Source organism: Chloroflexota bacterium (assembly GCA_018648225.1).
GTDB lineage: Bacteria > Chloroflexota > Anaerolineae > Anaerolineales > UBA11858 > NIOZ-UU35.
The window spans coordinates 1-47497 of record JABGRQ010000121.1 but is presented as its reverse complement, the minus strand read 5'-3'; the positions used below and the strand labels follow the sequence as shown (position 1 = coordinate 47497).

Genomic DNA, 47497 nt, shown 5'->3' with positions numbered 1-47497 from the left:
CGGGTTCAACCAGCCGAAACGCCGCGCGGCGATCATGGCTTCGCAGCAACAACCACAGCAATTACAAATGAAGGATACCCCTTCACGTACATTCTCGCCAAACTGAACCAGATTATGCTCTTGGGCCTGTTGCAGAAGGTCAAGCCCTTCGGCAACGTCGATCTCGCGAGCGTAATCGTGCCGAATTAGCGATGCCGCTGAGTTGTTGAAAGTCATACAAATATTCATCGGCGCACCGCAATTTTTATCGACATGCTCCATTTTGTGGCGGCAATAACACACGCCTACGCCCCGGTGAGATGCCGTTTTAATAACTTCGCTGGCGCGTTCATAATCCAGCACGTGAATGGCGTTGTCGGGCGGAAGAACAGCTTCTTGTACGAAAGTGCGCCCCGGCTGCGTATCACCGCGCGTAAACAACTCACGGATAAAATCTTCTTCAATATTCATATACTGATAAAAAAGTTCGCCGAGTACTTTTTGGTCAAGATCGCCGCGCAGGCGCATCATCGAGAATTCGAAAAAACCTGCCATGGGAGGGGGTAAGACATAGGTTGTTTTTCCATCGTGATAGTGAAAATCAATCAAGATGGCGCGGCTGGCGAGCGCATCCAGCGTTTTTTGCGCGTCGGTAATATTTGTCTTCCAAATCTGGGCGGCTTTCTCTACCGTAAAAGGCTTGATCGGCAATAGCGCAACTAAACTGGCTTCTTTCTCGCTGAAGAGCATTTTGAGAATTGCGTAAAGTACATCAGAAGGCGGTGCGCCTTGAGGAAAGCGGTTGAGACGATCGACCAGTTGTTCGTAGCTTGATTTTATCGTGTGGTGCGCCATAATTTATTTCTCCAATACCTATAATAGCAGTGAACTACTCATCAGCAAGAAATGCGCTTCGTAATCCAATCGTCAGGAAGAGAAAACCAACGATTAGAATGAGATGGAAAGTGCCGTTATGGTCAAAGGGCCAAATGAAGGTGAAAGACACGGCTTTACTGGCCTGTATTCCAGAGGCGACAATGGATGTCAATATCCCTGCTGCCATCCACCAGGCACCCTCAAGGCGTTTTTTAGATGCCAGCCAGATATAACCTCCCAAGGCAAAAAGCATGGCTGCGGCCTGGTAAATGACAAACACAAGAAAACTATTGGTCCAGATCAGGGTAACTCCAAAAAAAGCCACGCCGATGACAAGCATGATTGGCAGCATCCGCCGAGCGGCGGATTGCCCCCAAACATCATAGATTGCCGCCACAACAAAGATCGCCACCAGCAAGCCCAGCGAAAAATAGATCGGCTGCCAGAGGATGAATTTTGTCGTATCCGCCAATTTGACGCCATGAACAATGACCCCAAAAAAAACTGCCACACATTGCAAACCAGCCGCCCACAGCCAGAGATTGACCTTCCAGCGATCTTTATTGCCAAAGCGCCGGAAATACGCAATAAAGGCTAGCATAAATACGACAATGACAGCGTTCGTTGCTGCAGTTGTCTGTTCGGTTGGGATATTAATGAATTCCATTTGTATCTCCCTGTCAGTACTATGCGCATTTCGCCGACAGTGGAATCTGCCGGGGATGCGATGATAGTAAACCTTTTACACAACAAACTGAACTAAACTCAATATAATCAGATAACGCAACACTTTTCCGGAAAGCACCCAAAGAGTAAACGTGGTGAGGCGAATATCCATAATGCCACCCACAACAGTTAACGGATCCCCGATGATTGGAATCCAGGAGAAGAATAATACCGGCGTGCCCCAGCGGTTAAAAAGTTCCTTGGCGCGTTGCATTTTCTTTTCATCGGTGCGGACGAAGCGCGCCAGTACAAAATTGCTGCCCCATTTGCCGATAAAGTAATTTGTCAACGACCCCAGAAAGTTTCCGACTGTAGCAAAGATCAACACCCACCAAATGTTATAGCCCGCGCCCGGCATCAAAGCTACAAAAGCCTCTGAGGCCAATGGTAATAATGTGGCCGAAAGGAAACTAACCGCGAAAAGTCCGGCATAACCATACTGAAAGAAAATACTCTCAGTCATTGTTGTTCCGTGGGCATCCCGTCTTTTTAAACACAATCAACCAACCATGCGTGATATAATTCCCAAAGTGCGAATATCGTAATTATAGTGTATTGTGTGAGCGCGAACAACAGGGGGATGGTATAAATTTCGGCGTAGGGCTTTTGTCGCATAGTAGGAAAACGCTGGGAAAATGTAACTAGGTCAGGATAGAAGACTCATGAATTCAATCAAAAACCACATCCCCAATTTCTTAACATTCACAAACGTCGCTTGTGGTTTTGTGGCAATGATGCTCCTGGTTGATGAAAAATTTGTTCAGGGTATGTGGTGGATGTTTTTGGCCGTTATTTTTGACGCTGTTGATGGTATGGTTGCATCCAAACTGAATGTAAAAAGCGAGATTGGGGGCGCCATTGACATGCTTGCCGATGTCGTTTCTTTTGCCGTTTTGCCTGGGGTTGGGTTGTACCTGTTTTATCAGTTGGCTCCAGGTGAAAGCCTGATCCTGAGCAGCGCAGCCTGGATTGCGGGGATTGGCTATACCACTGCAGGGTTGTTGCGCGAAACGCGTTTTATTACCTCCCAAAGTGACCGAGAGCGCAGCCAAGGCTTTGTCGGGCTTGGGATTGCACCCCCGGCTGGATTCAATGTGGCCGTGATGTCCCTGGTGAATTTTTATCCAGAAAAATTATATACGCCTTTTGTTTTAGTCCTTGTTTTATTATTCGCATTCTTTCATGCCTACTTAATGATACGCAGCAAGATCATATTTTATCGTTGGGGAATACGGGGCATAATCATACAATTTGTAATTTCAATTATAGCGGGGGTACTCGTCTATATTTTTCTAAAATCTTTTGGAGCGGCGCTGGCAATATTTTTTATTTTTGTTTGCGCGATTTATATTTATGCACACATCGTCTACGCTCTTTTCCGGCGCACGACAAACGTATATGAACGGATGCAAGATGGATGAACATCTGGCTGCATTTCTGACATCCACTGAATTGTTTTCTTCATTTGATCGTCAGATTGTGCAAAAAACAGCTAAGCTGGTTGCGAGATTCTCTATCCAGGCTGATGAATATTTATTCCGGCAGGGCGAAACCCGGAACAGCGGTTTATATATCGTAATCGCGGGAGAATTACAAGTATCTATTTGTGGGGAAGATGACGAAAAAATAATTGTGGGAAAAATTGGGCCAGGAGAATCGGTGGGGGAGATCCAGTTGCTGACAGGTCAGGCACGCACAGCCAATGTTATGGCTTTAGACGATACTCAGCTTTTATTCCTGTCAAAATCCGAATTTGATCGACTTGCAGCAGAGACACCACAGATATTATCCTTGCTGGGCGCAGTAATTCGCCAGCGCCAGCGACGTAATCAACTCTTTAGAATCCTGCCGAATTATTTTGGCGAATTAAGCCTGGCGCAAATGGGGGCCATTGAAAATGAAATTGAATGGGTACACCTGAAACGGGAGCAGGCGCTGATGCGCTATCAAGATCCCAGTGATGATTTTTGTATTCTTATCAACGGTCGAGTTCAGGTAAGTATCCCGGATCAGGATGGCAATGAACAAATCGTTGGTGATATATTGGCCGGAGAAAATGTAGGCGAGATGGGTTTTTTTACCGGCGAGCCGAGATCGGCTAACATAATTGCGCTGCGAGATACAGATGCGGTTCGATTTTCACGCGAGAGTTTTTACGCCGTCCAGTGCGAATTGCCCCAATCTACATTTCAGTTTACCAAGCAGGTTATCACCCGCTTGCATCGCACGTTGATTGACAAAACCCCCTCTATGTCGCTGTGCATTGCCCTGGTGCCGCTCAGCCCCGATATTCTTCTGGCGGATTTCGCCAACCGATTGACCGAACTTATTTCCCAATATTTGCACACGTTACACTTTAGCAGCGCTTCGGTGGATGATGTATTGCAACAAGTTGGGATTTCCCAAACCCCGAGGGATGACCTGAACGAAATCAGGTTGGTCACTTGGCTGGACGAGCAAGAGAAACGACACTCGGGCATTAGCAGCATTTACGAGGTGGATTCTACCCCCTCGAACTGGACATCCCGTTGCATCCAGCGCGCCGACCGCGTGATCTTCATCGGCCATTCGGGTACCGAATTCAACGCCGAATTCCTGCGCGCCATGATGCCCGATTATGACAATAGCACTATTCACAAAGAGCTTGTTTTACTCTATGATGAATTGAAACCGAAGCCGTCGGGCACTGATCACTGGCTGGAACAGATTGGCGATATTCGCCGTCACTATCATCTTCGCACACACCATAATGCCGACTATCAGCGTGTAGCGCGCATTTTGGCAGGGAAATCCATTGGGTTAGTTTTAGGCGGCGGCGGCGCGCGCGGTTTTGCTCACATTGGCGTGCTACGCGCCATCGAAGAAGCTGGTCTGGAGATTGATATGGTTGGCGGCAACAGCATTGGCTCGATTATCGCCGCCGCTTTCGCGCTGGGCATGAATTGGCGTCAGATTGGCAAGTTGACGAAAAATGGGTTGAAAGACAAAAAACTGCTCGACTATACATTCCCGGCTGTTTCCCTAATTTCTGGGAAATCGTTAATCGCCTTGCTGAAAGACCTCTTTGGCAGCCAAAAGATTGAAGATACCTGGATTGAGTATTTCTGTGTTTCTGCTAATCTAACCAGGGCGCGGCAGGTCATTCACAGGCGCGGTCCGTTGTGGAAATATATCCGTGCCAGCAGCGCTTTGTCGCCCTTCTTCCCGCCGATGACTGATGAAGGCGATTTACTGGTTGATGGGGTGTTGGTCAATAATTTGCCGCTCGAAGTCATGCGTAAGATTTGCGCCGACTGTACGATTATTGGCGTAGATGTCAGCAGCGAATCGGCCCTGCCGGAAGGTTACGATTTTGATCCTGGCCTGTCGGGGTGGCCAATGTTTTGGAGAAAACTGAACCCTCTCCGAGGTCGGCAAGCGCAGCCACATCTACCTGGGATTATGAACCTGATTATGCGAATCAACGAGTTCAGCAGTGTGCGTCAGAAGCACAAACAATATGCCATCACCGACTATATCATTCGCCCCGATGTGGAGGGGGTCAATATTTTTCAGTTTGATAATATTGACCAGCTTATCGAGTTGGGCTATCAGGCCGGGAAAAAAGCCCTCGATGAATGGCAGGATCAACTATGATACAGACAGAAACGATCACCCGGCAGCCGGGCTTCTGGCAACGTTTGGTGCGCGGCGCGGGTATTCACGATGGCGAGGGGGTTGCTTTCTCGCTGTTATTTGGCCAGTCTTTTTTCCTCGGCATTGCGTTGATTACCTATTACAGCAGCGCCAACGCTTTATTCCTTTCTCACTTTAGTGCCCAAAAACTGCCTTATGTGTATATGATTGCCGCGGCGATCATCATCTCTGCCGGGCTAATTTTCCTGCGGCTACAATCCAGCTTGCCTTTTTCTACTTTGCTGATTGGCAACCTGGGATTGATGTTCCTCATGATTACAGCGCTGCGCCTACTTTTAGCATGGTCGAGCGCGCACTGGATTTACTTTTTTATGTTGGTGTGGGTGCGAGTGTTATGGGTACTGGGCAACCTCGGGCTGTGGACGCTCGCCGGGCGTTTGTTCACCAGCCGGCAGGGTAAGCGGCTGTTCTCATTGATTATGGCCGGAGGCGTACTCTCGATTATTTTGGTTGGCTTTTTAAATAGCAGCCTGATTCGCTGGTTTGGGACTCCCAATCTGTTATGGGTTACGTCGGCCAGTTTGCTGGCTGCGTTCTGGCTGTTGGTGGTGACGACGCGCCGCTTTAAAGCTGCGCTGGCGTTGCCTGAAGCGGAGTCAAAGACAATATCCAAGCCCGACCAACCGCGGGGGAAGCCCATTTTCCGAGATCGCTATGTCTGGTTCATATTTCTGTTCACCATATTATCTACTATCGGTACGTATGTGCTGGATTATGCTTTTATCGGGCAGGCTGGCGCAAAACTGACGGATGCCGATCAACTGAGCAAGTTTTTTGGGAGCTATATGGGGGTTAGCACGCTGGTGACGCTCGTTGTCCTGCTGTTAATCTCGAACCGATTTTTTAGGCGTTTTGGTGTGCGTGGTGGTTTGCTGGTAGACCCCATTCTGGTGGCGCTGGGAACTCTGGGGGTGATTCTGCTCTCGAATTTTCCCGATATGGCGGGGATCATCTTTTGGGTGGTGGTGGCTACCAAAATGTCGGATGAAGTCAGTGTGGTGGCGATGAATAATACCTCGGTGCGCATTATGTACCAGCCGCTGCCGCAGCATGCGCGTTCGCGCGTGCAAACTACAGTCGAGTCGGTTGTCGCCCCGCTTTCGATGGGCATTTCAGGCGGACTATTACTGCTATTCACGGCACTGTGGAATCTGACGCCGTTGCAGGCGGTTTATATTCTGGCGGTCATTCTGGTGGGCTGGTTGTTGATGGGCATTCTATTGGGGCGGCAATATTACGGTGCGCTGCAAAATGCGCTCGACAGGCGCTATTTGGATGGCAGTGAAGTTGATATTTTTGCTGAAAGCGCTGGTCTGGCCGCACTGGAAAAACATCTCCAAAGCGAAAATCCCAGGGATATTCTATTTGCCATCGAGATGCTGGCACAAAACGACCCGGCAATTTTGGTGAACGCCTTGCCCCATTTGTTGACCCATGCTAACGCAGCGGTACGTCTGACAGCTGTTCAGCAGCTTACATCTCAGAATGAGGATGCGTTGCCCTGGTTGGAAGTGTTAGCTCAAGACGTATTGCAACCCATCGAAGTACGCGCAGCAGCTTTGCAACGCCTCGCCAGTATGGGGGAATCCGCCGCGCAAATATTGCCAGCGTATTTATCGGATTCCAATATTGAACTCCGTTTCGCGGGGGTGGTGGGCGCGTTACAAAGTCATTCGCTTGAAGTCATTCTCGCAGCCGGTGATATTTTGTCCGCGGCGCAGAACGACTCATCTCCGGAAATGCGTTGTTTTGCTGCGCGGGTTATTGGCGCCGTTGGTAATGTTGGATTCCATCGAAATCTACTATCATTACTCAACGACTCGGAGATCATCGTTCGACAGGAAGCCTTGCGGGCTTGCCAAAACGTCCATCATGCGCAGCTCTGGCCGTTGGTACTGGATGCGCTTCACTCGGCGGATACACGCTCCGAGGCGCGCAAGGCGCTGATCGCTGGAGGCGAAAGCGCGTTGCCTGTGATTGCCGATAAACTCCATCAGGTGGATGCTGCGCCCGTGACCCATGACTTGATCCGTATATGTGGTCAGATCGGCGGCCCGCGCGTGAATCCGATTCTACAAACGTTGATCGCTACTCCGCGCGAGCGCGTGCGCAGCGAAGTCTTGCACGTATTGGCGCGCAATCACTACCGGGCTGAACCAGAGATGCGTCCTGCTATTTTTGAGCAGGTAGATGCTGAAATTGCAGCGCTAGGCCAACTCGTTCAGATGTCCATTGAGTTGCCGAACCAACTCTCCCATGCAGTTCAGCCATTGAGCGGCATCCTGACTCAAATGCGCGCGCGCGGGCGTGTGCGCATCTTCAATTTGCTGGCCCTGGTGTACGACGCACAAGACATCCTGCGCGTGCAGACGAATCTTTTATCCGAACAAAAAGACAAGCGCGCCAATGCCACCGAAGTGTTGGATGTGATTCTCTCCCAGGATCGGAGATTGCGCGATCGCCTGGTACCAATGATTACCGCACAAACAATAGCAGACCTGGCGAAACATTTTTCTGCTCCTGCGAGTGGGATAGCGGAACAGCTACGCGCTTTATATACGCAAGATAATAGCCAATTGAAGAATAACTGGTTAGCGGCCTGCGTGCTCTACGCGCTTCCGCAACTGGCTCCTGAAGCTGCCAATACAATTCTTGAATCTGCTCGGCAGCATCCGGAAGAGATAGTGCGCCAAACCGCTCAGGGCGTGTTGTGTAGACATAATACGGTTGATGGAGATTTCCCCATGATGCTGACAATTGAAAAAGTGCTGATCCTGAAAACGGTGAGTATTTTTGCTGAAACGCCGGATGATTTACTGGCAGAACTGGCTGTTTATCTGGAAGAAAGGGATGTTGCTGCCGGGCAGGTGATCTTCGAAAAGGGCGATCCGGGTGACAGCATGTATATTATCGTTGCCGGCAAAGTGCGTGTGCATGATGGGGATCGCACATTGAATGAACTCAGCGACCGTGATGTATTCGGCGAAATGGCGCTCCTGGATCCGGCCCCCAGGTCTGCTTCGATCACGGCAAGTGAAGATACCCGCCTGTTGTGTTTGGATCATGATCCATTCTACGAAGCCGTAGATACTCGTTCTGAAATTGCTCGTGGTGTTATCCAGGTGCTTTCTCAAAAAATGCGCGGTATGATCGATGAGGAATAATCCCAAGACAAGGGTGTGGGGTATCTACGATTGCAATCGTGCAAGCTCTAGGAGATTCTAAAGTGTTGAACTTTCTGAGTCGTTTGAAAGTAAAAAATAATTTAATGGTTATCATGATTTGTATTGTGATGATTGGTTTGGCCCTCGCTGGGTGGAATATCTATTATCTGATTCAAATCAATAACCAAACGAAAGAAATTCGAACAAACAACGAACAAATTTCCAGACTTGAAGCGAGCCGATTGCTTTTTCAACAGTCGGTTGTGGATCTAAAAAATTATTTACTTACAAATGATAAAAACCTGCGCGTGAGCTATTCAGTCAGCTATGCACAGATCAGTCAGGATATGGATTATCTGTTGCTGCAAGCAGGCGCAGGGGAAACGCAAGAAGATTTACAGTATCTTCAGACGGCATTAGGTGCATATAATGATGCGGCATTAAAAATGTTTAAATCCTGGCAGGTGCGGGATATTGAAAAGGTTGCTTTCATAATGCCCACCGCCGACAAAAATGCGTCGGCGGTTTTGTCGCAGTTTGATACCATGGTTTTTGCAGGTCAGGTTTCTCTTCGGGCTGAGAGTGTTCAAATAGACCAGCAAGTTCAGCACACCATTATTGGAAATATTGTGGGGATGTTGTTAATATCCATATTCTCTGTTTTTGCTGCCATTATTTTGAATCAGATCGCCGAACCGCTGCTTTATTTGACCAATGCTGTCGTTTCTTTCGAAAATAATGCTTATCAGGATGATTTGTTGGGTGAATATGTCCGTGGTGAAAATGAAATGGGGCAATTGGCACGCGCAATACAGAGTATGGCGGGCTCGATAACGCGCTCTGTCGAAGAAAAAGAACGCTTTTTGGACGCCGCCAATCGCTTTGTGCCTACCGAATTTCTGGAGTTTCTGGACAAAAGTGACATTACCGAAATGAACCTGGGTGATCATATTAGCGCTGAAATGGCGATTATGTTTTCCGATATTCGTTCTTTCACAACTATGTCTGAGAAAATGACCCCGCAAGAGAATTTTGATTTTGTGAATGAATATCTGATGTTGGTCAGCCCGTTGATTAAAGAGCATCATGGCTTTGTGGTCAAATTTCTGGGGGATGGCATGATGGCAATCTTCCCCTATGGGGTGGATGATGCTATTCTGGCGGGAATCGCCAAGCAGAAATTGTTGAATATATATAATGCGAAACGCCTTGCGAATCAGCAACCGCCCATTTCGGTTGGGATTGGCATCCATAGCGGCGGTATGATGGTGGGTATCGTTGGCGAAGCGCGCCGGATGCAGGGGGATGCTTTTTCAGACAGTATCAACCTGACAGCACGGGTTGAAGGGCTGACGAAATTCTATGGTGTTTCACTCATCGTCACGGAAGAAGCGCTATCGCAAGTTGCTGATCGCTTATATTATCGGTCTCGTCTTTTGGGTAAGGCCCAGGTGAAGGGCAAACTTCTGCCGTTGACCTTGTATGAGCTGTTTGACGGCGATCCTCCCAATTTATTTTCGCTGAAGATTGAATTTCTGGATTTGTTTGAGCGTGGACTAGGCGATTATATCGCCGGAGATTTTTCAAAAGCGCGCCAAAATTTTGAGGCAGTTCTGCAAATTCATCCTGAAGATAAGGCGGCTGCGTATTATCAGCAGCGCTCGCGGGATATGGCTAAAAAGGGTGCGCCGGATGGCTGGCAAGGCGTAGAAATAATGACACAAAAGTGAGTTGGGTATCATGAAAAAAATCGGGTACGCATTTCAATCGCTTTTTTCCTTGGGGGCTTTTGGTATGTTTCTGACCTTGTGTGTTTTGTTGTTGTCTTGGTCGGTATACCGAATTTATGATTTTAACCAGTCTGTAGAGCGTATTTTCGAACTAACTGACGAAATTAAGTTATTTGCGTCCGTGGAATCTAGCCTGCTGGGACAGCAATTAGCCGAGGAAGCCGTGGTTGGTGTATTGTTGGCGAATACGCCTTTTGGCAACCGTGACGAATTGGATGCCTGGTTGCAGGCCGTCGCTGATTGTCAGGATGCGGCTTGTCTGGCGGCACTGCAAGAAAATTGGATCGCTGCCGATGCTGGGGATGACATGGGGAATCTCCTGGTTATGGCGGGAGTTTCATACGATAGCGCGCAAAATTATTGCACAGAAAACCCTGATATGCTTGGCTGTTCAGAAATATTGCTGGGTTATGATAATCTTTATGCCTATTGTGATGCATATCCCGGATCACCGGGCTGCGAACAACTCTTATCCGGTTATGGCAGCCCTCTGGATTACTGTGATGAATATCCTCAATCGCCGGGTTGCGCAGAGTTGGTGGCTGGCTATGAACGTGTGCAAGATTACTGCGAAGTGTATCCCGATTCGTCTGGATGCTCACTGGTATTATCTGAACAATTTACCGAAGAAAATTTCGAGAAATTGGTGGCACTGGAAGCAAAGGCACAACGGATGTTGGAGGAAGCGCTGAACGCCGGCGCTGGATCAGCATCTGGCTCCTCAGGAGGGGATGGAATCGACCTGCCGGGTTTCGAAGATTTGCCAGATATGGAAGATTTACCAGATGTGGAAGACCTACCGGTTGAGATTCCTGATCCGGGTGGTGGATTGCCCGATTTTTAGTGATCATTAGGAAAGAATTCATCTTGGGCTAGATGGAGTAATTAATGTTGTTTCGCGAAAATCGTTTTGCAAAATGGACGCTAGCAGCTCTCCTTACGATAGGGGTTGCTAGTTTTGGCAGCGTCTTGCTGCCGCCAATCCATGCGGCCAATTTTCCAACGGACAGGTTTCTTACAGCGGGGCAAAATGGCGATGATCCAACGCCAACTCCCACTATTTTTCCGGAAGAATATAATCAAGACATCGAATTTTTCTCAGATTCTTTTAAGGCCGAAATAGGGAATTTTGAGCAAAATTCAGCGCATATTTGTAGCGCGCTGACAAATCTGTCGTATGAGGACCCAGTTTATGAAAGACAAATCGAAATCGATGAAGTCAGCCAAATCTGTCAGCAACTGCTGACAGTCCAGGAATTTAGCCAATTATTAGCCAGCGAGCTTGAATACCTGGTGAACCATCCGGCTACAAAACCGGAACATCTCGAGCAGTTATTAACCCTGCATGATAGCTATACATTGACTTTCAGCCAATTATCCAGTGCGATTGAATCATTATTGAATAAATCTCCAGACCGTCAAACTTTGTTCGAGAATTTGGTTGAACCCCAGTTCTTATCTGAGTTTATGGGGCTTCTTGACACTACTGCATTACAGAAACAACAAATCCAGGAACAAATAAACGCCATAAAACTGGGTCTTGAAAGAGAATTACATCAGGCTCTTCAAGAAAGTATTATAAGTGTGCAAAATGCGGTCTTAATCGGTGTAGCCAGCCTGGTATTTTTGGCGTTGATAACGACCGGGGTGTTCATAAAAACCGGGCGGATCACTGCGCCCATTCTGGCTCTGATTAATGCTGTGGTTGCATTGCAGGGCAATCAATATCGCCCCGGATTAATATCTGATGTGATTTCACGCAAAGATCGGTTAGGGCGCGCGGCGCGTGAATTTGATGTCTTCGCTCGTGAAGTGATATCAAAAGAAACACAATTACAACAAGAAGTAACCGTATTACAAGAGAAAGAACGGCAAGAACGACGCCAAAAATTAAATTTCACGCATCAAGTTCTTGAAGAGAGTTTTCGTGGAGAGCAAGATGAAGAATAAGCGGCGCACAAACTTGCAATCCTGGTTGTTTATCCTTAATGGTATTGTGGCAATCGTCAGCGCGTTGGCTATTAGTGTGTCTATTTTGTATTTATTACAAATGCAGCAAGAAACCCAGAATATGTTTCTGCAAATCGAGAAACTCGAAGCCGCCTACCAGGCCGAAACCTATTTGCAGAAAATGGATCTTTCCCAACGAGCTTTGTTAGATCGTTTCGACGAGAATGGACAAAGTACCTTCGAAGAATACAATGCCCTCCTGGATTCTTTTTTGGCGCGCGAATATATCGCTTCAACTTTGCCGCAAGAGCAACAGATATTGGAAAGCCTTCTCCTGGAAAAAGAAAATTATGACCAGCTTTATGCAAAGACGCTATCGGAAAATGAGAAAGGCAGAGAGAATATTAATTACCCGGTTTATGCCGGTCTACGTGGCAGTATGCAGCAAAGTACAGAGACGTTGTATGCACAAACGAGTCAATTGCTGGATTTAAATAATGAACTTACCCTTGCCGCCAATGCAGAGGCAGTGCGTTATGCTCAAGTTTTAATGCAAATTGGCCTGGGCGCGTTCGTGTTATTTATTGTAATTAGCTTAGTTGTGGTCGTGTTGGTATCCAGTCGCGTTTATCAACCAATATTTCATATTTCAGCGGCCATTTCCGCTTTGCGAGAAGAACGTTTTGATCCGGAAATACTTAACCGTATAGCTCAACGAACCGATGAAATGGGAAAACTGGCCGAAGTATTTCTGAATATGGCTGCTGAAATTGCTGTTCGCCAGGCAGATTTAATCTCTCAGGCAGAAGTTTTCACCATGCGAGAAGAACAGCAAAACTTGGAAAATTGACGACTACTGGCGGTGAGGGGAGTACGCCCGACGGATCAGCCGAACAGCCTGATACAGGTTCTCAAGCAGATAGCCACGCTCTAAGGATTTCCACTCATCAAATATGTTATGGATAGAAAACCGACCTCTCTCACAAAAACATCCCGGGAGCTTTTAGCGAAACGGAAAACTCACTATCTATTCACATTCCTGATTGTTGCTGCCTGTTTTACGTGTGCCATTTCGGGCTATGGTGGCAATGAATTTATCAATACCACCAACACTCGGCTACAAGATGAGCCAGCCAATGCCGCGGCCCAAATACCCCCGCAAGAATTATGGCTGCGTCCCGCGGATGGAATGCCAATGCGTTATATCCCCGCGGGCGAGTTTCAGATGGGCAGTACGGAGGCCGAAATTGAAGCTGCACTTGCATTATGCCGGGAGCACTATCCAATTTGCAATCGCTGGTATTATGCCAGAGAAGGCCCTCAGCATCCCGTTTCTCTGGATGCGTTCTGGCTGGATCAAACCGAGATCAGCAATGCTCAATATCGGCTTTGTGTAGATGCTGGTATTTGTGTCGAACCGCTGACCTGTAAAAAGGGAGCGCCGACGTATGCCGACCCGGACAAAGCTGAACATCCGGTAGTTTGCGTCAGTTGGGATGAAGCGCAGGAATATTGCACATGGGCAGGAGCGCGATTGCCGACCGAAGCCGAATGGGAGTATGCGTTTCGCGGCGAAGCTGGGGTGATCTTCCCGACAGGCGGTGAATTCGATGGCGCTAAACTCAACTACTGCGATGCCAATTGCAGCGAATTACATGCAGATTACCGCTTTGATGATGGATACTCGCAGACCGCGCCTGTGGGGAGCTACCCTCAAGGGGTAAGCTGGTCGGGTGTGCTCGATTTGGGTGGCAATGTATTTGAATGGGTGTCCGATTGGCTGGCTGATTATTCTCCCGCGGCTGACACAAACCCTGCTGGCCCATTAGCAGGAAGTGAAAAAATCGCGAAAGGATGCAGTTGGTTTTCTCCCCCGGCCTATTGCCGGGGAGCATTACGCCCGTCCATTAATCCAGACACACGTTTCAATTATTTAGGCTTTCGCTGTGCCGCTTCTCAAACTCAGGAAACCGAAACAGATACAGCCATCGTTTCGAATATAATCGCAGTGCCAGCGGGTATAGCTCCGGTAATGGATGGGACCTTGACCTCCGGCGAATGGGATGTAGCCCGCATTGAAGCTTTTGCCGATGGTAGTGAATTATTCTTGATGCATGCAGATGGCTACCTCTATTTGGGTATCCGCGCCAACACGCCCGAAATGATTGCGGGCAATGTTTTTATCCAGCGTGATCGTGATATTTTGATCCTGCATTCATCCGCTGCGCTGGGGACTGCCATCTATCGGCAAGCTGATGATTATTGGCTACAAGCTCAGGATTTTGATTGGCAATGCCGTCAAACCAGCAGCAGTGATGCCGCCAGGGCAGAGCGTTACGTTTTCCTTCAGGATGAAGGTTGGGTAGCAGCTAATTCTCGTATGGGAACCCCCGAAGAATTGGAGTATCAACTCGAAATTACAGATCAACCCCTGCGCCTTGCGGCGAGCTTTCTCAGAGCATCGAATCCCACTAAAAAAATCCCCTGGCCTGCAAATCTGGAAGATGATTGCATCAAACCAACGCCGGGCGGGTTTCCTGAGCAACTCAATTTTCTGCCGGAAAAATGGGCTTTATTGGAGTTTTCGCACTAATTAGGTGTTAGCGGGAAATATGAAACTGATCATCAACATCAATTGCCACAACGAAGAGCAAACCTTGCCGCAGGTTCTTGAAAGCATCCCCAGGGAATTGCCAGGTATCTCGAAAATTACAGTGCAAATCATTGATGATGGCTCTACTGACAAAACCGCCGAGATTGCCCGGCGCTACTGTGCAAAACTCATTCAGCACAAGCGAAATCGCGGACTTGGCCATGCCTTCAAAACCGGCGTGGAAGCAGCCATATCCAGCGGGTGCGATATTTTTGTGAATACAGACGGCGACAATCAATACCCCGCTGCCTATATTCCCGACCTTATCCAGCCAATTCTCGATTCCCGGGCCGATATTGTCATAGGCAACCGGAAACCGTGGGCGCTCCAACATTTCAGCTTTATAAAACGTTTTTTCCAAAGGGTGGGAAATTTTCTTGTCAACCAACTGATTGACACACCCATTCCCGATACGATTTCGGGTTTTCGCGCTTACTCAGCCTATGCGTTAATGCGGCTGCAACCGACAATTGGCTTTTCATACACGCTCGATACGCTTGTGCAGGCAGCCAGAAAGGGATTACAAATTTTGTCGGTGCCGATCAACGTCAACGTGCCAACGCGGTCGTCTCGTTTATATAAAAATATTTTTCAGTATATTTTCCGCTCCAGTCATAATATTCTGTGGGTCTATATTGTGCATGAGCCGTTTAAAACCTTTAATACAGCCGCCTTGTTTTTTCTGGCTCCAGCTGCTTATCTTTTGGTGCGCTTTTTATCATTTTATTTTCACGGACAAGGCGGCCATATCCAGTCCCTGATTATCTCAGCCATCGGATTTTCGTTGGCTGGTATTCTCTTTAGCCTGGGGGTGATTGCCAAATTGGTAAGCTATAACCGCAATTTTGTGGAAGAGTTATTATTCCAAGAAAAAAAACGTAGATGGGAGGCAGCTCGCTCAGATCGTGGATAAAATCTCCCCCCGCAATGAAGTGGTTCTTCCCGTTGCGATTAGTGCTTTAAAAAGAAAAGCGCCCTGGTTTACACCAGGGCGCTGAAGAGCAAAGTAGTACTTTATAAACCTTTGACGAGCAGGCCGGCTGCCAAAAGAACGAAGCCAACGACCACAAACCAAAAGGCCAAACCTGATACAACGGGGATGCTAACAAAACTGCCAATCAAGCCCAGGGCTGCCAGCACAACAGAAATATAGAAAGTAATGTTCTTTGGTGGATTGAGCTTCATAATTATTTCTCCTTTTGAATAATAATACGGGAAGGAAATTGTCGGTTATTAAAACCCTATATCAGCATATAAGTTACGCAAAGATTTGTCAAATTTGAAATAATTACAACAAATTCGGTGGCAGAATACTAGAATCAATATGGGTCAGGATATTATCCTGACCCATATTGATTCTAGTAAATATTTAGATAAAGACGATCTGCGCACCTTCAGTCATATCCATGAAATCGCTCGCGGTGACAATTCCCTGAACACCATCAACGAAATCATCCATGCTCTGGCCGAACATATCTACAGACATCTTGCACGCATACAAATTCGCACCGCCATCAACGAGCATTTCGATATACTCGTCAACCGGGGGGGCCTGCACTTCGGCAATCTTTTTCTTCATAAACCAGGATGTAAACGCAGTCATGCCGGGTATAATGCTCAGGATATTGGGAATACCCAGATTTCCAGTTGGCAATCCCATCAAGCTCATTTTCATGCTGGTTTTCGTAATCGGAGAAAGCTCAAGACGTTTCTGCCGTTTCTTGTTGATGATATCCATGCCCCAGAAGGTGAAGAAAATGGTCACGTCGATGCCATTACCAAGCGCTGCCCAGCCCATTACCAACGCCGGGTAGGCCATGTCCAGATCACCTTTTGAGCAGATGAAAGCAATATGTCGGTTTTCGTTTGTCATTTTTAATCCTTTTATATGGTGCAATTTCTATTGATTAGGCGGTTATACACAGCCTTCAGGTTTTCCAAGTCCCGAAACTTTAGCAACTTTCTTGGCGGGACCTTTTGGATAAAGCGCAAACAGTTCTTTTGTGGAGATCCCCGTCCCTTTGGTGATCTGGCGCAATGTAGGGGCTGCGCCGGAATCCTCCGCGGTGGCGCGGCAGAACTCGATGACTTTCCAATGCTCGGGGGTCAGTTCCGCAATGCCTTCGCCCTTGGCGATTTCTGTAGCAATTTCCTTGCTCCACTGACCTGGATCAGTCATGAAACCTTCTTCGTTGATATTAACATTATCTAAGACAGACATAATTTTCTCCTTTAGTTTTGTGTGTTGGATTGAGCATCTAGTGCTTTGAGTAAATTGATAAGTCGTGCCATGCCGCGGCGGACTTTGGGGTTGCCAAGCTCACGCAGCAATGCCCAGGTGGAAACCTCACCATGATCAGGAATGTCTTCCTGGATGGCACCCACCGCATTATTTGCCAGAGCCATAATCTCAGGCTGGGTCATATTGCGAACAGTGTTTAGAATAATCACAATATTGTCGCCCAGCGCCTGAACATCTTCCTGGCTAAAATCGGTGACGATGCGCTCGACAATTCGCCAACCTTCGCGAGCAAATTCAAAATAACCATTGCGTTCAAATTGGTCAAGCTGTTCGACGGCCACATTGAAGACTTGCTTGCCGAGTAACTCGGCTTCGTCCGTCACGCCCATCAGGGCTTCGATGCGGTCTAACATGCCCAGCCAAAGATGCGTGTTGCGGATGACTCTTTTGAGCAGGAAGAACAGGTCTTCTACCGCGAATTCGGTGCCAATCTCTGCCAATTCGTCGATGGTCAGTTTAATCATGTGATTGACCATCGGAATGACATCATTCTTCAGCTCTTCGAATTCCTGCAGTCGTTTCTGTTGAATTACAGCATACGAAGTCAGCGCAGCGACCTGTTCGGTCAGCGCGTCAATTTTTTGGTGAAGTAGGGCCAGATCATCAGCCATATTGTGCTCCTTTTAGGCCCACTTACCGGCCATCGTCATCTGGGATTCAAAGGGCATTTCGCCGCCTTTGAGCAAGATATTCCAGTAAATCCAGCGGAAGGCCATCTTGCCCCAGTGATTAGCAGCCGATTCCTTAAGTAATGAGAATGGCCCAAATCCGGGCAGCGGGAACTTGCCGGGCAGCGGTTCGACATCGTAATTGAAATCAATCAAGATGCCTTTTTCAAAACCCGATTCAATATAGCAGTTGGCATGCCCGTCAAATTTTGGCAGCGGTTGCAACCCTTCCATGTGACGTAAGATATTCTCAATCATTACATCCAGCATAAAGTGCGCCACCGATCCGGCTTTGGAGGTGGGAGCGTTTCCGGCATCGCCAATTACCCAGATATTTTCCCATTTGTCCGATTGCAGTGTGTGTTTGTCAATCGGAATGTAGTTAAGTTCGTCGCCCATGCCAGAGCGTTCGATGACCTCAGACCCCATATTGGTTGGAATCGTGATAAGCAAGTCGTAATTGATCTCGCGCTCATCCCATGAACGGATGACTTTTTTCTCGTTGTCCACGGCTCCGATATTGAAATCCGGCTCCAGGATGATACCTTTTTGCTCCAGCATATCGCCCAGAACAGATGAAGCGCGCGGTTTGGTGAAAGCGCCATCGAGCGGGGTAGCAAATACGATTTCAACATCGTCGCGAATGCCGCGCTCGTGGAAAAACCAATCGGCAAGGAATAAAAACTCAAGTGGAGCGACCGGGCATTTGATGGGCATCTCGGTGATATTCAATACCATACGCCCGCCCTTCCAGAATTTCAGGAAGCGGCTCAATGCGGTAGCGCCTTCGATTGTATAAAAATCGAATTTATCTTCGTACCAACCATCCTCAATCATGCCTTCGGTTTCTTCAGGATGAGTCTGCGTTCCGGTGGAGACAACCAAATAATCGTAGTTGATCACTCGGTTTTCTTTGGTCAGTTTGACGCGATTTTGGTCGGGTTCAATAATCTCGATATCCGATAGAATGAATTCGACATTATGGGGGATGAAATCCCGTTTGGGTTTGACAACATCACTAGGGCTGTAAATGCCGAAAGGGATAAACAAGAACCCGGGCTGATAGTAGTGGGTCTCATATTTATCGACAATGATGATGCGCCATTCGGAAGGGTCAAGCTCGTGGGCCATTTTGTTGGCGACCATTGTGCCACCGGTGCCAGCCCCGAGAATTAAGAAAGTCTTCATATGGAAACTCCTGTATGGATATTAATATAACTGTTGCTAAACGGATTCTGCAAGTTCACTCTGGTCTTGCAAGCGGCTGGCGAGTACAGCGCGTAGTAAGTCCAGGGCTTCGATAATTCGTTGATCGCTAAGCGAATAATAAACGGCTTGTCCTTCACGCTGTGCTAATACCATTTGACGCTCGCGTAACACCTTTAGATGGCGCGACACCGTGGGTTGGGGGATATTGAGTACCTCGCCAAGCTCGCCAACATTGTGCGGTTTTTCGTGAAGGGTGTATAAAATCAGAATTCGGTTCGGGTCCGCAAGCCCGTTACAGATTTGGGCATGTAAACGATTGATTTCTGCTCGTAAAGATGACATATATTTCTACCTGTTTCAACTTATGAAGCTATGCGCCTATTTGAATAAGGTAAGCATACTTTAACAGAGCCTGCATAGTTCACTAAGTGATGTAAATCACAATACGAGGAGATGAATGTAATTTAGATATATTATGTCAAATTACAGCAAAGTTAATTTTGTCAGTTAAATGTCACGAATGGGGCATACTATTCGTGTTTGGCGTATAATTACTTGAGCATCTCGCGCTAGAAAAAACGAGAAATGAGATAAGTACATATGATTGAGCTTACACGTCTTAAAACATTTATCTATGCGGCCGATGAACTCAGTTTCTCTGAGGCCGCGCGCCACTTGCATATAACTCAGCCCACGGTCAGCCACCATATTAAGGCGCTGGAAAAAGAACTAGATGTTCAATTGTTTGATCGTACTGGAGCAGGATTGCGCTTGACCGAGGCTGGGCGTTTGCTTTTACCCTGGGCAAGAAAAGTGCTACGCGATTCGATTGAACTTAAAGGGATGATGGACGCACTACATGATGGCGTAGTTGGTGATTTGCGAATTGCGTGTAGCACTACCGCTGGGAAATACGTTCTGCCTCAATTAGCAGCGCGTTTTTCGCAGCGCTACCCGGGTATTCAGGTAAGTATTTTGCGTTGTACGCCTGAGCATATTGTTCCCCGATTGCTGGATGGCGAAGCCAACTTGGGCGTTGTCAGTTACGAAATGTATTCAGAAGAGATGGAATTGCAAGAGTTCTTTGAAGATGCTATTACAATGGTAGTAGCTTCAGATCACCCTTGGGCTTTGCGTTCATCAATCCAGCCTTCAGAAGTGATTGGCGAACCGATATTAATGCGTGAAGAAACGGCAGGAACGCGGCGGGTGGTGCTATCGGAATTGGCGAAGCATGATATTAGCCTAGAAGATTTAAATATTTTCATGCAATTAGGTAATGCAGAAGCAATTGTGCGCACCGTCGCGGCTGGATATGGGATTTCATTTGTCTCGTCATTGGCGACTGAGTGCCTCTTAGAGAGTGGTAAGGTAGTTAGTGTTCATGTTGAGGGATTGGAACTTAGCCGCAAAATTTATATGGCGCGCAAACGTTTGGCACCCCCACATCGACCACAGGAGGCTTTCTGGGGATTTGTACATGATTCTGCAAATTTAGATTTGCTTCAGTTAGCCGATGCCCGTTAAAAAGACGAGGCTCCTTTCCAAACGTGGAGAGGGGCCTCGTTTATATGGAATTAATTGTCGCCTTAGGTGATAGGTGTTTCTTTATCCTTGTTGCAGCAATACATCCAGATAGCAGCAAAACCAACCACAAAACCGATGGCCACGCCTGCTATCAATGCGGTGATGATAAATAAACTCATTGCCTCCTCCTTCATCAGAATGTAAATGTCTGTGCGGCGCCTTCGATATCCATCAAATATGGCGGAGCCTTTTTTATCAGGATGCGCTCATCGCGCAAATCTTTGGGGGAGATGCCCTTATTTTCCAGAGCCAACTCACAGAGCACGATCTCGCCACCCAAGTCCAGAATATCGTTGAACAACCCAACCGGGTTGGGCAAACCTTTGGGGGTGCCGAGTTTTTCCAATTCCCCCTTGAGAACCCATTTGGCGCCAGCAGGGCAGATGAAAACATGCACCTCATAATCCAGACTCAGGCCCGATGTTGAGAATATCAACGTTGGCATGATGCTGGCGGGTGTATCGCCATTGCAGACAATCGCCATTTTTTCCACGCTAATCTCCTTTTGCTAATTGTTTTGCGGTTTCACAAAAATCAGGTAGGCAGTAAGCCAGGCACCTAATGCAATCGCGATCGCGGCTACAAAAGACCCAATGGAAAGCTGGGGAATGCCACTCAAGATATGGGTGACATTGCAACCGCCCGATGTGACGGCTCCGAAGCCCATAATCAGACCGCCTAAGAAGGCCTGGCCGATCATGGCCGGTTTGGGGAAGCGGAACTTGAATTCGCCCGCGATCAAGGCGGCGATGAAAGCGCCAATGACGATCCCCAAGACCATTGCGGCAATCCAGTTGACGGCCTGGTCTTCGACTCTTAGGATGACCACCTTGACCCATTGGATCCAGCCTGCGGTGATGCCTAGGGGATAATTGCGGCCGGCAGCAGCGGATACAGGGAAAGAAATGATGCCCACGATGCCAATTGCAATTCCGGTAGTCAGCCAGTTCCAAGGCCTCTTGAAAAAAGACACTGATTTGTTGACAGCCAGATCATCAGCCCCATTTTTGCGGGCCATCAGATACCAAATCGCCCCTGCCAGCAGGGCGATGATCAAAGCTAAAATCCAATAGGGCACGCCGAGAATATTCGCCAGGGTCAAATTTGCATCATCTGCTGTCTTTACGATGGTGCTGGTTTGCAAAGAATCTTTGATTGGCTTCAAAAATCCCATTGCGGTCAGGGTTCCGGTTGTAGCCAGACCGATGACGGCGGCCAGCGCACCCATCATGCCTTCACCCACCCGGTAGGTGATGCCGCTGGCGCAACCGCCAGCGATGACCATGCCGATGCCAAAGATGAAACTTCCCACCAGGTTTGCTCCCCAAAACAAGGGCTTGGGGTTGATAGTTATCAGCCCGGCAGCGTCCATAATGGCAAAGCCTACCATTTCAACCAGGATGGCGATACCGACTGATTTGAGTAAAGTGTAATCTTGCAGTAAGGCAGTATCTCGAATTGCAGAATTCATACAGAAGCGGCCCCGTTGCATAACGAAGCCAAAGATGATCCCTACGATCAGACCAGATATTACGGCAGTAGTCATTGATAATCCTCCAAATATAGCTAGTGTTTTATTTGAGTCCGTATGCTTCAATTAACATGCGGTGGTTAGGTCCATCGATTTGTTCCGTCGACAAGAGCTTATGGCCTTGCTTCTTTAAATTGCGAGGAATCCGCTCGACAGACATCGGGTAATCCAGCAGCACTTCCAGGATTTCTCCCTTCCCCATCTTTTTGAGCGTGGTGATGGTATCCATATCGGGATAGGGGCAAATTTTTCCGCATACATCAAGGGTTTTTGTGGGGGTGATTATTTCTTCCATAAGTTTGTTCTCCAAAGTGTTAGTAGCTGAAGGCGAGTGATGCGCCTTCAATTTCGAACATGAATGTGGATGCCATCATGATTTCTACGCCTTCGCGCAAGTCTTCTGCGTTGATGTCATGAATGGGCATACCGAGTTCGCATAAGATTATGCGGCCATCAAGTACTTGAATGGATTCATACAGGTGTAGCGGATCGGGCTGGCCTTTTAGCCCCTGGAATTTCTCCAGTTCGCCCTTCACCAAAACTTTTGCCGCACCAGGCTGGAAGAACATGAACACTTCTTCCCCGCTCGTGGCGATGGAAGCCGCCATAACCAGCGCGGCCATGACGCTTTGGGCGTCGTCGTGGTTGAGAACAACCACCATTTTGCCAATATCTTCAGACAAAACTCACCTCCTAAATTAAGTGTAAAAAAAACTATATTTTTCTAATCGGCTGCTGCGGCTACTGCCCCAGCTAGTTCTCGGTTATGTTCTTCCGCTCTAACTTTGACCGCCTTGAAATAAATTGCCAGTGGACGGTAGTAGAGGTGTGCCCATTTGCCGAAGGGAACTTCGAGAATGAGCATCGGAGCGGTGAATGCCATGTGGATGATGTAGATGTAATAGGTTGGCAGTGGCAGCCCCATATAGCGGAAGATGTGCAGCAGGATGCCGGTGAGGGCGACTGCGAAGAGCAGCACAGGGAAGATCCAATCGCTGGCGTGCGAGAAGCGATGCGCTTGAATTCCCTTTTTAATGCGTCCCCAGAGGGCATATCCCGCGCCCCAAAGCAAGACGATAGTGGCGTAATAGCCGAGCCAACGCTGCGGATGGTAGAGCGGATAGATATTGTCGGTCTGGAACCAGGAGAGGAAGAAGATGATCAGCACGAGCATCAGCCCGTAGCCGCTGACAAGCAGCAGGTGGGTAATGCGGGCGATGCGTTCCTGCGTCATCTCTTTATTTTCAACATCTTCTTCTACGCAGGTATCCCATTCTTTTTGGGTCAGCCCGTGAACAATCAATTGCCAGGCTTCTGAGATATAAATTGAGAGCGGGATAGCGGTCTGATTGCCAGAAAGCATGACTTTCTTGTACATGGTCAGGATATTGCCGCCGATGAAGAGCAGCAGGAAGCCTGCCATGATCCAATCTGCCATGTGGACGACGTGGAGCGGGGCAAAGGTGTTGAGTTCCACGCTATCCGTCACCATTGGTCCGCTAAAGAAGACGAAAGCCAGCATGACGAGAATGGCAAGTAAAATCATCGAGCCGAATTCCCAGACTTTGGAGGTATAGAACTTTCCTGCCAGCCCCGTCCAATCGTATCGAGCGGTTAGCCAGCGGCGGGCAGCCATCATCGTTTCGCCAGGTTCTGCGCCTTTCGGGCAGGTCTCCGAACAATCGCCGCAGTAATAGCAGAGCCACGGATCGAGGCTTTGCGACATTCGTTCTTTATGCCCGATCTGTACCATGCGGATCATGTTGCGTGGAAAAGCGTATTCATCGCTGGTGAGCGGGCAGATGGCGGTACAGTTGCCGCAGTTGAAGCATTTCTCAACGCCGATTGCGCCGAATTTTTTCAATTCTTTCAGAAGAGTAGGGTCAACTCGAGTTGCCATTACGCTTTCTCCTCTGCACGTTTATACAAAATATATTCGCCACACATACCTTCTTCGGCGACCACGTCATATTTTTTTAGGGCAGTGATATGCCACAAAACCTGATGAGTGGGCATCTCAACTGCCACGGCGATCTCGGGCACGGTCTTGGGCGTATCTCGGATCGCCTTACAAATCTCACGATGGATGCGCTTATGCTCTTTGAGCAGAGCTTGAGTGTACTTTACGGTTACGCTATGTTCTTTGCGCAAGTTTTTTAGCATCTCAGCGCGTGCGCGGGCTTCTACTTTATTCATGCTGGCACCTCCATCAATTCCCATAGATCAAGGGCGATAGCGTCTACCATGGCATCGTATTGATCCAATGTCCAGCCTTGGATGTCGATAGCCCGATTCGGGCAGGCGCTCACGCATCCGCCACATCCCGCACAATTTGCAGGGGTGACGACAGCGCGTCTCACATCTTTTCCGTTGACGTTGACCGTTTCCATCGTTATCGCATCCTCGTACTTACAGACTTCGATGCAGTCTCCCGTCCCGTCGCATTTTGATGGGTCAACATAGGCAACAAATGGATCGAGTTGCACTTCTCCCTGCCCTAGCAAAACGGAAACTTTCACCGCCGCCGCCGAAGCTGCCGCAACACTTTCTTGAATAGTCATTGGTCCTTGCGCTGTGCCAGCCAAAATCACGCCATTGACGGCGGTCTCGACTGGTTTCAATTTGGGATGCACTTCTGCGAGGAAACGATCTACGCTGCGCGAGACTTTGAGCATTTTTACAAGGTCGTCAATTTGCGTTGGCAACATGCCGACTGCCAATACAACTAAATCAACAGGGACTTCCAATTCTTCGCCCCAGGTCAGATGATCTTTAGCGCGTACCAGCACGGGATGAGTATCTCCGGCAGGGGCGGCGACCACTTCGGGACGCTCGTTACCGTGGAAGCGCAGGAAGCGCACCATGCCTTCGAGAGCTTCTTGATAATAGGTTTCATGTCCACGCCCGTAGGTGCGGATGTCTTCGTAGAAATCGTAAATATTGGTGTCGGGGAAACGCTCACGTAGCTCGTTTGCCATGTGTAAAGTTGCCGTGCAGCAAACGCGGGAGCAGTAGTTGTTGACTTGCCCATCCGCCTGGGGTTTGTGAACGCCTTCGAGTTCTCGGCTGCCCACGCAATGGATCAGGGCGATGTCGTTAACCGCGCGTCCAGCCCAGGTCAGGGTGGGTGTCGTCTTATCCAATGCCAAATGGCGAATCAATTGGGGCAGCGTGACCACCTCGGGGAGTTCCTTGTAGCCATATTCCCCAAGGCGCGGTTCATAGGGTGTAAATCCGGTTGCCACGACGATTGCGCCGACTTTCAAGTCGAAATTCTTGGGTTCGTTATAAAAGGTGGTCGGCTGCCCATTGATGACAATCGGCTCGCCATCGTAGTTCTCCCAATCCACCGCGGGGGTGGGCGGGTAGCAGCCCGGATAAGCCTTGTAAATCACCTTGCGCTCGGTCAATCCATAATTGAAGGCATCGGGGACTTTTGGCATATTTGCATCCAGCACGGCTTCGGCAATATCTTCACGAATACCGCGCGATTGCTCTTGGATTTTGATTTGATAATCGCCCACATAACCAGAAACACCGGTCACTTCTGCTTGGGTAAAGATCGTGATTTTGGGATGCGAAACCACTTTTTGGATCAGCGTTTCTAGCGTGGTACAGGCATCTTCATCGGTTGGGAAAATCTTGCTAAGCTGCGCCATGCGTCCACCTAAAAAGGGTGATTTTTCAATCAACGTGACGCGAATGCCGCGCCGTGCTGTATCCAGCGCAGTGCGTAACCCCGCCACGCCGCCGCCGATGACCAGTGCGTGTTGTTCTGCCGCCAAGCGGATTGGCTCAAGCGGTTCGAGCAGCCGTGTTTTGGCAATGCCCGCCGCCATCAGATTCAGAGCTTTGCAAGTCGCACCATCACAGTCGCATTTTGAAACCCAGCTATCCTGCTCACGCAAACCAACGTGGTGGTAAAGATATGGATTCAGCCCCGCACGAGCCACTGTTCCCCGAAAAGTTTGCTCATGCAGCGAGGGCGCACACGCCCCCACAATCACGCGGTTGATACCTTTTCCGGCGATGTCTTTCTCTATCAGTGCTTGCCCCGCATCCGAGCACATCGACATATCTGTTCGCGAGATGACCACATTTGGCATATCGCCCATTACTTTTGAAACATGCTCACAATCAACCACATCACTGATATTTCCGCCGCAATAGCAGGTATAAACGCCAATGCGGATTTCTTCAGCTCTCTTTTTAGGATTGGTGGATTCAGACATGCGCCACCTCCATTTCTGTTTCTTCGGCTTGCGCGCCTGTGTCTGGAGCGGAGCGTAAGGTATGGATTTGGACTTGCTCCCGTTTTTCAGCCATATACGCTGCCGATTCCATTGCCGCTGCCCCCGCCATAACAATGCTGTCTACGATATCCATCGGTCCCGCCGCTGCGCCGGTTACGAAGATTCCTTCGCGATCGGTCACGCAAGGGGCGGAATTTGGCTCTGGCACATAGACAAAGCCATCATCCCCAGCCGGGATTCGGTAAATAGGCACAGTGTCGTAGCTCGGTAACATCCCCACCGAAAGAACGATCATATCGTGTGTCCGCTCAACGATTTTCGAACCGTTGTCAATAGCTTCCAATTTTACAACCGGGTTTTGATGTTCATCTTGTGTGATTTGCGCCACTTTGCCGCGTATAAATTCCACGCCCATTGCTTTGGCATTCTGATAGAACTGCTCATAACCCTTGCCAAAAGCGCGGATGTCCATGTAATAAATGGTGATGTCGGCAAGCGGTAAAGAGCCAGAGATGAGCATTGCTTGTTTGATCGCGTACATGCAGCACACGCGGGAGCAATACTCCACACCCAATGTTTGGTCACGGGAGCCAGCACACTGCACATAGGCTATCGAGTCGGGCTCTTTGCCATCGCCTGGGCGCAGGATGCGTCCATAAGGTCCCGTTGGAGCCAGCAGACGTTCCATCATCAGCCCATCAATTACGTTATGCAGTTCGCCCGCGCCATATTCTTTTTTGGCATCGCGCGGCGTGGTCTCAAACCCCGTTGCCAGAATAATCGAATCTGTTTGCAACTCGAAAGTTTCGGGCTGCTGGCCAAAGTCAATACAACCAACCGGGCAGGCTTTTTCGCATTTGCCGCAGAGGATGCAGTTTTCCATATCCAAAACAGCGATTTGCGGCACGGCTGTCGAAAAGGGGACGCGCACGGCGCGGGTTGCGCCCATATTTAGGTCAAAGGGGTTGCGAAGGTCAATCGGGCAGGCATATTCGCACATTCGACAACCTGTGCAAGCATCTGCGTCGAGGTAGCGTGGTTTTTGCAAAATGGTGGTCGTAAAGCCATCACCATTTTCTTCAACCGCCTGCACCTCGCAATAAGTGAAAAGTTGGATATTTTCGTGGTGGGCTACGGCCGACATTTTTGGGGTTGTGATGCAGCTACAGCAATCCAGCGTGGGAAAAACCTTGCTGAGGGCAATCATCTTTCCGCCGATGCTGGCTTCTTTCTCCACCAGCGCAACTTGGTAGCCTTGATCTGCAAGGTCTAACGCAGATTGCATCCCCGCGATGCCGCCGCCCATCACCAGAGCGTCAACTTGAAGAGTGTTCAAGGTAGTCTCCATATCACACCGCCACCGGGCTGGTCATCTCGTCGCGGACAAAACCGATCCCATCAAGTAATTTATCTATTTGCTTGACTTCTTTCAGGAAGGGTTTGGTGCAAACGGTGCAAATTGCTGCCAGTCGCAACCGACGAGTGTCAATGCCGCGCTCTTTCATCAGCGGATAAGTTTGGTTAACCAGCATGGCAGCTCGTTCGGGTCCGCCTTTATAGGAGCTGTCGGTGCCGCTGTACATCACTAAAATTGCGTCAATGCCCTGCTCGAAGCAGCGCATATAAAATTCTTCGGGGAACATACAGGGGCATAAAACGGGTAAGATATAGCTGTTCGTGGGGTAGTCAGCGTGCAACTGTCCCACCGAATCTGCGCCTGCGTAGCCTCCTGATATGGTCGCCAAAATTAGTATTTTAGGTCTGTGTCTTGTGGGGTTTTCTGCCATAAGGTTGTCCTTAATTGCGTGTTGTGTATGTGTAGGTGACAGTCACCTATTCGCGTCGTTTTAGGTGGCTGTCACCTCAACTTTGACACTACTTCAGTCGTTTAAGGAATAGTCGCTCGTAGCCATCGGCAACCAAATCGCCGAGATACTCATGCCCAACCTTCTGACACCAGCGCGGCATGTCGTTCTTGGTGTTGGGGTCGCCAGCCCAGATTTCAAGCACTTCATTTACTTTGACGCTGCCAATGCTTTTCTTGGCTTCTAGCAGCGGACCAGGGCAGGCCATAGCGCGCGCATCGACAATTTTTGCAGCTTCGAGTGTAGTTAGATCAGTCATTTTTAGGCTCCTTATTAAGTGGCTCTGAATATTGTGTATGTAGCATAATTGGACAGGAATCGGTTAACTCATTCTCGGCAATGCGATAGAAGATTGTTTTGCCATCCCGCCGTGCGCTGAGAATGCCCTTGTCTTTCATCAGGCGTAAATGTTGAGATGTATTTTGCAAGGAAATATCAAGTGTTTTGGCAATATCGCCGACCGACATCTCATCTTCGCCGAGTGTCCAAGCGATGAGTACCCGGCGTGTATTGCCAAAAATACTGCAAAAAGAAGCTCGCTTGCGGGCCAATTTTCTTACGGCTTCATCCATCAGAATTTCCTGAAAACAATCATCAAATTGCTTAATTGCGAGACTGTACAATATATATCGCCTTCGCCCCGAGTAAGTCAGTATGTAATGTCATCAGCGGTATAAGGATATTCAATAGCAACCAATAGATAATGTTTATAGTGTGATTGTTGGGGAACCGCGTCTCCACAACGCACAGTATGGGGGCATTCTGGTTTATAATAGGCATAGTGGTTTGGTGGCGTGCATATTACGGTAATATCCGTTCTTTATTGTTATCAAAGGAGGCATGGGGATGAAGAAACCGCGCGGGCTTAAAAACAGGGAAGTTCAACTAGATTTGAATCTGTACCGGGTGAGGGTGCCGATTCCTGCACTGGCGGATGTATCGCTGAGTGTGATTGATGTTTTTCCGGATGGGGCAGAACAGACCCTGGTGCTGGTGCATGGTTACGCGGGATGTGCTGAAACCTGGGAGTATCAAATTAACCATTTCAGCCATCAGTATCGGGTTGTGGTTCCTGATCTGCGCGGGCATGGTCAGAGCGATGCCCCCTTTACGGAATACACCATGCCCGAACTGGTGGCGGACATCAACGCCATTGCCGACGCGCTGAATCTGCCCGAAAAATTCGTGTTGGTGGGGCATTCCTTCGGGGGTTCGATCTGCGCCGAGTATGCCGCCGCACACCCCGAACGCTTGGAAAAGCTCGTCCTGATCGCCACCGCCGGGGAATATCCCCTCCCCAGGAGCGCAGCCTTGTTGTCGCGCGTCCCCGTAGCCGTATTCCAACCCCTTTGGAAATATCGCCCGCGCTGGAACGCCGAAGTCCATGTGATGAAACGCATGATGCTCAATAATCTGCGCAAGTGGAAAGGGTGGGATGTGCTGGCGAAAATCTCAACGCCCTCGCTGGTGATTACCGGCGAGCGCGATCGCTATTTTCCGCGCTGGGCTTTTGATCGTGCCAGCGAGGCTGTGCCCGGTGCCGAGGTGATGGATATTGGCGCGTCGAAACACAAGGTTCAACTGGAGCGCCATCAGGCGGTGAACCGCGCCATTGAACGTTTTATTCAACAGACCGATGAAGGGCGGCGGATGTCATGGCGTGAGCAGGGTGGTAAATCGCAACTGATGCGCAGCCGACCCTGGCTGAACAGCTATGGCAAATTCACACCCTTTACCTGCCCTATTCCACGTCAGCCTTTGCCACGTTTTTTGGAGATTGCCGCCGAGCAGGTGCCGAACCAGATTGCTACGATCTTCTACGGCTCAAAACTAACCTATCGCCAACTCGATCGGCGCGTTAATCAGTTTGCGCATGCCTTGCACGGTATGGGCGTGCAGCCCGGCGATCATGTGATGGTGGTCTTGCCCAATATGCCCCAGATGATGATGGCCTATTACGCTACGCTGAAGATTGGTGGTGTGGTGGTACTCTCGAACCCCGAAGCTGATGCCGCCCAGATTTTGAAACAAATCCGGCAGACGGATGCCAAAGTTCTGATAACGCTGAATGAATTTGGCGAGTTGGCGCGCGTCATCCAACAGCAGATCCCCCTCAAAGTGATTCTGGCCGATATTCGCACTGTACTTTCTGTGCGGGTTTATAAGCAGTTGATGGCGCGTTGGCAAGCCGCCGGTTTTCAACTGCACGAAGAAGCGCCTCCAGGGCTGGATTACTCCATGATGGATCGCCAAATGATGGACGCGCCCTGGGAACCGCCTGATTATCAGGCCGATTTTGACGATATGGCTGCAATCCTCTATACCAGTGGCACCACCGATGAGCCAAAAGGCGTTTGTCTGACGCACGCCAATCTGGTGGCTAACGCATTGCAAACTCGCCACTGGATTCCCGATGTGCAGTACGGTGAGGAGACTTTCCTGGCTGTCATTCCCCTGACGCACAGTTATGGCATGACCACGGCCATGAATATCCCCATTTGTATCGGGGCGACGGTTGTGCTGCTGCCGGTCTTTGAACTTGAACAGGTTTTGCAGCATATCCAGGAATATAAACCGACGATATTCCCTGGTGTGCCCTCGATCTATGCCTTGATCAATCAGGCTCCCGGGGTGCGCAATTATGGCCTGTCTTCGATTAAAGCCTGTATCAGCGGAGCCGCTCCGCTGCCAGTGGAAGTTAAGGAAGCCTTCGAGAAGTTGACGCGCAGCCGATTAGTGGAAGGATATGGCCTTACCGAGTCGGCGCCGGTGACCCATGCCAATCCGCTCAACGGCATGGACCGCGCCGGTTCGATTGGCATCCCCATCCCAAACACCGATGCGAAAATCGTCAACCTGGTGAGCGGAGAAGACCTGCCGCCGGGTCAGATTGGCGAATTATTGGTCAAAGGCCCACAGGTGATGCCGGGGTATTGGCAGCCGGATGCGCTTGCCGAGCCAGAAACTGTACTCGAAGATGGCTGGCTGCATACCGGCGATGTGGCTGTGATGGACGCTGACGGATTTTTTACCATTATCAGCCGCAAACGTGATACCATCATGGCCGGTGAGTTTAGTGTGTACCCGCGCGATGTGGAAGAAGTGCTCTACGAAAACAGCAAAGTGCTCGAAGTCGCCGTAGTTGGCATCCCTGCTGGCGCGGGCGGACAGAAGATCAAGGCGTTTGTTGTGCCGCGTCCGGGAACGAATCTTTCACAAGATGAACTGCTGGACTTGTGCCGCAAACGCCTGGAGGCGTACGCAGTCCCCTGGGAAATTGAATTCCGTGAAGATTTACCCAAATCATTTGTCGGCAAGGTGCTGCGCCGAATGTTGGTTGAAGAATAATATTATTGCCACAGAGAACACAGCGTGCATGGAGAAAATCTCTCCGCGTTCTCGGTGCGCTCTGTGGCTAAACCTGATGAACGCGTGACTGAAAGAAACTTTGAAAAACCAATGCTCCCTCGAATTGTGCAAATTCTAGCGATAACAACCCCAACGCTTCTTCTTATCTTTGGCGCGCTGGTCTGGTTGAATCCAGAGTGGCTGATTCCTCGTTTACGGCGCAGTTCGCCAGAAGTGCTATATTCTATAGAAACCCAACAACCGATTGTGGCAATGACGATTGATGACGGTCCCGATGCCGAAGATTCTCAAAAAATTTTGCGCGTCCTCAACGAGTATGATGCTCACGCCACATTCTTCGTCATTACCGATCATATTTCAGGTAACGAAGGCATACTCAGACAAATGATCGCCGAGGGGCACGAACTGGGCAATCATCTAACTGCCGATGAACCAAGTATCCAGCTTCCGATAGATGTATTTGAGGATAAATTGCTCCAGGCCGACCGCGTCCTCTCGCAATATGCTGAAACGCACTGGCTGCGTCCCGGTTCGGGCTGGTATAACGATGAGATGTTGGAAGTGATCGCGGAATACGATTATCAATGCGTTCTGGGTTCGGTGTATCCTTATGACCCGCAAATTAATATCCATTGGTTTTCGGCTTTTTACGTCTTGTGGAAAATAAAACCCGGTTCGGTCATCATTCTTCACGATCACGGCACGCGTGGCGCACGCACGGCCAAAGCGTTGGAAATTATCCTGCCCGCGTTGGCGCGCCGCGGCTATCAGGTGGTGACATTGTCTGAATTGGTGGACCGAAATGGCAGCCACCCCTAAAGCCGTGTGTTAGAATCGCATCAAATCATGAATCAGAATAACACCCCTTCGGTTGGCTTCTACATCCCGGCAGCCATCATACTCTCTATTGGCGGCTGGGGCGGGTTGTTGGCTGTAATCTACTATACACTGCCCACACTTGGCCCACGCTGGTTATTTTTCTTTTTATTGGTTTTGGGGGTCAGTGGTCTTGTACTTCCCATATCTGCGTACCTAAATCGCCGATTTCCGTCAAAACCACCGGCCACTGTGTTTACAGTTATCCGCGAAGCCCTTCTGGTGGCTTTTTTTGCAGCCGCGCTGATCTGGCTTCAGATTGGGCGCGTGCTCACACCGGCGCTGGTCATATTATTTGGGCTGAGCATTGGCGGGGTTGAATTGCTCATTCGTTTGCGTGAACGCAGCCGCTGGAATCCCTAATCACAACGCTCATGACTTCCGATCTGCGAAATCTTCCTTCGATTGATAAATTACTGAATGAATCCCAGCCGCAGGCGTGGATTTCTGAATATGGCCGTTCACTTACCTTAGATGCTTTACGAATAGTTTTGGATGATGTGCGAAAATCCGTTCTCGATGGGGGCGCCTTGCCTGAGGTGGATTCTATCCTCGGAGATGCTGAAGCGAAACTGCAAAATTGGGTTGCACCTACCCTAATTGGCCTGATCAACGCCTCGGGTGTGATTGTGCATACTAATTTGGGTCGCGCCCCTTTGAGTGCCGCGGCCCTCGCGGCGGCGCAATCGGTCTCGACGAGCTACTCGAATCTGGAATACGATCTCGACAAGGGCCAGCGTGGTTCGCGCCTGGCTCACGCCGCCGCGCTGCTAACGCGCCTCACCGGTGCAGAAGATGCTCTGGTGGTCAACAATAACGCTGCTGCCGTGCTGCTGGCGCTGAGCGCTCTGGCGCAGCGCCGCCGCGTGCTGATTGCCCGCTCGCAACTGGTCGAAATTGGCGGCGGCTTCCGTATCCCTGATGTGATGAAGCAATCCGGCGCAAAATTGGTCGAGATTGGCGCTACCAACCGTGTGCATCTGCGCGATTATCAGCAAGCCATCGACGAACAGCCCATTAAACTGGTGATGCGCGCCCATCGCTCCAATTTTGCCATCGTTGGTTTTACCACCGAACCTACTCTGGCCGAAATTGTGGGTGTGGCGCGTTCTGTTCAAATTCCTGTGTTGGACGATCTTGGCTCCGGCACGCTGATCGATACGGCCCAATATGGCCTGCTGCACGAACCCACCGTTCAGGAATCGTTGGCCGCTGGCGCCGATCTGGTCTGTTTTTCGGGTGATAAATTGCTCGGCGGGCCGCAGGCCGGCATTATCGTGGGGCGCGGTGATCTGGTTGCCAAACTCAAAAAACACCCTTTGGCGCGGGCTGTGCGCGCCGATAAACTGGCATTGGCGGCGCTCTCGGCAACGTTGTTGCACTATCTGAAAGATGAAGCCGAAAGCGAGATTCCCGTTTGGGGCATGATTTCCGCATCCCAGCCTGAACTACAAGCACGCGCCCAGAGTTGGGTTGCCCATCTCGGGCATGGTACGGTCGTCCCCGGCGAATCCACTGTGGGCGGCGGCAGCCTTCCAGGCGAATCCCTGCCGACTTCGTTGCTGGCGCTCGATCACCCTCACCCCGATAAATTGATGCAAAAATTGCGCGCTTTGCCTACACCCATTATTGGTCGCATTCAGGATGGCAAAGCCGTCTTTGACCCGCGCACGGTTTTACCGAATCAGGAAAAAATGCTGTTGGATTCTTTATATGACATCTACAACATCTGAAATTGTCGAAAAAGAATTATCATACATTGTTATGCAGGCAGCGCATGCTGTTCATAACTCTTTGGGACCGGGATTTTTAGAATCGATCTATGAACGCGCGCTGGCAATAGAACTTCAGTTACTGGGACATGCAATTGAGCAACAGCGAATTGTCAAGGTCAGCTATCGTGACCAAATCGTCGGCGAACATCGCATTGATCTGGTTGTTGACGGAAAAATCATCCTGGAATTGAAGGCTGTATCAGAAATTATTCCTATTCACAAACAACAGGCGCTTTCGTATTTAAGAGCAACGAGAATGCCTCTAGCGATTGTGATTAATTTTGGTGTACGAAGAGTTCAAGCGGCGCGAGTTGTAAATACAAAACGTGATTAGCGTGAATAGAAAACAAGAAAAAATATTCGCGTTATTCGCCCATTCGCGACATTCGCGCTAAAAATGAACAAAGTGTGAGGCGGAACGCGAATAGCGCGAATAAACGAATGACGCGAATAGAAACTAGAGAAAAACACTCGTGAAATTCACGGTTGAAAACGAATTTGATACTGATGACGAATAAAAAACAGATGAGGTAATCAAATATGAAGTCCGACCTTGACCGTTTGATGCAAGAAAAAAATATCGATGCCATACTTGTCACTGGCCCGGCGCAGCACAACCCGGCCATGTATTATATGACCGGCGGCGGGCATCTCACCAGCGCCGATTTGATTAAAGCGCGCGGAAAAGCCCCTGTGCTATTCTACAACCCCATGGAGCGCGACGAAGCCGCCGCCACCGGATTGCAGACAAAAAATCTGACCGACTACAATTTAAAAGAATTGCTCAAACAAACCGATGGTGATACTGTTCGTGCGGTGGCGCTGCGCTACAAACAAATGCTCTCCGAACACGGCCTGACTGCCGGGCGCATGGCACTTTACGGCAAGATGGATGTGGGCGCGGGTTATGCACTCTTTGCCGCCTTGCAGAAAATAATGCCAGATTTAGAAATTGTGCCTGAAACTTCGCGCGATTCGTTATTGCTGCAAGCCATGGCAACCAAAGACGAAGCCGAGATCGCACATATTCGTCAGATGGGGCAAATCACCACCGAAATCGTCGGGCGAGTGGCCGAGTTTCTTGGCGCACAAAAGGCCAAAAACGAAGTTTTGGTGCAGCCCGATGGACAGCCGTGGACGATTGGGGATGTCAAGCGACGCATCAACCTGTGGCTGGCTGAATTGGGCGCAGAAAATCCCGAGGGCACCATCTTCGCCATTGGGCGCGATGCTGGCGTGCCGCACAGTTCTGGTACGGTCAGCGATCTGCTGCGTCTGGGACAGACTATCGTCTTTGATATTTTCCCCTGTCAGGCTGGCGGCGGCTACTATTACGATTTCACGCGTACCTGGTGTTTGGGCTACGCCCCTGATGCCGCGCAGGCCCTCTATGATGATGTCTACGCCGTTTACCAAAAGGTGATGGGTGAGTTGCAGGTTAATGCCTCCTTTGCGCAGTATCAGGATCGTACTTGCGAACTTTTTGAAGCACAAGGGCACCCGACGATCAAGTCAAACGATTCTTTGCAGGAAGGCTATGTCCACAGTCTGGGGCATGGGCTGGGACTGCATGTGCATGAGCGCCCCTGGGCTGGGAGCAATGCCTCCCAAGCAGACACCCTTGCCCCGGGGGTCGTTGTCACCATCGAGCCGGGGCTATATTATCCCGAAAAAGGCATGGGCTGCCGCCTGGAAGATACAGTCTATGTAACCGGCGATGGCAAGATGGAAATTTTGGCCGATTTTCCGCTCGATTTGGTCATTCCAATTAAACGTTAGCAAATTGAAGGTAGAAAGTTGAGCGCCCGAACTTTTAACCTTCAATCTTCAACTGAAGGCTTATGGAAACAATCCGAATTTTAGGCATTGAAACCTCCTGTGATGAAACCGCCGCTGCGGTGGTTGAGAATGGGCGCGTGATTTTATCGAGCGCAGTAGCTTCGCAGATTGATTTGCACGCCCAGTATGGTGGCGTTTTCCCCGAAGTGGCCTCGCGCCAGCATATTCGCAGCATATACCCGATTATCAACGCCGCGCTGCGGGATGCGCACATCTCTTTGCAAGAAGTGGATGGAATCGCTGTGACGCGCGGGCCGGGCTTACCTGGCTCGTTGGTGGTCGGCATCAACGCTGCCAAGGGTTTGTCCTTGGGGAGTGGCTTGCCTCTATTGGGAATCAACCATCTTGAAGGGCATCTGTACTCAGCGTGGCTGCACAACCAGGGCGCAGACCTGCCCACTGAGCCGCAATTTCCATTGCTGGCGCTGATCGTTTCGGGCGGGCACACCGAATTGGTTTTGATGGACGCCCACCACAGCTACCGGCGCTTAGGTGCGACGCTCGATGATGCTGCCGGAGAAGCCTTCGACAAAGTAGCGCGCCTGCTAGGGTTGGCCTACCCGGGTGGCCCAGCGATTCAACGCGCCGCGGCAGATGGCGACCCGCAGGCGCAGAAACTGCCGCGTGCCTGGCTGCCGGGCACCTGGAATTTCTCGTTCAGCGGCCTGAAAACCGCGGTGCTGCGTCTGGTGCGCGAACTTGAAGCTAACGGTGAAGAACTCCCGGTAGCGGATGTGGCCGCCAGTTTTCAGGAAGCAGTGGTAGATGTGCTGGCGCAAAAGATGTTTGCTGCTGCCGAAGAATTTGGCGCCAAAGAATTACTGGTGGCGGGCGGGGTTTCGGCCAACAAAGCCCTGCGTGAACGAATTTTAACGGAAGCCAAGCTCCCGGTGCATATTCCGCATATCTCACTATGCACCGATAATGCTGCCATGATCGCTGGGGCAGGCTGTTTTCGGTTTAGCTCCGGTCGACGCGATGCGCTGGATATGGATGCGATGCCGAATTGGCCGCTTTCGGAACTGGAATAGAAGATGGTATTTGACTTTGGCCCCCAGGCATTACTGGGCGCGCTGCTGATATTTTCGTTGCGCGTTTCCGACATGAGTTTGGATACCTTGCGCGTGCTATTTGTGATGCGCGGGCGTAAAGTTGCAGCCTGGATTCTTGGATTTTTCCAGTCGGGTATTTTTGTACTGGCGATTACGTCCGTACTCAGCAATCTGGATAACCCTCTGAATATTATTGGTTATGCTTCGGGGTTTGCCACGGGTAACGTGGTGGGCATGTTAATTGAAGAGCGTCTGGCTGTAGGGCATACGCACCTGAGCATTGTCAGTCCGCGGCGCGGCGCTGCCATTATTGAGCGTCTTCGTGGTGAGGGTTACGCCGTAACTGAAATTCCAGCGCGCGGCAAGGATGGCATGGTCACACTGATTAGTTGCAGTGTGCGTCGCAAAAGTGTCGTCGCAGTGGATCGAATTGTACGAGAAGTCGATGAAACAGCCTTTGTGACGGCTGAAGACGTGCGCCCTGTTTTGCGGGGATTTTGGCGGTCTTAACAAAAAAAGAGCGGGCTGGTTCTCACCAGCCCACTCTTTTTTTGTTTTGGGGTGAATTAAATGGTGAATTGACCGTTTTTATAGACGAGTTCACCGTCTACTAGAATTTCTGAATCGTGTTGTAAATCGCAGATCATATCCCAGTGAATGGCGCTTTTGTTTTGGCTGCCAGTTTCCGGGTAGCCCGCGCCCAGAGCCATATGGAAGGTGCCGCCGATTTTCTCGTCAAAGAGAATGTGACCGATGAAACGGTCAATATTATAGTTGGTGCCAATGGCGAATTCGCCGATATAACGCGCCCCAGGGTCGGTATTGAGCATCTCGTTGAGGAAACCCTGGTTGGTTTGGGCAGTGGCTTTTGTCACGCGGCCCTCTTCGAAGGTGAGTTCCACGCCTTCGACCACGCGCCCACCCGTGATTGCAGGGTAGGTGTAGCGCACCCACCCATTAAGCGATGATTCCACCGGGCCGGTGTAAATCTCTCCATCGGGCATATTATGTTCCCCAAACGAATTTTTGAACGTGCGTCCCTGGATCGAGAGCGTCAAATCTACATTCGGGCCGCGTAATTCCACTTTGTCATGCCCTTCAATCTGCTGAATAATTTTCTGCTGCCGGGTTTCAAATTCTTTCCAGGCTGCCACAGGGTCGGGGGTATTTTCATCGGCAAAGCAGGCCTGATAGATAAAATCCTTATAGGACTCATAGTCCATTTTGGCTTCTTCGGCGTAAGCTTCGGTGGGATAAAGTGTCGTAACCCATTTGAATTCTTTGGCCGCGCCGCGCCGCATTTGAGCGGCCAGAATGGAAGCCAGCGCCTTTTGATGGCGTGCTTGCTTGTCGGGCGAGATGTCGGTCAATGCCCGCGGGTTGGTTTCGGAATGAATACGGATGCGCGATTCGAAATCGTCATAAGCCAGTTTGCGGAAGGTGGGGGTGAAGTCGAGCTGGGCCTGGTTGGCGTGCGTATAAAAAACAGCCGCCTGATCGGGAAAATCGAGTTGCAAATGTGGATGCCCGCCGCGCTCAAGGATATTGGCGTAGAGTGCTTTGACCAGCGGTGCGGCCGCGGTGGAAGCTTCGATCAGCACGCGGTCTCCGGGTTGTATTTTGGCGGAGTGGTTGACCAGTATGTGGGCGAATTTTTCAATGCGTGGGTCTGACAAGTGATGCTCCTGACTCGATTTAGCGTGCAAAATTATATCATAGGGCGTAGGTAGCGGTTATAAAAAAGTACAAATTTCCCCTGGTGTACCCTGATGGTGTAAGTCGCGGTATACTGGGAAATCTCTCTTCAAGGGCATAGGCCTGAGACATCAAAACGACCTAAAACGAATGCTGGGAGCTCTATGAAACAATTATTGCAAAATCTTCGCACGGGTGAAACTTCTGTTGCCGATGTGCCGCCGCCTACTTGCAAGCAAGGGACTGCGCTCGTGCGCACGGCGGCTTCGCTGGTCTCGGCTGGAACTGAGCGCATGGTTGTTGAGTTCGCCGAGAAAAATCTGGTGGGCAAAGCTCGTTCACGGCCCGATTTGGTGCGCCAGATCATCGACAAAGCACGCCGGGAGGGCGTGCTGACAACGGTGGATGCGACTTTTAATCGTCTCGATCAACCAATGCCTTTGGGCTATTCTTCGGCAGGGACGATCATTTCCGTTGGGGAAGATTTGCAAGGTTTTAAGGTGGGCGATCGCGTGGCCTGTGCGGGTGGCGGATATGCCGTCCACGCGGAGTATGCGGTTGTGCCGAAAAACCTACTCACGCATTTGCCCGATCATGTCGATTTCGAAACCGCGGCGTTTGCCACCTTGGGCGCAATTGCTTTGCATGGTTTCCGCCTCTCGGAGAGTCAACTTGGGGAGCGTGTGGCTGTGATTGGCCTGGGAATTTTGGGATTATTGGCAGCCGGGATTGCCTCCGCGGCGGGCTGCAAAGTATTGGGGATCGATCTCGACCCGCGCCGTGTGGCGTTGGCGGAAAGCATGGGGTTTGAAGCTGTACTGCGCGATCAGGCGGTAGAGACGGCGCGCAAATGCTCCCGCGGTCATGGCTGCGATGCAGCGTTAATCTGCGCTGATACATCTTCAGATGATCCCGTTAATTTGGCTGGTGAGTTGGCTCGTGACCGAGCTAACGTGGTGGCGATTGGCGCAGTAGGATTGAATATTCCCCGCAAGCTGTATTTTGAAAAGGAATTGAGCTTTATCAATTCGCGTTCTTACGGTCCTGGGCGTTATGATGCCAAATATGAAGAGAAGGGCTGCGATTACCCCATCGGCTATGTGCGCTGGACCGAAGGCCGTAATCTGGAAGCCTTTGTTGATTTGCTGGCTGAAGACCGCTTGCAGGTAAAACCGCTGGTGACGCACAGATTTTCGATTGAAGACGCGCCCGAAGCCTACGAGTTGATTACTGGGAAAAGAGAAGAGAATTTTCTGGGTGTTTTGCTGACCTATCCGCAAGATGATGTAGGCGTTGAAGGTTTCAAGTTTAAGGTTGCCAACGAAGCGCCTGTGAACCTTCAATCTTCAACCTTCAATTCTCGACTCTCATCGTGTAACCTGGGTGTTTTTGGCGCGGGTAATTTTGCCAGTGCTGTTATGCTCCCGGCGGTTAAGAAAATTTCCGGCATGAATCTTGTTGGCATTGTTTCGGGTTCGGGTTTGAGCGCCCATCACGCCGCCCGAAAATTTAATTTCAATTACGCTACCGATGATGAAACCCGCATTCTCAACGATCCCGATATCAATACGGTTGCCATCCTTACCCGGCACCATCTCCATGCCGATCAGGTCATCGCCGCGCTACAAGCGGGCAAACACGTCTTTGTTGAAAAGCCATTAGCCATCAATCGCGAGCAGTTATCCGCGATCAAAGCACAATTAGTCAAAACCGAAAATACGTTACTGACGGCTGGGTATAATCGACGATTTGCGCCGCTGGCACAGCAGCTTGCCGCATTTATTGCAGACCGCAAAGAGCCGCTCGTGGCGCATTACCGCGTCAATGCCGGGTATATTCCACTAACGCACTGGCTGCACGATCCGGCTGAAGGCGGCGGACGCATTATTGGCGAAGGCTGTCACTTTGTCGATTTTCTTATTTTTCTGGTGGGTCAAACCCCGGTCTCGGTGACCGCGCACACCATTCCTGAAGATGGTCGCTACCTTGAAGATAATATTGTCATCACCTACACCTTCCCGGACGGTTCACTGGGTACACTTACCTATCTGGCAAACGGGGATAAAGCGTTTCCAAAAGAACGTGTCGAAGTCTTTGCTAGCGGGCGTGTCGCCGTGTTGGATGATTTCCGTGCGCTAGAGATGGTGCAAAATGGCTCGCGCAAACTGGTACGTTCGCGCTTCCGTCAAGATAAAGGTCACCGTGCTATCTGGGAAGCCTTCAGTCATGCAATTACGCAGAGCGGTCCGCCTCCCATCCCATACGAACAAATCTTTGGCGTCACCGAAGCCACCTTCGCCGCGGTTATGGCGTTACGCACGCGTAAAACCATCGAAATTGGCAGTGAGGTCGAATGCCCCGACTGCCCCTGATCGCGAAAGCCCTGCGCGAGTTGGGGTTTCGACAGGTGGGTTTGTACGCCGCCTATCAAATTTTGCTGCGTTCCGGTTATTTACACTGGAAGATAGGAAACCGAAGACCGGCAGGCAAAACAATCGGTTCTCTGTCTTTTGTTCTCCATCCTATCTTGTCCTTGCCAGACAAAGATGAGTTGATGCGGTTATTGGGGAATGAGGAAATCGCGCACCTTTTGGCTGAAGCTGATCAAATCGTAGAGGGTCACTTCCGGCGCTTTGGCGTGGTGCCTGCGCCCATAGAGCTGACTCCCCCCGGAGCGCTTTCTCATTGGACAGACTACGAATCTGGGCATCAACCTTGGGGAGTAGAGGATCCCAAATTCATCTGGGAGCCAGCCCGTTTTGGTTGGGCTTTCACGTTAGGGCGCGCCTATTACCTCAGCGGGGATGAGCGTTACCCCGCAGCTTTTTGGACATATTTCGAAGAATTCCAGGCAGCCAACCCGGCCAATCGCGGCCCTAATTGGGCATCCGCCCAGGAAGTTGCCCTGCGTCTTTTGGCCTTTGCCTTCGCCGGGCAGATATTTTCAGCCTCTCATCACTCAATCGCCATTCGCCATTCACAACTTGTCGCCGCGATTGCCCAACACGCGCTTCGTATTCCACTATCCTTGCTGTATGCCCGCGCCCAAAACAATAACCATCTGCTCAGTGAAGCCGCCGGGTTGATCACCGCCGCGGCCTGCTTGCCGCAGCATCCGCAGGCGCGCCGTTGGGCCAAACTCGGCTGGAAGTGGTTCAACCGTGGCCTGATACAGCAGATCGATCGCCATGGTGCGTATAGCCAGCATAGCGCCAATTATCACCGCCTGATGCTGCAACTGGCTCTCTGGGTGAATGCGATCCAACGAATGGCGAGCGGCGAGCGGCGAATAAGTAAACCTTTAACCTTCAACCTTGAATCTGTAACCCCTCATCTGCAACTCGCTACCCGCTGGCTTTTGGCCCTCATCGATCCCGAAACTGGTCGTGTTCCCAACCTCGGCCCCAATGATGGCGCGTATATCTTCCCGCTGACCGTGCAGCCCTTTGACGATTATCGTGCCACGCTTCAGACCGCAGCGCAAGCATTTTTGGGTGAGCGGGCTTTTGGACAAGGAGAGTGGGATGAAATGGGGGCATGGTTGCAGGTTGATGGTTTAAAGTTGAATGTTGAACCTTCAACCTTCAACCTTCAACCTCATCAACCGATCACTTCGCGAGCGAAAAACTCCTGGGCCTACCTGCGCACGGCGAACTTCACTGGCCGCCCTGGTCACGCCGACCAACTGCATCTGGATTTATGGTGGCGGGGGCTGAACATCGCCCAAGATGCAGGCACATACAGCTATAACGCCGAACCACCCTGGGATAACGCGCTGACGCGCACTCAGGTTCACAACACGGTTACGATCAATGGCACTGAGCAAATGACCCGCGCCGGGCGTTTCCTTTACCTTGATCGAGCGCAGGCGAAAATCATCGCTACTGAATGCGCCGAAGATGGCTCCTGGCATCGTGCTATTGCCGAACATAACGGTTACCGCAAAATTGGCCTTACGCATCGTCGCACAGTCACTGTCCATGCCGATTCGGGTTGGACTGTAGCCGACGAACTCATCCCAGTTTTTCGTCCATCGTCTTCTGTTCTAGCGCGCTTGCATTGGTTGTTGCCCGATTGGGCGTGGAAACTTGATGGCGAGAACCTGAAACTGAAACTCCAATCACCCCACGGCTGGATTACTCTTCAGGTTACTGTGGAGAACGATCTTCAACCTTCAACTTTCAACTTTCAACTTGCCCGCGCGGGAGAATTGCTCACCGGAGATGGTGAAGTCGCGCCGTATATGGGCTGGGTTTCCCCAACTTATGCCCAAAAAATTCCCGCACTTTCGTGGAGTGTTCAAGCCGATGCGGCTTTGCCGTTTATATTTATTAGTGAATGGCGCTTTCCGGATGAATCATGATGAGTAACCGGCGACAGGCCCTTGAGCGATTAGCCGAATCCATTCTGGCTCAAAGAACAACGCGCCCCCTGCGGGTTGCCATTGATGGCGTAGATGGCGCGGGCAAGACGTTTCTGGCTGATGAGTTGATTCCGTTGATTGCGCCTTCCCGGCCGGTAATCCGCGCCTCCATTGACCGGTTTCATTACCCGCGTGAGTACCGCTATCGTCAAGGCATTGATTCGCCCGCAGGCTATTATCAGGACTCTTTCGACAATCAGGCGCTGGTGGATTGCTTGTTACAACCCCTCGGCCCGGAGGGGAATCGAATCTATCAAACCTGCAAATTTGATTTCCGGGAAAATGCCGCCCTCGTCGAACCATCGCGCACAGCGCCCGTCAATGCGGTATTATTATGCGATGGTGTTTTTCTGCTGCGACCGGAACTGGTGGTCTATTGGGATTTTCGTATCTTTGTAGAGGTAGATTTTCAGGTGTCGGTTCCCCGCGCCGTGCAGCGTGATCTGCGCAACGGAGCTGATGAAAGCGAAACGGCGCTTCTGAAACGCTATCAAACGCGTTATGTTCCCGGCCAGCAACGTTATTTTCAGCAAGCCCAACCGCGTCAGCACGCTGACGTGATTTGGGATAATACTAATTTTGAAAATCCGTTATGCACATATTATTGATCCATCAGGCATTTGCCGCCCTCAACGAGCCCGGCGGAACCCGCCATCATGAAATTGCGCGCTATCTGGTGCAAGCAGGGCATCATGTAACCGTGATCGCCAGTCCGGTCAGCTATCTTACTGGGGACACAACCCTAACGCCTGATACCAACGCCTCTGCGGAAGACGAGTTGGGCGTTCGGGTTATCCGTGCTTATACCTACTCAGCTCTCCACAAAAGTTTCGTTCATCGTGTCTTTAGTTTCTTCAGCTTTATGGTGTCGTCATTTTTGGCCGGGTGGCGCGTGCGGGATGTAGATCTCGTCTGGGGCACCTCCCCACCCATTTTCCAGGGTGTGACCGCCTGGTTATTGGCTCGGCTCAAAGGGGTTCCATTTCTGTTTGAAATCCGCGATCTCTGGCCTGCCTTCGCTGTAGCGGTTGGCGTGTTGAAAAATCGCCCCCTGATTATTGCATCCGAGTGGCTGGAGCGTTTCCTCTATCGCCGCGCCGACCAGATGTTGGTCAATTCCCCCGGATTTATTGAGCATGTTCAGGCGCGCGGCGGACGCGAGATTGCCCTCGTTCCTAACGGTGCCGATCCGCAAATGTTCAACCCCGCCGATAATGGGAACAAATTCCGTCAGCAGCATAGCTTGGAAGGCATGTTTGTGGCCTTATATGCGGGCGCACATGGTATGTCGAATGATTTGGTCGTGCTGCTCGATGCGGCTGCACAATTGCGCGATACCCTTGAAATAGCCGTTGTACTGCTGGGCGATGGCAAAGAGAAACCCGCTTTGATGGAGTATGCCGCGCGCCTGAGCTTGACGAATGTGCATTTTGTTTCCTCGGTAGCAAAAACTGAGATGGGCGGGGCGTTGGCCGCGGCGGATGCCTGTATTGCGATCCTCAAGCCCATCGAAATGTATAAGACGGTGTACCCTAACAAGGTGTTTGACTATATGGCGGCCGGTCGGCCGGTGATTTTAGCGATTGACGGCGTGATGCGGACTGTGGTGGAGCAGGCTGAAGCGGGCATCTTCGTGCCGCCCGGTGATGCGGACGCCCTCGCGGCTGGGATTCGTTATCTGGCCGGACACCGCCGAGAAAGGCAGATCATGGGCGAAAAGGGGCGCGCCTGTATTGAAGCCAAATTTGATCGATGTGTTTTGTCGGCTGAAATGGCGCAAATAATGGAAAGTTTGCAATTGCTTCGTTAGAAGCTCGTTAATTTCCCCGTACTTTGGTCTAAATTGCTACCAGCATGGTGGATAGATTGGTATAATTCGTAGGCCTTTTTTTAGGCTTATACAGTTGGAGGTATTTGTGGATTCATCAAGAAACCGATCTTCGTTTATATATATCCTTTTCATCATTGGCATTGCCATATTGCTTTTCTTTAACTATCGACAAAGCACCGAATCGCAAGAAATTTTGTCGATTAATGAATTAGCAATGCAGATCCGCCGCGGCGAGGTCGCGCGCGTGGTCGGTGCTGATAAAGAAGTGCGCGTAGTTTATAGCGATGGTACCGAAGGCACTGCTCAGAAAGAACTTGCATCCACTTTGGTAGCGCAATTGCTCGAATTAGGTGTTACAGCGGAAGATTTAAACCCTCAGAATATTAAAGTCGAAATTGAACCGCCCAATCAGTGGGTTGGTGTTGTCACGATTTTAAGTTATCTTGGCCCGGTGGTTTTGCTGGGTGCGATGTTCTGGTTTATATTCCGTCAGGCGCAAGGTGGTAATAACGCAGCGATGGCATTCGGTAAATCGCGAGCGCGTATGTTTACTGGCGATCAGCCCACAGTAACATTTGACGATGTAGCTGGTGTGGAAGAAGCCAAGTTCGAATTGGAAGAAGTAGTCGAATTTTTACAAGAACCGGAAAAATTCATCGCTTTAGGCGCGCGCATCCCGAAGGGTGTGCTGTTGGTTGGCCCTCCTGGAACCGGCAAAACCTTGTTGGCGAAGGCCGTTTCTGGGGAAGCGGGTGTGCCATTCTTCTCCATTTCCGGCTCAGAATTTGTAGAAATGTTTGTGGGCGTGGGAGCCAGCCGCGTGCGCGATTTGTTCGAGCAGGCCAAACGTCATTCACCCTGTATTGTTTTTGTGGATGAGATTGATGCTGTCGGCAGGCAGCGTGGCGCCGGTTTGGGTGGCAGTCACGACGAACGTGAGCAAACCCTTAATCAGATGTTGGTCGAGATGGATGGCTTCGATACGGATACAAATGTAATCATCGTTGCCGCTACCAACCGCCCCGATGTGCTTGATCCCGCGCTGCTGCGTCCGGGACGTTTTGACCGTCAGGTCGTTTTAGACCAGCCCGATGTGCGTGGCCGTGAGGCGATATTGAAAATTCACGTGCGCGGAAAACCTTTGGCAAACGATGTTAATCTGACCGTGTTGGCGCGTGCTACCCCTGGTTTTGTGGGCGCAGATATTGAAAACATGGTCAATGAAGGTGCAATTTTGGCCGCACGGCGTGATAAGAAAGAGATTGGTCAGTCTGAATTTGAAGAAGCGATTGAACGCGTGATCGCCGGGCCGGAGCGCAAGAGCCGCCTGATTAGTGAGGGCGAAAAGAGAATTATTGCCTATCACGAAGCGGGCCACGCTGTGGTGACCAATGCCTTGCCCGAGGGTGATCCGGTTCATAAAGTTTCGATCACCGCCCGCGGACAAGCTGGCGGCTATACCTTGATATACCCTGAGGAAGACCGAACCCTGATGGCGAAGAAAAAACTCTTTGCCAGTATGGTTGGCTTGTTAGGCGGGCGTGCTGCGGAGGAAATTGTCTTCGATGATATTACTTCGGGCGCATCCAACGATCTGGAACGCGTCACTCGTATGGCGCGCACCATGATCACACGCCTGGGCATGAGTGACGACCTCGGCCCAATGGTCTATGGGCAGAAAGAAGAACTCATCTTTTTAGGCCGCGAAATTTCTGAGCAGCGCGATTACTCTGAGGCTGTTGCGGAGAAAATCGATCAGGAAGTTCGCCGTACCGTGGGTGAGGCCTACGAGCAGGCCAAGCAAATTTTGCTCAAATATCGCGATAAATTGGACGCGGTGGCGGATCGCCTGATGGAAGTAGAAACCATTGGTCGAGAAGAGTTTGAAGAAATTTTCCCGACCCCCGTGGAAAAAACCGGTGGAACACCGGTTCCGCAAACTGCATAAATAAATATGGCCCCGCCCTCAATCGTTGGGGGCGGGGCTTTTGGCTTGGGGGCATATTCTGTTTTATTCCAGGTAAAATATCATGAATTCTTTTTTCTTTTACTCAATCCCCGATGCTGGATTTTTATCGATTTCCGGCAGTAGCCGGGTTGATTTTTTACAACGCCAAACGAGCAATGACTTACGCAATTTAGGCGCGGATGATGCCCGGCTGACCGTGTTGACATCGCCCACAGCGCGCATTCTGGATGTATTCCGAGTCTTTGGGGAAGGCGAATCTTTGGGAATTGTCTCCCTCCCCGAGCGAGTCCCGGTGACCGAAAAATATCTGCGCAGCCGCATCTTTTTCAATGATGATGTCCAATTGGAAAATCAAAGCGCGAAATATGCGCAAATCCTGCTCATAGGTTCGCAAGCCGCACAGGTTCTTGATACGCTAG

General features: G+C 50.3%; 45 protein-coding genes. 24 read left to right on the top strand and 21 right to left on the bottom strand.

The window, feature by feature from the left end:
- From HN413_12200 to HN413_12190, 3 genes are all read right to left on the bottom strand, one after another.
- The coding region (locus HN413_12200) for a (Fe-S)-binding protein (GenBank protein ID MBT3391160.1) at window positions 1-834 on the bottom strand (834 nt) is incomplete at its 3' end.
- A 34-nt stretch (window positions 835-868) separates the two neighbouring features.
- Window positions 869-1522, bottom strand: coding sequence for a hypothetical protein (locus HN413_12195; GenBank protein MBT3391159.1), 654 nt, complete (start codon window positions 1520-1522; stop codon window positions 869-871).
- A gap of 75 nt (window positions 1523-1597) precedes the next feature.
- Window positions 1598-2044 carry a DedA family protein gene (locus HN413_12190; GenBank protein ID MBT3391158.1) on the bottom strand — a complete coding sequence of 149 codons (447 nt, stop codon included), beginning with the start codon at window positions 2042-2044 and terminating at the stop codon, window positions 1598-1600.
- Window positions 2045-2243: 199 nt separating this feature from the next.
- Between HN413_12190 and HN413_12185 the strand changes: the two genes are divergently transcribed.
- The 9 genes from HN413_12185 to HN413_12145 all read left to right on the top strand — a co-directional run bounded on the left by HN413_12185 (window position 2244) and on the right by HN413_12145 (window position 15747).
- Window positions 2244-3002, top strand: a complete 759-nt coding sequence (locus HN413_12185; GenBank protein MBT3391157.1) for a hypothetical protein — start codon at window positions 2244-2246, stop codon at window positions 3000-3002.
- On the top strand, window positions 2995-5217 hold the full coding sequence (locus HN413_12180; protein MBT3391156.1) for a cyclic nucleotide-binding domain-containing protein: 2223 nt from the start codon (window positions 2995-2997) through the stop codon (window positions 5215-5217). Before HN413_12185 ends, HN413_12180 begins: the two co-directional genes overlap by 8 nt.
- Entirely contained in the window at window positions 5214-8441 is a 3228-nt protein-coding gene (locus HN413_12175; protein ID MBT3391155.1) for a cyclic nucleotide-binding domain-containing protein, read from the top strand. Before HN413_12180 ends, HN413_12175 begins: the two co-directional genes overlap by 4 nt.
- A 263-nt stretch (window positions 8442-8704) precedes the next feature.
- On the top strand, window positions 8705-10171 hold the full coding sequence (locus HN413_12170) for an adenylate/guanylate cyclase domain-containing response regulator (GenBank protein MBT3391154.1): 1467 nt from the start codon (window positions 8705-8707) through the stop codon (window positions 10169-10171).
- 64 nt (window positions 10172-10235) lie between these two features.
- Entirely contained in the window at window positions 10236-11075 is an 840-nt protein-coding gene (locus HN413_12165) for a hypothetical protein (GenBank protein ID MBT3391153.1), read from the top strand.
- A gap of 44 nt (window positions 11076-11119) precedes the next feature.
- Complete coding sequence (locus HN413_12160; protein ID MBT3391152.1) at window positions 11120-12181, top strand: hypothetical protein; 1062 nt, start codon at window positions 11120-11122, stop codon at window positions 12179-12181.
- Complete coding sequence (locus HN413_12155) at window positions 12171-13031, top strand: hypothetical protein (GenBank protein MBT3391151.1); 861 nt, start codon at window positions 12171-12173, stop codon at window positions 13029-13031. The genes HN413_12160 and HN413_12155 overlap by 11 nt, the downstream gene beginning before the upstream one ends.
- A gap of 108 nt (window positions 13032-13139) precedes the next feature.
- Window positions 13140-14774, top strand: coding sequence for a formylglycine-generating enzyme family protein (locus HN413_12150; protein MBT3391150.1), 1635 nt, complete (start codon window positions 13140-13142; stop codon window positions 14772-14774).
- Window positions 14775-14793: 19 nt separating this feature from the next.
- On the top strand, window positions 14794-15747 hold the full coding sequence (locus HN413_12145; GenBank protein ID MBT3391149.1) for a glycosyltransferase family 2 protein: 954 nt from the start codon (window positions 14794-14796) through the stop codon (window positions 15745-15747).
- 101 nt (window positions 15748-15848) lie between these two features.
- Here the strand turns inward: HN413_12145 and HN413_12140 are convergent, their stop codons facing one another.
- The 6 genes from HN413_12140 to HN413_12115 form a co-directional block, all read right to left on the bottom strand.
- On the bottom strand, window positions 15849-16019 hold the full coding sequence (locus HN413_12140; protein MBT3391148.1) for a hypothetical protein: 171 nt from the start codon (window positions 16017-16019) through the stop codon (window positions 15849-15851).
- 184 nt (window positions 16020-16203) lie between these two features.
- Window positions 16204-16707, bottom strand: coding sequence for a hypothetical protein (locus HN413_12135; protein MBT3391147.1), 504 nt, complete (start codon window positions 16705-16707; stop codon window positions 16204-16206).
- A 42-nt stretch (window positions 16708-16749) separates the two neighbouring features.
- The gene (locus HN413_12130) at window positions 16750-17055 is read right to left on the bottom strand and encodes a TusE/DsrC/DsvC family sulfur relay protein (protein MBT3391146.1); all 306 of its coding nucleotides are present in this window, start codon (window positions 17053-17055) and stop codon (window positions 16750-16752) included.
- 11 nt (window positions 17056-17066) lie between these two features.
- Window positions 17067-17747 (bottom strand): DUF1641 domain-containing protein, encoded by a 681-nt coding sequence (locus tag HN413_12125; protein ID MBT3391145.1) that lies wholly within the window; start codon window positions 17745-17747, stop codon window positions 17067-17069.
- 12 nt (window positions 17748-17759) lie between these two features.
- Window positions 17760-18992: an NAD(P)/FAD-dependent oxidoreductase gene (locus tag HN413_12120; protein MBT3391144.1), complete on the bottom strand. Its 1233-nt coding sequence runs from the start codon at window positions 18990-18992 to the stop codon at window positions 17760-17762.
- Between the two features lie 36 nt (window positions 18993-19028).
- On the bottom strand, window positions 19029-19355 hold the full coding sequence (locus HN413_12115) for a winged helix-turn-helix transcriptional regulator (protein ID MBT3391143.1): 327 nt from the start codon (window positions 19353-19355) through the stop codon (window positions 19029-19031).
- 258 nt (window positions 19356-19613) lie between these two features.
- Between HN413_12115 and HN413_12110 the strand changes: the two genes are divergently transcribed.
- Window positions 19614-20540, top strand: a complete 927-nt coding sequence (locus HN413_12110) for a LysR family transcriptional regulator (GenBank protein MBT3391142.1) — start codon at window positions 19614-19616, stop codon at window positions 20538-20540.
- Between the two features lie 193 nt (window positions 20541-20733).
- Here HN413_12110 and HN413_12105 read toward each other — a convergent pair whose 3' ends face one another.
- From HN413_12105 to HN413_12055, 11 genes are all read right to left on the bottom strand, one after another.
- The gene (locus tag HN413_12105) at window positions 20734-21093 is read right to left on the bottom strand and encodes a hypothetical protein (protein MBT3391141.1); all 360 of its coding nucleotides are present in this window, start codon (window positions 21091-21093) and stop codon (window positions 20734-20736) included.
- A gap of 15 nt (window positions 21094-21108) precedes the next feature.
- The gene (locus HN413_12100; protein ID MBT3391140.1) at window positions 21109-22146 is read right to left on the bottom strand and encodes a YeeE/YedE family protein; all 1038 of its coding nucleotides are present in this window, start codon (window positions 22144-22146) and stop codon (window positions 21109-21111) included.
- 28 nt (window positions 22147-22174) lie between these two features.
- Entirely contained in the window at window positions 22175-22426 is a 252-nt protein-coding gene (locus HN413_12095) for a hypothetical protein (protein MBT3391139.1), read from the bottom strand.
- A 19-nt stretch (window positions 22427-22445) separates the two neighbouring features.
- Window positions 22446-22814 (bottom strand): peroxiredoxin, encoded by a 369-nt coding sequence (locus HN413_12090; protein MBT3391138.1) that lies wholly within the window; start codon window positions 22812-22814, stop codon window positions 22446-22448.
- Between the two features lie 41 nt (window positions 22815-22855).
- A complete protein-coding gene (locus HN413_12085) occupies window positions 22856-24031 on the bottom strand; it encodes a 4Fe-4S dicluster domain-containing protein (GenBank protein MBT3391137.1) in 1176 nt (391 codons plus the stop codon).
- Window positions 24031-24327 (bottom strand): hypothetical protein, encoded by a 297-nt coding sequence (locus HN413_12080; protein MBT3391136.1) that lies wholly within the window; start codon window positions 24325-24327, stop codon window positions 24031-24033. The genes HN413_12085 and HN413_12080 overlap by 1 nt, the downstream gene beginning before the upstream one ends.
- Entirely contained in the window at window positions 24324-26363 is a 2040-nt protein-coding gene (locus tag HN413_12075) for a CoB--CoM heterodisulfide reductase iron-sulfur subunit A family protein (protein MBT3391135.1), read from the bottom strand. The genes HN413_12080 and HN413_12075 overlap by 4 nt, the downstream gene beginning before the upstream one ends.
- On the bottom strand, window positions 26356-27732 hold the full coding sequence (locus tag HN413_12070; GenBank protein ID MBT3391134.1) for a CoB--CoM heterodisulfide reductase iron-sulfur subunit A family protein: 1377 nt from the start codon (window positions 27730-27732) through the stop codon (window positions 26356-26358). Before HN413_12070 ends, HN413_12075 begins: the two co-directional genes overlap by 8 nt.
- A 1-nt stretch (window position 27733) precedes the next feature.
- A complete protein-coding gene (locus HN413_12065; protein ID MBT3391133.1) occupies window positions 27734-28171 on the bottom strand; it encodes a hydrogenase iron-sulfur subunit in 438 nt (145 codons plus the stop codon).
- Window positions 28172-28259: 88 nt separating this feature from the next.
- A complete protein-coding gene (locus HN413_12060; GenBank protein ID MBT3391132.1) occupies window positions 28260-28508 on the bottom strand; it encodes a sulfurtransferase TusA family protein in 249 nt (82 codons plus the stop codon).
- Window positions 28501-28821: a helix-turn-helix transcriptional regulator gene (locus HN413_12055; GenBank protein ID MBT3391131.1), complete on the bottom strand. Its 321-nt coding sequence runs from the start codon at window positions 28819-28821 to the stop codon at window positions 28501-28503. Before HN413_12055 ends, HN413_12060 begins: the two co-directional genes overlap by 8 nt.
- A gap of 274 nt (window positions 28822-29095) precedes the next feature.
- Between HN413_12055 and HN413_12050 the strand changes: the two genes are divergently transcribed.
- The 8 genes from HN413_12050 to HN413_12015 all read left to right on the top strand — a co-directional run bounded on the left by HN413_12050 (window position 29096) and on the right by HN413_12015 (window position 37670).
- A complete protein-coding gene (locus tag HN413_12050) occupies window positions 29096-31597 on the top strand; it encodes an alpha/beta fold hydrolase (GenBank protein MBT3391130.1) in 2502 nt (833 codons plus the stop codon).
- A gap of 111 nt (window positions 31598-31708) precedes the next feature.
- Window positions 31709-32437, top strand: a complete 729-nt coding sequence (locus HN413_12045; protein MBT3391129.1) for a polysaccharide deacetylase family protein — start codon at window positions 31709-31711, stop codon at window positions 32435-32437.
- A gap of 27 nt (window positions 32438-32464) precedes the next feature.
- Window positions 32465-32857 carry a hypothetical protein gene (locus HN413_12040; protein ID MBT3391128.1) on the top strand — a complete coding sequence of 131 codons (393 nt, stop codon included), beginning with the start codon at window positions 32465-32467 and terminating at the stop codon, window positions 32855-32857.
- An 11-nt stretch (window positions 32858-32868) separates the two neighbouring features.
- Window positions 32869-34227, top strand: a complete 1359-nt coding sequence (locus HN413_12035; protein ID MBT3391127.1) for an L-seryl-tRNA(Sec) selenium transferase — start codon at window positions 32869-32871, stop codon at window positions 34225-34227.
- Complete coding sequence (locus HN413_12030; protein MBT3391126.1) at window positions 34208-34603, top strand: GxxExxY protein; 396 nt, start codon at window positions 34208-34210, stop codon at window positions 34601-34603. The genes HN413_12035 and HN413_12030 overlap by 20 nt, the downstream gene beginning before the upstream one ends.
- A 206-nt stretch (window positions 34604-34809) precedes the next feature.
- Window positions 34810-36048 carry an aminopeptidase P family protein gene (locus HN413_12025; protein MBT3391125.1) on the top strand — a complete coding sequence of 413 codons (1239 nt, stop codon included), beginning with the start codon at window positions 34810-34812 and terminating at the stop codon, window positions 36046-36048.
- Between the two features lie 71 nt (window positions 36049-36119).
- Window positions 36120-37139, top strand: coding sequence for a tRNA (adenosine(37)-N6)-threonylcarbamoyltransferase complex transferase subunit TsaD (gene tsaD / locus HN413_12020; protein ID MBT3391124.1), 1020 nt, complete (start codon window positions 36120-36122; stop codon window positions 37137-37139).
- Between the two features lie 3 nt (window positions 37140-37142).
- A complete protein-coding gene (locus HN413_12015) occupies window positions 37143-37670 on the top strand; it encodes a DUF2179 domain-containing protein (protein MBT3391123.1) in 528 nt (175 codons plus the stop codon).
- Window positions 37671-37726: 56 nt separating this feature from the next.
- On the opposite strand, the gene HN413_12010 is transcribed toward HN413_12015, so the two are convergent.
- Entirely contained in the window at window positions 37727-38836 is a 1110-nt protein-coding gene (locus tag HN413_12010) for an aminopeptidase (GenBank protein ID MBT3391122.1), read from the bottom strand.
- Window positions 38837-39019: 183 nt separating this feature from the next.
- On the opposite strand from HN413_12010, the gene HN413_12005 reads away from it, so the two are divergent.
- The 6 genes from HN413_12005 to HN413_11980 form a co-directional block, all read left to right on the top strand.
- Window positions 39020-41227 (top strand): Gfo/Idh/MocA family oxidoreductase, encoded by a 2208-nt coding sequence (locus HN413_12005; protein MBT3391121.1) that lies wholly within the window; start codon window positions 39020-39022, stop codon window positions 41225-41227.
- On the top strand, window positions 41209-43218 hold the full coding sequence (locus HN413_12000; GenBank protein ID MBT3391120.1) for an alginate lyase family protein: 2010 nt from the start codon (window positions 41209-41211) through the stop codon (window positions 43216-43218). Before HN413_12005 ends, HN413_12000 begins: the two co-directional genes overlap by 19 nt.
- Window positions 43218-43886, top strand: coding sequence for a uridine kinase (locus HN413_11995; protein ID MBT3391119.1), 669 nt, complete (start codon window positions 43218-43220; stop codon window positions 43884-43886). Before HN413_12000 ends, HN413_11995 begins: the two co-directional genes overlap by 1 nt.
- Complete coding sequence (locus HN413_11990) at window positions 43871-45088, top strand: glycosyltransferase family 4 protein (protein MBT3391118.1); 1218 nt, start codon at window positions 43871-43873, stop codon at window positions 45086-45088. The genes HN413_11995 and HN413_11990 overlap by 16 nt, the downstream gene beginning before the upstream one ends.
- Window positions 45089-45194: 106 nt before the next feature.
- Window positions 45195-47057, top strand: a complete 1863-nt coding sequence (locus HN413_11985) for an ATP-dependent metallopeptidase FtsH/Yme1/Tma family protein (GenBank protein MBT3391117.1) — start codon at window positions 45195-45197, stop codon at window positions 47055-47057.
- An 82-nt stretch (window positions 47058-47139) separates the two neighbouring features.
- Window positions 47140-47497 (top strand): hypothetical protein (locus HN413_11980; GenBank protein MBT3391116.1); only part of this gene is annotated, 358 nt, incomplete at its 3' end.

Bases quoted from the DNA above. Each gene is read 5' to 3' on its own strand.
- HN413_12195 (MBT3391159.1), bottom strand. From the start codon at position 1,522: ATGGAATTCATTAATATCCCAACCGAACAGACAACTGCAGCAACGAAC.
- HN413_12190 (MBT3391158.1), bottom strand. From the start codon at position 2,044: ATGACTGAGAGTATTTTCTTTCAGTATGGTTATGCCGGACTTTTCGCG.
- HN413_12185 (MBT3391157.1), top strand. From the start codon at position 2,244: ATGAATTCAATCAAAAACCACATCCCCAATTTCTTAACATTCACAAAC.
- HN413_12180 (MBT3391156.1), top strand. From the start codon at position 2,995: ATGGATGAACATCTGGCTGCATTTCTGACATCCACTGAATTGTTTTCT.
- HN413_12175 (MBT3391155.1), top strand. From the start codon at position 5,214: ATGATACAGACAGAAACGATCACCCGGCAGCCGGGCTTCTGGCAACGT.
- HN413_12165 (MBT3391153.1), top strand. From the start codon at position 10,236: ATGTTTCTGACCTTGTGTGTTTTGTTGTTGTCTTGGTCGGTATACCGA.
- HN413_12160 (MBT3391152.1), top strand. From the start codon at position 11,120: ATGTTGTTTCGCGAAAATCGTTTTGCAAAATGGACGCTAGCAGCTCTC.
- HN413_12155 (MBT3391151.1), top strand. From the start codon at position 12,171: ATGAAGAATAAGCGGCGCACAAACTTGCAATCCTGGTTGTTTATCCTT.
- HN413_12150 (MBT3391150.1), top strand. From the start codon at position 13,140: ATGGATAGAAAACCGACCTCTCTCACAAAAACATCCCGGGAGCTTTTA.
- HN413_12145 (MBT3391149.1), top strand. From the start codon at position 14,794: ATGAAACTGATCATCAACATCAATTGCCACAACGAAGAGCAAACCTTG.
- HN413_12140 (MBT3391148.1), bottom strand. From the start codon at position 16,019: ATGAAGCTCAATCCACCAAAGAACATTACTTTCTATATTTCTGTTGTG.
- HN413_12135 (MBT3391147.1), bottom strand. From the start codon at position 16,707: ATGACAAACGAAAACCGACATATTGCTTTCATCTGCTCAAAAGGTGAT.
- HN413_12130 (MBT3391146.1), bottom strand. From the start codon at position 17,055: ATGTCTGTCTTAGATAATGTTAATATCAACGAAGAAGGTTTCATGACT.
- HN413_12125 (MBT3391145.1), bottom strand. From the start codon at position 17,747: ATGGCTGATGATCTGGCCCTACTTCACCAAAAAATTGACGCGCTGACC.
- HN413_12120 (MBT3391144.1), bottom strand. From the start codon at position 18,992: ATGAAGACTTTCTTAATTCTCGGGGCTGGCACCGGTGGCACAATGGTC.
- HN413_12115 (MBT3391143.1), bottom strand. From the start codon at position 19,355: ATGTCATCTTTACGAGCAGAAATCAATCGTTTACATGCCCAAATCTGT.
- HN413_12110 (MBT3391142.1), top strand. From the start codon at position 19,614: ATGATTGAGCTTACACGTCTTAAAACATTTATCTATGCGGCCGATGAA.
- HN413_12100 (MBT3391140.1), bottom strand. From the start codon at position 22,146: ATGACTACTGCCGTAATATCTGGTCTGATCGTAGGGATCATCTTTGGC.
- HN413_12095 (MBT3391139.1), bottom strand. From the start codon at position 22,426: ATGGAAGAAATAATCACCCCCACAAAAACCCTTGATGTATGCGGAAAA.
- HN413_12085 (MBT3391137.1), bottom strand. From the start codon at position 24,031: ATGGCAACTCGAGTTGACCCTACTCTTCTGAAAGAATTGAAAAAATTC.
- HN413_12080 (MBT3391136.1), bottom strand. From the start codon at position 24,327: ATGAATAAAGTAGAAGCCCGCGCACGCGCTGAGATGCTAAAAAACTTG.
- HN413_12075 (MBT3391135.1), bottom strand. From the start codon at position 26,363: ATGTCTGAATCCACCAATCCTAAAAAGAGAGCTGAAGAAATCCGCATT.
- HN413_12070 (MBT3391134.1), bottom strand. From the start codon at position 27,732: ATGGAGACTACCTTGAACACTCTTCAAGTTGACGCTCTGGTGATGGGC.
- HN413_12065 (MBT3391133.1), bottom strand. From the start codon at position 28,171: ATGGCAGAAAACCCCACAAGACACAGACCTAAAATACTAATTTTGGCG.
- HN413_12060 (MBT3391132.1), bottom strand. From the start codon at position 28,508: ATGACTGATCTAACTACACTCGAAGCTGCAAAAATTGTCGATGCGCGC.
- HN413_12055 (MBT3391131.1), bottom strand. From the start codon at position 28,821: ATGGATGAAGCCGTAAGAAAATTGGCCCGCAAGCGAGCTTCTTTTTGC.
- HN413_12050 (MBT3391130.1), top strand. From the start codon at position 29,096: ATGAAGAAACCGCGCGGGCTTAAAAACAGGGAAGTTCAACTAGATTTG.
- HN413_12045 (MBT3391129.1), top strand. From the start codon at position 31,709: ATGCTCCCTCGAATTGTGCAAATTCTAGCGATAACAACCCCAACGCTT.
- HN413_12040 (MBT3391128.1), top strand. From the start codon at position 32,465: ATGAATCAGAATAACACCCCTTCGGTTGGCTTCTACATCCCGGCAGCC.
- HN413_12035 (MBT3391127.1), top strand. From the start codon at position 32,869: ATGACTTCCGATCTGCGAAATCTTCCTTCGATTGATAAATTACTGAAT.
- HN413_12030 (MBT3391126.1), top strand. From the start codon at position 34,208: ATGACATCTACAACATCTGAAATTGTCGAAAAAGAATTATCATACATT.
- HN413_12025 (MBT3391125.1), top strand. From the start codon at position 34,810: ATGAAGTCCGACCTTGACCGTTTGATGCAAGAAAAAAATATCGATGCC.
- HN413_12015 (MBT3391123.1), top strand. From the start codon at position 37,143: ATGGTATTTGACTTTGGCCCCCAGGCATTACTGGGCGCGCTGCTGATA.
- HN413_12005 (MBT3391121.1), top strand. From the start codon at position 39,020: ATGAAACAATTATTGCAAAATCTTCGCACGGGTGAAACTTCTGTTGCC.
- HN413_12000 (MBT3391120.1), top strand. From the start codon at position 41,209: ATGCCCCGACTGCCCCTGATCGCGAAAGCCCTGCGCGAGTTGGGGTTT.
- HN413_11995 (MBT3391119.1), top strand. From the start codon at position 43,218: ATGAGTAACCGGCGACAGGCCCTTGAGCGATTAGCCGAATCCATTCTG.
- HN413_11990 (MBT3391118.1), top strand. From the start codon at position 43,871: ATGCACATATTATTGATCCATCAGGCATTTGCCGCCCTCAACGAGCCC.